The organism is Chengkuizengella axinellae (genome assembly GCF_030730905.1).
GTDB lineage: Bacteria > Bacillota > Bacilli > Paenibacillales > KCTC-33759 > Chengkuizengella > Chengkuizengella axinellae.
On record NZ_JAVAMP010000021.1, the window covers coordinates 1 to 54280 of the forward strand.

At 34.9% G+C, this 54280-nt stretch carries 58 protein-coding genes; 57 read left to right on the plus strand and 1 reads right to left on the minus strand.

From position 1 onward, the window contains the following. Window positions 1-208: 208 nt before the first annotated feature. From Q5Y73_RS22770 to rsmI, 10 genes are all read left to right on the plus strand, one after another. A complete protein-coding gene (locus Q5Y73_RS22770) occupies window positions 209-433 on the plus strand; it encodes a sigma factor G inhibitor Gin (protein WP_371320262.1) in 225 nt (74 codons plus the stop codon). A gap of 204 nt (window positions 434-637) precedes the next feature. Further along, window positions 638-2095 carry an aminotransferase class I/II-fold pyridoxal phosphate-dependent enzyme gene (locus Q5Y73_RS22775; RefSeq protein WP_305994226.1) on the plus strand — a complete coding sequence of 486 codons (1458 nt, stop codon included), beginning with the start codon at window positions 638-640 and terminating at the stop codon, window positions 2093-2095. A 34-nt stretch (window positions 2096-2129) separates the two neighbouring features. Then, window positions 2130-2780 (plus strand): dTMP kinase, encoded by a 651-nt coding sequence (gene tmk, locus Q5Y73_RS22780; protein WP_305994227.1) that lies wholly within the window; start codon window positions 2130-2132, stop codon window positions 2778-2780. A gap of 118 nt (window positions 2781-2898) precedes the next feature. After that, window positions 2899-3228: a cyclic di-AMP receptor DarA gene (gene darA / locus Q5Y73_RS22785; RefSeq protein ID WP_305994228.1), complete on the plus strand. Its 330-nt coding sequence runs from the start codon at window positions 2899-2901 to the stop codon at window positions 3226-3228. Window positions 3229-3245: 17 nt separating this feature from the next. Next, the gene (locus tag Q5Y73_RS22790) at window positions 3246-3692 is read left to right on the plus strand and encodes a YaaR family protein (protein WP_305994229.1); all 447 of its coding nucleotides are present in this window, start codon (window positions 3246-3248) and stop codon (window positions 3690-3692) included. Between the two features lie 25 nt (window positions 3693-3717). Further along, window positions 3718-4695, plus strand: coding sequence for a DNA polymerase III subunit delta' (gene holB / locus Q5Y73_RS22795; RefSeq protein WP_305994230.1), 978 nt, complete (start codon window positions 3718-3720; stop codon window positions 4693-4695). A 1-nt stretch (window position 4696) separates the two neighbouring features. Beyond that, complete coding sequence (locus Q5Y73_RS22800) at window positions 4697-5500, plus strand: PSP1 domain-containing protein (protein WP_305994231.1); 804 nt, start codon at window positions 4697-4699, stop codon at window positions 5498-5500. A 29-nt stretch (window positions 5501-5529) separates the two neighbouring features. Continuing rightward, the gene (gene yabA / locus Q5Y73_RS22805) at window positions 5530-5868 is read left to right on the plus strand and encodes a DNA replication initiation control protein YabA (RefSeq protein ID WP_305994232.1); all 339 of its coding nucleotides are present in this window, start codon (window positions 5530-5532) and stop codon (window positions 5866-5868) included. Between the two features lie 66 nt (window positions 5869-5934). Next, window positions 5935-6681, plus strand: a complete 747-nt coding sequence (locus Q5Y73_RS22810) for a tRNA1(Val) (adenine(37)-N6)-methyltransferase (RefSeq protein WP_305994233.1) — start codon at window positions 5935-5937, stop codon at window positions 6679-6681. A 1-nt stretch (window position 6682) separates the two neighbouring features. Beyond that, the gene (rsmI, locus tag Q5Y73_RS22815; RefSeq protein ID WP_305994234.1) at window positions 6683-7549 is read left to right on the plus strand and encodes a 16S rRNA (cytidine(1402)-2'-O)-methyltransferase; all 867 of its coding nucleotides are present in this window, start codon (window positions 6683-6685) and stop codon (window positions 7547-7549) included. A gap of 102 nt (window positions 7550-7651) precedes the next feature. Here the strand turns inward: rsmI and Q5Y73_RS22820 are convergent, their stop codons facing one another. Then, window positions 7652-7939 (minus strand): AbrB/MazE/SpoVT family DNA-binding domain-containing protein, encoded by a 288-nt coding sequence (locus Q5Y73_RS22820; protein ID WP_305994235.1) that lies wholly within the window; start codon window positions 7937-7939, stop codon window positions 7652-7654. 349 nt (window positions 7940-8288) lie between these two features. Here Q5Y73_RS22820 and Q5Y73_RS22825 point away from each other — a divergent pair, with 349 nt between their 5' ends. From Q5Y73_RS22825 to lysS, 47 genes are all read left to right on the plus strand, one after another. Further along, window positions 8289-9053 (plus strand): TatD family hydrolase, encoded by a 765-nt coding sequence (locus Q5Y73_RS22825; RefSeq protein ID WP_305994236.1) that lies wholly within the window; start codon window positions 8289-8291, stop codon window positions 9051-9053. A 262-nt stretch (window positions 9054-9315) separates the two neighbouring features. Further along, window positions 9316-10377, plus strand: a complete 1062-nt coding sequence (locus Q5Y73_RS22830) for a resuscitation-promoting factor (protein WP_305994237.1) — start codon at window positions 9316-9318, stop codon at window positions 10375-10377. A 193-nt stretch (window positions 10378-10570) separates the two neighbouring features. Beyond that, window positions 10571-11122, plus strand: a complete 552-nt coding sequence (rnmV, locus tag Q5Y73_RS22835; RefSeq protein WP_305994238.1) for a ribonuclease M5 — start codon at window positions 10571-10573, stop codon at window positions 11120-11122. 9 nt (window positions 11123-11131) lie between these two features. Then, complete coding sequence (gene rsmA, locus Q5Y73_RS22840; RefSeq protein WP_371320263.1) at window positions 11132-12016, plus strand: 16S rRNA (adenine(1518)-N(6)/adenine(1519)-N(6))-dimethyltransferase RsmA; 885 nt, start codon at window positions 11132-11134, stop codon at window positions 12014-12016. 65 nt (window positions 12017-12081) lie between these two features. Next, window positions 12082-12969, plus strand: coding sequence for a sporulation peptidase YabG (gene yabG, locus Q5Y73_RS22845; protein WP_305994278.1), 888 nt, complete (start codon window positions 12082-12084; stop codon window positions 12967-12969). 90 nt (window positions 12970-13059) lie between these two features. Further along, the gene (gene veg, locus Q5Y73_RS22850) at window positions 13060-13335 is read left to right on the plus strand and encodes a biofilm formation stimulator Veg (RefSeq protein WP_305994239.1); all 276 of its coding nucleotides are present in this window, start codon (window positions 13060-13062) and stop codon (window positions 13333-13335) included. Window positions 13336-13624: 289 nt separating this feature from the next. Beyond that, entirely contained in the window at window positions 13625-13804 is a 180-nt protein-coding gene (locus Q5Y73_RS22855) for a small, acid-soluble spore protein, alpha/beta type (RefSeq protein WP_305994240.1), read from the plus strand. 223 nt (window positions 13805-14027) lie between these two features. Then, the gene (ispE, locus tag Q5Y73_RS22860) at window positions 14028-14882 is read left to right on the plus strand and encodes a 4-(cytidine 5'-diphospho)-2-C-methyl-D-erythritol kinase (protein ID WP_305994241.1); all 855 of its coding nucleotides are present in this window, start codon (window positions 14028-14030) and stop codon (window positions 14880-14882) included. Window positions 14883-14959: 77 nt separating this feature from the next. Beyond that, window positions 14960-15790 carry a pur operon repressor gene (gene purR / locus Q5Y73_RS22865; protein WP_305994242.1) on the plus strand — a complete coding sequence of 277 codons (831 nt, stop codon included), beginning with the start codon at window positions 14960-14962 and terminating at the stop codon, window positions 15788-15790. A gap of 15 nt (window positions 15791-15805) precedes the next feature. Next, window positions 15806-16183 (plus strand): RidA family protein, encoded by a 378-nt coding sequence (locus Q5Y73_RS22870; RefSeq protein WP_305994243.1) that lies wholly within the window; start codon window positions 15806-15808, stop codon window positions 16181-16183. Window positions 16184-16340: 157 nt separating this feature from the next. Next, window positions 16341-16628: a septation regulator SpoVG gene (gene spoVG, locus Q5Y73_RS22875; protein ID WP_305994244.1), complete on the plus strand. Its 288-nt coding sequence runs from the start codon at window positions 16341-16343 to the stop codon at window positions 16626-16628. Between the two features lie 236 nt (window positions 16629-16864). Further along, window positions 16865-18253 carry a bifunctional UDP-N-acetylglucosamine diphosphorylase/glucosamine-1-phosphate N-acetyltransferase GlmU gene (glmU, locus tag Q5Y73_RS22880; protein ID WP_305994245.1) on the plus strand — a complete coding sequence of 463 codons (1389 nt, stop codon included), beginning with the start codon at window positions 16865-16867 and terminating at the stop codon, window positions 18251-18253. A gap of 15 nt (window positions 18254-18268) precedes the next feature. Continuing rightward, the gene (pth, locus tag Q5Y73_RS22885) at window positions 18269-18826 is read left to right on the plus strand and encodes an aminoacyl-tRNA hydrolase (protein ID WP_305994246.1); all 558 of its coding nucleotides are present in this window, start codon (window positions 18269-18271) and stop codon (window positions 18824-18826) included. Window positions 18827-18897: 71 nt separating this feature from the next. Continuing rightward, window positions 18898-19128, plus strand: a complete 231-nt coding sequence (gene fin, locus Q5Y73_RS22890; protein ID WP_305994247.1) for an anti-sigma-F factor Fin — start codon at window positions 18898-18900, stop codon at window positions 19126-19128. An 83-nt stretch (window positions 19129-19211) separates the two neighbouring features. Beyond that, on the plus strand, window positions 19212-22733 hold the full coding sequence (mfd, locus tag Q5Y73_RS22895) for a transcription-repair coupling factor (protein ID WP_305994248.1): 3522 nt from the start codon (window positions 19212-19214) through the stop codon (window positions 22731-22733). Further along, window positions 22720-23778, plus strand: coding sequence for a peptidylprolyl isomerase (locus Q5Y73_RS22900; protein WP_305994249.1), 1059 nt, complete (start codon window positions 22720-22722; stop codon window positions 23776-23778). The genes mfd and Q5Y73_RS22900 overlap by 14 nt, the downstream gene beginning before the upstream one ends. Window positions 23779-23893: 115 nt before the next feature. Continuing rightward, window positions 23894-24436 carry a stage V sporulation protein T gene (gene spoVT / locus Q5Y73_RS22905; RefSeq protein WP_305994279.1) on the plus strand — a complete coding sequence of 181 codons (543 nt, stop codon included), beginning with the start codon at window positions 23894-23896 and terminating at the stop codon, window positions 24434-24436. A gap of 100 nt (window positions 24437-24536) precedes the next feature. Further along, window positions 24537-26153, plus strand: coding sequence for a putative polysaccharide biosynthesis protein (locus Q5Y73_RS22910; RefSeq protein WP_305994250.1), 1617 nt, complete (start codon window positions 24537-24539; stop codon window positions 26151-26153). Between the two features lie 4 nt (window positions 26154-26157). Continuing rightward, window positions 26158-27651: a bifunctional methyltransferase/pyrophosphohydrolase YabN gene (gene yabN / locus Q5Y73_RS22915; RefSeq protein ID WP_305994251.1), complete on the plus strand. Its 1494-nt coding sequence runs from the start codon at window positions 26158-26160 to the stop codon at window positions 27649-27651. Between the two features lie 128 nt (window positions 27652-27779). Next, window positions 27780-28052: an HU family DNA-binding protein gene (locus tag Q5Y73_RS22920; RefSeq protein ID WP_160647626.1), complete on the plus strand. Its 273-nt coding sequence runs from the start codon at window positions 27780-27782 to the stop codon at window positions 28050-28052. Further along, window positions 28052-28327 (plus strand): RNA-binding S4 domain-containing protein, encoded by a 276-nt coding sequence (locus tag Q5Y73_RS22925; protein ID WP_305994252.1) that lies wholly within the window; start codon window positions 28052-28054, stop codon window positions 28325-28327. The genes Q5Y73_RS22920 and Q5Y73_RS22925 overlap by 1 nt, the downstream gene beginning before the upstream one ends. A gap of 185 nt (window positions 28328-28512) precedes the next feature. Beyond that, complete coding sequence (gene yabP / locus Q5Y73_RS22930; RefSeq protein WP_305994253.1) at window positions 28513-28791, plus strand: sporulation protein YabP; 279 nt, start codon at window positions 28513-28515, stop codon at window positions 28789-28791. After that, window positions 28788-29336, plus strand: coding sequence for a spore cortex biosynthesis protein YabQ (yabQ, locus tag Q5Y73_RS24950; RefSeq protein ID WP_371320264.1), 549 nt, complete (start codon window positions 28788-28790; stop codon window positions 29334-29336). Before yabP ends, yabQ begins: the two co-directional genes overlap by 4 nt. A gap of 32 nt (window positions 29337-29368) precedes the next feature. After that, entirely contained in the window at window positions 29369-29680 is a 312-nt protein-coding gene (locus Q5Y73_RS22935; protein ID WP_305994254.1) for an FtsB family cell division protein, read from the plus strand. Between the two features lie 321 nt (window positions 29681-30001). After that, window positions 30002-30424 (plus strand): S1 domain-containing RNA-binding protein, encoded by a 423-nt coding sequence (locus Q5Y73_RS22940; protein WP_305994255.1) that lies wholly within the window; start codon window positions 30002-30004, stop codon window positions 30422-30424. A 265-nt stretch (window positions 30425-30689) separates the two neighbouring features. Continuing rightward, window positions 30690-33170: a stage II sporulation protein E gene (spoIIE, locus tag Q5Y73_RS22945; protein WP_305994256.1), complete on the plus strand. Its 2481-nt coding sequence runs from the start codon at window positions 30690-30692 to the stop codon at window positions 33168-33170. 102 nt (window positions 33171-33272) lie between these two features. After that, complete coding sequence (locus Q5Y73_RS22950) at window positions 33273-34031, plus strand: vWA domain-containing protein (RefSeq protein WP_305994257.1); 759 nt, start codon at window positions 33273-33275, stop codon at window positions 34029-34031. Beyond that, window positions 34015-34929, plus strand: a complete 915-nt coding sequence (locus Q5Y73_RS22955) for a protein kinase domain-containing protein (protein ID WP_305994258.1) — start codon at window positions 34015-34017, stop codon at window positions 34927-34929. Before Q5Y73_RS22950 ends, Q5Y73_RS22955 begins: the two co-directional genes overlap by 17 nt. Before the next feature lie 51 nt (window positions 34930-34980). Further along, window positions 34981-36396, plus strand: coding sequence for a tRNA lysidine(34) synthetase TilS (gene tilS / locus Q5Y73_RS22960; protein WP_305994259.1), 1416 nt, complete (start codon window positions 34981-34983; stop codon window positions 36394-36396). 19 nt (window positions 36397-36415) lie between these two features. Beyond that, window positions 36416-36958, plus strand: coding sequence for a hypoxanthine phosphoribosyltransferase (gene hpt / locus Q5Y73_RS22965; RefSeq protein WP_305994260.1), 543 nt, complete (start codon window positions 36416-36418; stop codon window positions 36956-36958). A gap of 68 nt (window positions 36959-37026) precedes the next feature. Then, complete coding sequence (gene ftsH, locus Q5Y73_RS22970) at window positions 37027-39006, plus strand: ATP-dependent zinc metalloprotease FtsH (protein ID WP_305994261.1); 1980 nt, start codon at window positions 37027-37029, stop codon at window positions 39004-39006. Between the two features lie 227 nt (window positions 39007-39233). Beyond that, window positions 39234-40172 carry a quinolinate synthase NadA gene (gene nadA, locus Q5Y73_RS22975; RefSeq protein ID WP_305994262.1) on the plus strand — a complete coding sequence of 313 codons (939 nt, stop codon included), beginning with the start codon at window positions 39234-39236 and terminating at the stop codon, window positions 40170-40172. A gap of 201 nt (window positions 40173-40373) precedes the next feature. Beyond that, the gene (gene nadB / locus Q5Y73_RS22980; protein WP_305994263.1) at window positions 40374-41984 is read left to right on the plus strand and encodes an L-aspartate oxidase; all 1611 of its coding nucleotides are present in this window, start codon (window positions 40374-40376) and stop codon (window positions 41982-41984) included. Then, window positions 41977-42840 (plus strand): carboxylating nicotinate-nucleotide diphosphorylase, encoded by an 864-nt coding sequence (nadC, locus tag Q5Y73_RS22985; RefSeq protein WP_305994280.1) that lies wholly within the window; start codon window positions 41977-41979, stop codon window positions 42838-42840. The genes nadB and nadC overlap by 8 nt, the downstream gene beginning before the upstream one ends. Continuing rightward, window positions 42837-43610 carry a type III pantothenate kinase gene (locus Q5Y73_RS22990; protein ID WP_305994264.1) on the plus strand — a complete coding sequence of 258 codons (774 nt, stop codon included), beginning with the start codon at window positions 42837-42839 and terminating at the stop codon, window positions 43608-43610. The genes nadC and Q5Y73_RS22990 overlap by 4 nt, the downstream gene beginning before the upstream one ends. A gap of 5 nt (window positions 43611-43615) precedes the next feature. Continuing rightward, the gene (hslO, locus tag Q5Y73_RS22995) at window positions 43616-44500 is read left to right on the plus strand and encodes an Hsp33 family molecular chaperone HslO (protein WP_371320265.1); all 885 of its coding nucleotides are present in this window, start codon (window positions 43616-43618) and stop codon (window positions 44498-44500) included. A 108-nt stretch (window positions 44501-44608) separates the two neighbouring features. Beyond that, window positions 44609-45544 carry a cysteine synthase A gene (gene cysK / locus Q5Y73_RS23000; protein ID WP_305994266.1) on the plus strand — a complete coding sequence of 312 codons (936 nt, stop codon included), beginning with the start codon at window positions 44609-44611 and terminating at the stop codon, window positions 45542-45544. A 163-nt stretch (window positions 45545-45707) separates the two neighbouring features. Beyond that, complete coding sequence (locus Q5Y73_RS23005) at window positions 45708-47249, plus strand: anthranilate synthase component I family protein (protein ID WP_305994267.1); 1542 nt, start codon at window positions 45708-45710, stop codon at window positions 47247-47249. A gap of 14 nt (window positions 47250-47263) precedes the next feature. Continuing rightward, window positions 47264-47851: an aminodeoxychorismate/anthranilate synthase component II gene (gene pabA / locus Q5Y73_RS23010; protein ID WP_305994268.1), complete on the plus strand. Its 588-nt coding sequence runs from the start codon at window positions 47264-47266 to the stop codon at window positions 47849-47851. Further along, window positions 47848-48726 (plus strand): aminodeoxychorismate lyase, encoded by an 879-nt coding sequence (gene pabC / locus Q5Y73_RS23015; RefSeq protein WP_305994269.1) that lies wholly within the window; start codon window positions 47848-47850, stop codon window positions 48724-48726. Before pabA ends, pabC begins: the two co-directional genes overlap by 4 nt. Further along, entirely contained in the window at window positions 48723-49586 is an 864-nt protein-coding gene (folP, locus tag Q5Y73_RS23020) for a dihydropteroate synthase (RefSeq protein ID WP_371320266.1), read from the plus strand. Before pabC ends, folP begins: the two co-directional genes overlap by 4 nt. A 14-nt stretch (window positions 49587-49600) precedes the next feature. After that, window positions 49601-49963, plus strand: coding sequence for a dihydroneopterin aldolase (gene folB, locus Q5Y73_RS23025; RefSeq protein ID WP_305994270.1), 363 nt, complete (start codon window positions 49601-49603; stop codon window positions 49961-49963). A 2-nt stretch (window positions 49964-49965) separates the two neighbouring features. Then, complete coding sequence (folK, locus tag Q5Y73_RS23030; RefSeq protein ID WP_305994271.1) at window positions 49966-50505, plus strand: 2-amino-4-hydroxy-6-hydroxymethyldihydropteridine diphosphokinase; 540 nt, start codon at window positions 49966-49968, stop codon at window positions 50503-50505. Continuing rightward, window positions 50457-50663 (plus strand): helix-turn-helix domain-containing protein, encoded by a 207-nt coding sequence (locus tag Q5Y73_RS23035; protein WP_305994272.1) that lies wholly within the window; start codon window positions 50457-50459, stop codon window positions 50661-50663. The genes folK and Q5Y73_RS23035 overlap by 49 nt, the downstream gene beginning before the upstream one ends. Before the next feature lie 19 nt (window positions 50664-50682). Further along, window positions 50683-51693, plus strand: coding sequence for a tRNA dihydrouridine synthase DusB (gene dusB, locus Q5Y73_RS23040; protein WP_305994273.1), 1011 nt, complete (start codon window positions 50683-50685; stop codon window positions 51691-51693). A gap of 204 nt (window positions 51694-51897) precedes the next feature. Next, window positions 51898-52374: a transcription elongation factor GreA gene (greA, locus tag Q5Y73_RS23045; protein ID WP_305994274.1), complete on the plus strand. Its 477-nt coding sequence runs from the start codon at window positions 51898-51900 to the stop codon at window positions 52372-52374. A gap of 101 nt (window positions 52375-52475) precedes the next feature. After that, entirely contained in the window at window positions 52476-53963 is a 1488-nt protein-coding gene (gene lysS / locus Q5Y73_RS23050) for a lysine--tRNA ligase (protein ID WP_305994275.1), read from the plus strand. The last annotated feature ends 317 nt before the right edge of the window (window positions 53964-54280 follow it).

Genomic DNA, 54280 nt, shown 5'->3' on the forward strand with positions numbered 1-54280 from the left:
TTTACTCACTACAGTGTCTTTTTTTAGACCGTATTTTGATTTCATATTTTTTTAATCATTTTATCCTGGACTTTGTAGAAAGCATTAACCACAAAGTAGTCAAACACCTTTCCATTTAATGCACATATAATGATTGAAATTAGAGCCGCAGAAGGGAATTTTGAAAATATTGTTTTAAAACAAATTTGGAAGTTTAAGAGGATAGATAATGTGGCATAATGATAGAAAAAGCAAGGGTGGGAAGTCTATGGAGAGTGAGTTAGACTATACCTGTATAGTATGTGAAAAGCAGAATGGAAAGGGAATTATGATATGTTCTCAATTTATTTGTAATGATTGCGAGTCTGAGATAATACGTACAGATGTAAACGATGCAAAGTATTCATTTTATATTCAAAAACTAAAAAGAATAGGGTATAAAAATATAATTTAGTTTCTAGCTCAAATGTAATGAACATCTAACTACACATAAATATGTTCACAAATAACCGTCTTTGATGTGACGGTTTTTTTGATAACGTAAGAATTTTATAGGTTTATAAATATAATGATAGTGTATTTCATTTCCTAATTATCATGTTAATATTAAAGGGAAGAGATAAGACTAATTTTAAACTCGGAGAGGAAATTCAATAAAATGAATCAACACAAAGCTCCCTTGTATGATATGTTAAAGCAATACCATATGGATAACAAAGCTAGTTTTCATGTACCAGGGCACAAATTTGGTAGAGCATTAAATAAAGAGGAGCAGTATTATTTTAAACAAATTATGGAGATAGATTATACAGAAATTACAGGTTTAGATGATCTGCATGATGCACAGGGAGTTATTGAAGAATCACAAGAGCTTGCCGCTCATTGTTTTGGTGCCGAGGAAAGTTTTTTTTTAATTAATGGAAGTACAGTCGGTAATCTTGCCATGATCTTATCTGTATGTGAACGAGATGATTTGATCATCGTTCAAAGAAATGTACATAAATCTATAATTAACGGGCTTATTTTAGCTGAAGCAAAAATTGTATTTTTGCCTCCTAACTTAGATAAAAACACGGATCTGGACTTTGGAATCGATGAGAAGACGTTGCAAACGACATTAGTTCAGTATCCTAATGCTAAGGCGGTATTACTAACCAATCCAAATTATTTTGGGATAGGGATGGATTTGAAAGACATTGCTAAATTAGTTCATCAAAATAACATCCCTTTATTAATTGATGAGGCACATGGAGCTCATTATGGGTTTCATCCTGCTTTACCTGATTCGGCATTGTTTAGCGGTGCAGATGCGGTCGTTCAATCCACGCATAAAATGTTAACTTCTATGACGATGAGTGGTATGCTTCATGTTCAAGGGAATTTGATAGATAGAGAAAAAATTCGTCATTATCTAACAATGCTGCAAAGTTCAAGTCCATCGTATCCCCTAATGGCATCTTTAGACATCAGTCGCAGATGGATAAGCACAGAAGGAAGAAGGAGGATATCTATTGTTCAAAATATGATAACAGGGTTTAAAGAGAAAATGGAGAAATTGCATTGGTTTGAAATCGTGAATAGTACGAAATATACTGATAAGAAATACACTCAAGATCCTTTTAAAATAATCATAAGGGATCTAACAACAACATTATCAGGTTATGAATTACAAGCGGAGATAGAAAAACGACAATGCATGGTGGAAATGGCGAACCCAAGGTTTGTATTAATCGTTTGTAGTGTTTCAACGCAAGAAGAGGACTTGCAAAAATTATTAGATGCATTGAGGGATATATCAGATGAATTCAGTTTGAAAAAGAAGGAACTGAGGGAAAACATAACGAATAGTATTTATGAAACGAATTTCACAAAATTAAATCCACCTATGCAAATGAAACGCAATATAACTCATACTGAGGTTGTAAATATAAATGAGGCATTGAACTCTATGTCTGCTGAAATGGTCATTCCATATCCACCAGGTATCCCCATACTTTACCCAGGAGAGATGATTACATCAGAAGTGTTAATAAAGATAAAGCAATTCATAGACTCAGGAGCTTATTTTCAAGGGTCTAAAGAATTAAAAAATAATCAGATCAAAATTGTGAAATAACAAATCAAAAATTCAGTCAACAAGGAGGTTTGTTGTGAACGGTTTATTTATTACTTTTGAAGGACCAGATGGTTCTGGAAAAACCACTCAAATACAACAACTATCAAAAACATTAATTAATCAAGGATACGATGTCGTTACAACAAGAGAACCAGGAGGGACAAGAATCAGTGATCTGATAAGAAATATCCTTCTATCAACAGAATATCAAGAAATGCAAGATCAAACAGAAGTGTTACTATATGCTGCTTCTAGGGCACAACATGTTCATGAAATTATTATTCCTGCATTAAAGGAAAATAAAATCGTATTGTGTGATCGTTACATTGACGCCAGTATGGCATATCAATCTGTAGGATTGGGAATTAATCAAAAAACAATAAAAGATATCAATCACTTTGCAAGCTCTGGATTACAGCCTGAACGCACTTACATGATGGATGTGAGTGTGAAGGAAAGTCAAAATAGATTATTACAAAGAACGAGTAAGCAAGGAGAAATAATTTTAGATCGAATAGAACAAAAAGCCCATGATTATCATAAAAAGGTAAGAGAAGGTTTTTTAGAAATAGCAAAAAAAAATCCACAAAGAGTATGTCTGATCAATGCAAACCAGCCAGTTGATATTATTTCTGAAGAAATAGTAAAAGATATTACTTCTATATTAGCAGATAGAAATATGTAAAACTTATTTCTATCTTAAGGATTTTTATTCTACTGGTATACTGGGGTAAGCAGGAACCCTAATGAAAACGAATAGTAGTTTAAACAATTTTAAAGTATAATTGTAGGAGGGGATTAAAATGAAATTAATTATTGCGGTAGTACAGGATAAGGATAGTAATCGATTATCAAATGCATTAATTAAATCAAATTTTAGAGCAACGAAATTAGCTAGTACTGGTGGTTTTTTAAGATCAGGGAATACCACTTTTATGATTGGTGTTGAAGATGAGAAAATAGATGAAGTGATCGGTGTGATTAAAGCCAATTGTAAGGTGAGGGATCAATTGGTATCGTCTGTTTCACCTGTTGGGGGGACAACGGACTCATACATTCCGTTTCCAATTGAAGTTCAAGTTGGGGGAGCAGCAGTATTTGTACTTCCTGTAGATAAATTTGAGCACTTTTAAAGGAAGGTATTAAAACATTGAAAATAAACTCTGGTTTGCGCTCCTTACAAAAAAATGTGTTGGTTTCAGATCAAACAAGCAACAATTCAATTACAATGAAAAATTTCTCCGAAACATTACAGCACCAAGAACGATTTGCATCGAGTGAACAATTAAAACAAGCTATGCTCCAAATCGAGATACAAGGTAAACGATTGACAAAATCCATGACAGTTCGGGAATTGTTCGCATATAAAAATCTTGTACGACGATTTATGGAAGAGTCTGTTCGCAACGGAATACAGCTTAAAAATAAAATCGGTAAGGATCGGAGAGGCAGAGGTAGAAGATATAAAATTCTAGAAGAAGTCGATCAGTCGTTACTACAAATGACAGATGATTTATTAAAAAGCGAGCAAGGAAGAATAGAGATATTGCAAAAAGTAGGGGAAATTCGCGGAATGCTAATCAATCTTTTATTTTGATGTAATAATATGAAGGGGTCGAATCATGTCTTTTCATGAAATAATGAATCAAACCAAGGTGAAACAAAAGCTTCAGAATGGACTGAAAATGAATAAAGTATCACACGCATATTTATTTACAGGACCATCAGGTACAGGGAAAAGAAAAATGGCCTTGAACTTTGCAAAGGCTATTTTTTGTATAAAAAAAATAGACGATGCTTGCGATCAATGTATTGAATGCAAGAAATTTGAACATGGGAATCATCCACAGCTTCGTCTAGTAGAACCTGATGGAAACCATATTAAAATTGAGCAAATTAGGGAACTGCAAAAGAATTTTTCATATAAAATGAATGAAAATCAGACTAAAATTTATATTCTTTTTAAAGCAGACAGACTGACTACGCAAGCAGCAAATAGTTTATTGAAGTTTCTGGAAGAACCTAGTTCAAATGTTGTTGCCGTTTTGATAGCGGATAATGGACAAGCTGTATTACCAACAATTCGTTCTCGTTCACAATGGATTTCTTTTCAGCCACAATTGTCAGAAAAAATGGCTGAACAACTAATTCAAGAAGGGTTTGCATCAGAATTAGTTAATAGCGGTGTTCGTTTAACGTCGGGATTGGAAGAAGCTAGGGAGCTTATCCAATTAAATTCGTTTGCAGAAATAAGAGGCATAATGATACAATTAGCTAAGGAAAGTTTAAATAAATTTTCTGAAGCAAGTATTACTGCACAACAAAAAATATTTAAATCCAATCTTACAGACGAGCTAAATGTACTTTTAGATTTATTTATATTATGGTTTAAAGATATCATTCAAATACAGTGTGGCAAAAAGGATAAGCTTGTTTTTGAGGACCAGATCCCTTGGTTAGAGAAAAACGCTTTTACAAGGCAAATGAACGAATGGGTTCAGTGTATGGAGATTGCAATAAATACAAAAAAGAAACTCCGATTTAATGTAAATCCTCAGTTAGCTCTCGATCAATTTATGATCCAAATTAAGGGGGGATGAAATGTACTCAGTAATTGGGGTTCGCTTTAAAAAAGCGGGCAAGATTTATTATTTTGATCCAACGAATCAACCCGTTTCAAAAGACGATCATGTTATTGTAGAAACTGCACGAGGCATAGAATACGGAACAGTCGTCATAGGGGAAAAACAAGTAGATGAATCAGACATTGTGTTACCATTGAAAAAAGTGATTCGTATAGCAAAATCTGCAGATGTTCGAGTGATGGAAAATAATAAAAAAGATGCTAAAGAGGCTTTTTATGTTTGTTTGGATAAAATTAGTCAGCATCAATTAATTATGAAATTAATTGATGTAGAATATACTTTTGATAGAAATAAAATTATATTTTATTTTACAGCTGAAGGAAGAGTAGATTTTCGTGAGCTTGTTAAAGATTTAGCCAGTATTTTCAAAACACGTATTGAATTAAGGCAAATTGGTGTGAGAGATGAAGCGAAGATGTTAGGTGGCATCGGTCCCTGTGGAAGAACGTTATGTTGCTCTACTTGGCTTGGTGATTTCGAACCGGTTTCCATAAAAATGGCTAAAGATCAGAGGCTCTCATTAAATCCAACGAAAATCTCTGGTCTATGTGGTAGATTAATGTGTTGTTTAAAGTTTGAACACGACCAATATGAAAGTGCCAAAAATGATCTGCCTAAAGTCGGAAGTTTTGTAATTACATCATTGGGTGAAGGTAAGGTTGTTTCCATTAATCCTGATAAAAATTCTGTACAAGTTAAAATTTTCGATATAGAAAAAGTGAAGGAATTGTCACTTGAAGATGTTGTTGAACAAGAATAAATGCGGTTTTCTTAAACTGAGGTGGAATTGTGGAGAATAAGGATATCTATACACAGGCCAATGAACTAGAAGAGCATTTAGGCGATATATATAAAAATATTGGCGAAATGAAAAAAAAGCTTGTGCAATTGCTTGAGGAAAATAAACGTTTAAGTTTAGAAAATCAGCAGTTGAGAACGTTGTTGAAAAAGGACCAGTCTGAAGAAGATAAAATAAAAGAGGAAATTCCTCCATCTCCTGTAATAGGAGAAGGTTACGATAATTTAGCTCGTTTGTATTATGAAGGATTTCATATTTGTAATGTATATTATGGACACCTTAGGACAGAAGGTGACTGCCTCTTTTGTTTATCCTTTTTAAACAAATAGAATAAATATAATTAATGTAAAACCGCAGGCTCAATTCCTGCGGTTTTACAAGTTAGGAAAGGAATTATGGAAAAAAATATTTCTTTAATGGAACGTGAAAGAATTGATGATTTATTAACAAAAGAATTAAAAATTATACAGAGTGATGAGGTTTTTAGCTTTTCAATGGATGCGGTATTATTAGGACGTTTCTGTTCTGTTCCAACGAAAGGTAGGATATTAGATTTGTGTTCAGGAAATGGAGTCATTCCTCTTCTATTGTCTACAAGAACACGCGCTCAGATTACAGCGGTTGAAATTCAAGAAAAACTTGCTGATATGGCTATTCGAAATATGGATATGAACCATTTAACAGATCAAATTTCTGTCATTCGTGGTGATTTAAAACAAATGCATTTGCAATTAGGATATGGTAAATTTGATTTAATAACGGTGAACCCTCCTTATCTACCAGCCCAGACAGGAAAGCAAAATATAAATCAGCATATTGCGATAGCTAGGCATGAAATATGTTGTACTTTAGAAGACGTTATTTCTGCATGTAATAAATTGGTGAAAAGTGGTGGCAAGGTAGCACTTGTGCATCGTGCTTCTAGATTAGCAGATATTATTGTTTTAATGAGACAATACAACATCGAACCCAAACGCATTCGATTTGTCCATCCTAGAATAAGTGAAGAAGCAAATATGGTTCTAGTTGAGGGAATTAGAAATGGCAAAGCGGATATGCACATATTAAAACCTCTAATCGTTTATAATGATCGGAATGAGTATTGTAAAGAGCTAATGGAAATTTATTATGGAGATGTGTAAGATGAATGTACAAAAAAGCTTTTCAGAAGAACAGAATAAAGGCTGCTTGTATCTTGTAGGTACCCCAATTGGAAATTTAGAAGATATATCACATAGGGCACTCAGAATATTAAAAGAAGCGGAGTGCATAGCATGTGAGGATACTAGACAAACAAGGAAGCTTTTAACTCACTTTCAAATTTCAACCCGTTTAATTAGTTACCATGAACACAATAAACATACGAGTGGAAAAGAAATAATACGTCTTATAGAACAAGGCAGTGATTTGGCATTAGTAAGTGATGCTGGTTTGCCTGTCATATCCGACCCAGGGAATGATTTAGTGAAACTGGCAATAGAATCTAATATTTCAATCATACCAATTCCGGGAGCTAACGCAGCTTTGTCCGCATTCATTATTTCAGGATTAGAAACAGATCAATTTACATTTTGCGGATTTTTACCTAGAGAAAAAAAGGATAAAAAGGAGAAAATTATAGAATTAGCAGATTTGGCTGGATCCATTATTTTTTATGAGTCTCCTCATCGATTAATAAATACTTTGAATGTAATGTATGAGAATTGGGGAAATCGTCAGGTATCAATAGCAAGGGAGATAACAAAAAAGTACGAAGAGGTAATTAGAGGCACACTAGAAGAATGTATACGTTATATAAGTGAAATAAAGGTGCAAGGCGAATATTGTATTGTTGTACAGGGAAGTACAGCCAAAAAAGAAAGGAAAGATGAATTATGGTGGAGTTTGATGTCGATTAAAGAACACGTGGAACATTACATGAACCTGGAGCTTGACAAAAAAGAAGCGATGAAAAAAGTAGCAGGTGATCGAATGGTCTCTAAACGTGATATATATAATCATCTCCTTTAATAGAATAAAAAAATCCTGCCGTAGTTTACATATTTATATAACGGCAGGAGACAAAGGAGATATGAAAAGGTTAGAATTAACTAAATCTTCTTTTATTATATACTAAATGATTTCTTTTGTCACTGAATTATCTTTTTTAGTTGAATTATAAATTTCAATAAGTTCAGGAATTATTTCTTTACTGATCATTTTCCCTTTAAAGTAAACCAAATCATTGGCATTACCAGTGAAAATACATGCAGGCTCATATTTTTTAAGCATGACTTTTTCTCCGTCAACATAAATTTCTAGAGCGTCTTTTTCTGCAATTCCTAAAGTTCTGCGCAGCTCAATTGGTATTACTACACGACCAAGCTCGTCTACTTTTCTTACAATACCTGTGGATTTCATATGATTTTTCCCCTCTCATTATAACAAACGTCAATTTTCGACAATATTTTCATAACTTATGATACTAATGTTTGCCAAATTAGTCAATACTTCATTAATCATTAATTTAAGACTTTCAATGAAGTAAAATATATAATTAATAATTATGCAATATAATTCGATTTCATGATGAATAATAACTGTATGTAATGTATTTAAATACATTACTATAGAAAACACTAACATCCGACAAACTTTTAGTAGAATATGTAGAAAATTGTCGAATGATATTGATAAGCAGTCATAAAGTTTTCTTTGTACTTAAAATTATGTAGACTATGGATAGGTTTATTTTGAAGGGAGTTTAATTATGTTAATAGATACGCATGTGCACTTGAATGCAGAACAATTTAATGAAGATCGGGAGCAAGTTATTGAACGTGCAAAAAGTAATGGAGTTTCAACTATGATCAATGTTGGGTTTAATCGTGAAACAATACCAGAGACAATGCAGCTTGCTGAAAAATATGATTTTATATATGCAGTAGTAGGATGGCATCCAACAGATGCAATACATATGACGCCCGAGGATTTAGGATGGATAGAATCTTTATGCAGCCATGATAAAGTAGTGGCGATTGGAGAAATAGGATTAGATTATTATTGGGATACATCACCAAAAGATATTCAACAAAAGGTTTTTAGAGAACAGATTCGATTGGCGCGTAAAGTGAAAAAACCAATTGTGATCCATAACCGAGACGCTCATCAAGATGTTGTCGACATTTTAACAGAAGAAAATGCTGCAGAAGTAGGGGGCGTTATGCATTGTTATTCAGGAAGCTGGGAAATAGCAAAAAAATGTTTAGATATGAATTTCTATATTTCCTTTGGCGGTCCGATTACATTTAAAAATGCTAAACAGCCTAAAGAAGTACTGAAGAAAGTTCCATTAGACCGATTGTTAATAGAAACCGACTGTCCGTATCTTACTCCTCACCCGTTTAGAGGAAAAAGAAATGAGACAGCGTACGTAAAATATGTAGCAGAGGCTGCTGCGGAAATAAAGGAAATGTCACTTGAAGAAATTGCACAAGTAACCACCAATAATGCAAAAATATGTTTTCAAATATAATCTGATTTTAGGAATAAGCAGTTAAATAGAGATAAACAACGTAAAATATAAGATTAGTGGATTAAAACATTTCATTTTCATGGAATTTACCGTTTTATTCCTCTAATCTTTTCTTTTTGGCATTTTACATATTGAGGATAAGTTGAGTATGATCTTTAAGAAACAATTACTAGTCTTTTGTATTTTTTTCCAAATTGATAAGACTTCATATTTTCTCAATTTTTTGAATTTTTTGAATACAAAGGTTTAAGGAGGAATTTTGATGAGAGTAAGTAACAAATTAACTCTCACAACTTTTTTTGTCATTATTTTAGTGGCTGTAACAGCATTCATAGTATGGACTTTAGTAGGAGTAAAGGAAATATATTTGGTCATTGATGGTGATGAAAAAGTTGTTAAAACGAGCGAGGAAAACCTAGGAGCATTTCTAGAAGAACAAGGGATCACTTTAAGTGAACATGATGAAATCTCTAAATCCCTAGAAGCAACTTTAATAGATCAAGATAAAATTATGATTCATTACGCTGTACCTGTTCTAATCAAAGTAGAAGGTAAAAATGAATTAGTATATACAACAGCTGATTCGGTAAAAGATGTTTTATTAGAACAAAAGATTGAATTAGGACCAGAGGATGAAGTTTCCCCTCTATTAGACGCTCAAGTAAAGGATAACTTAGAGATTAAAGTAACGAGAATTGAAACTTTTGTGGAAGCTGAACAATCGTCAATCTCTTACGATGTAGTTACGGTTGAAGACTCTACCTTGCAAGAAGGGAAGGAGAAAGTTGTACAAGAAGGTATAGAGGGTGTATTGCTCACAAAAACAGAAAAAGTCAAAAAGGATGGAAAAGTAGTTTCAGAAGATATCATCCAAGAAGTAGTTCAAATTGAGAGTACAGATCATATTATAGCGAAAGGTACATTAAAACCGATTGCTAAATTGACAGCTTCTTCACCCAATGTGGCAGAGGTAACAGTGAATGGAATCACATTTAGTTATAAAAAAGTATTAAATAATGTGAAGTTAACGGCATATGATGCAGGTTTTAATTCCACTGGTAAAACCGAGGATCATCCTCAATATGGGATTACTTACACGGGAACCACTGTAAAGGAAGGTCATACGGTTGCTGTGGATCCAAATGTTATTCCATTAGGATGGTGGATTTATATTGAAGGTTATGGTTTTAGAAGGGCTGAGGATATCGGAAGCGCAGTTAAAGGGAAAAAAGTAGATATTTATTTTGAGGATGAAGACTTTGTGGATGGATTTGGGTTGAAAAAAGGTTATACGGTCTATGTAATTGGTCCTGAAAAGCCATAATGATTTAAAATAAATAAAAGAATCAGTTCCCTGTTACATGAAAGGGACTGATTCTTTTTTATAACTTAGAATAACTAAGAATTTAGATTTAAAAATGAATGCACATTAAAGTATTGATGTTTGGATATTCTTGTTTATAGAAACATATATAATATATACTTGGATATGAGTTTTAGAGAAGGGATCAAAAAAGATGATTAAAGAAATGATTATCGTTGAAGGGAAGGACGATACTACAGCAATCCAGCGAGCTGTAAAAGCAGATACGATTGAAACTGGTGGTTCAGCTATCAATAAAGAAGTGATCCAGAGGATTAAATTAGCTCAAGAAAGAAGAGGGGTCATTATATTTACAGATCCTGATCACGCTGGAGAACGAATTCGTAAAATAATATCTTCTAAAGTGAAAGGTTGTAAACATGCTTTTCTGACGAGAGAAGAGGCTAGTTATAAAGATAACATTGGAGTGGAGAATGCTTCAGATGAGGCAATACAAACTGCACTTGAAAATGTAAAAACAGAGTTTTTAAGTATAGATAAAGATAAAGAACAAATTTCTTGGCAGGATTTAATGGATGCTGGATTAATTGTCCATGCCCAAGCAGCAAAAAGAAGAACGGAATTAGGGAAGGTATTGGGTATAGGATATTGTAATGGTAAACAATTTTATAAAAGATGCAAAATGTTTCAGATAACAAAAAAAGAATTTGAAAACGGATTAAACCAAATAGAATTAAAGGATTGAATCACTCATATGGACAACATGCAAAAGGAACGTATTTCATCACCAAAAAACACAAAAGAAATTATAAAGAAGTATGGTTTTTCATTTAAAAAAAGTCTTGGTCAAAACTTTTTGATTGATCAAAATATTTTGGAACGAATCGTAAATGCAGCTCAATTAGATCAAAGTAAAGGTGCTTTAGAGATTGGTCCTGGGATAGGGTCTTTAACACAATCTTTAACTCAGACAGCGGGTAAAGTAGTAGCAATAGAATTGGACCAGCGTTTAATTCCAATTTTAAATGACTTGCTAAAACATTACGATAACATTGAAGTTATTCATGGAGATGTGTTGAAATTAGATCTAAGAACCATTTTAGAAGAACAGTTCAAAGAGCAAACAGAGATTAGTGTAGTAGCTAATTTGCCTTATTATGTGACGACTCCTATTATTATGGCTTTGCTGGAAAATCAATTACCTATTGAAAACATCGTGGTTATGATCCAGAAAGAAGTAGCTGAAAGAATGGTAGCTTCACCTGGCGGCAAAGAATATGGGAGCTTAAGCATTGCAGTTCAATATTATTGTGAACCTGAAATGGTGTTAACTGTCCCGCATACGGTTTTTATTCCACAACCAAATGTTGATTCAGCTGTGATACGATTAAAGCTCCGTAAGAAGCCTAGAGTTCACATTGAAGATAGTGAGTATTTTTTCAAAGTTGTTCAAGCTAGTTTTGCACAAAGAAGGAAAACCATCATAAATAATTTAACTTCTAATCTTTTTACAAAAGATGAGAAGCAAAAATTGATTTCGATTTTAGAATCTTGTGAAATTAACCCGTCTAGACGAGGCGAAACCTTAAGCATAGAAGAATATGCTAGGCTGAGCAACAGATTGAGGGAAATTACTTAAACGATCCCCTATTTATACACACAATATACACTTACCCCATAGTATAGATGAGGAGGGGTGAGATGATGTATCGAGGAGATTTGGTAACCAGAAGGTCTTACGGGGAAGACGTTGTATTTGAGATTTTAGATATAAACAGACAACTTGCTTTTTTAAGAGGGGTTGAATATCGACTATTCGCAGATTCTCCTATGCATGATTTAAATAAAGTGCATGATTATCGATTAACTAAAGACTATATGAGATCACATTCCAGGGTTCAACAAACTCATCGTTTAATCCAGCAATACAGAAGAGAGCAGCAAGAAACAAATTTGCAGAATATGATTGTTATAAATGAGCAAGATGAAGAGCAGGAATTACAATCTTACTTTGAAGTGCCTGGTAAAGTGCTTCATTTGGATGGTGACTCTCGCTATTTAAATAAAAGTCTTGATTTATATAATCAACTTCGAGTGCCGGTAGAAGGTCATTATATACAAGAAAAAGATATGCCTGATCAATTGTATGATTTATTACCTAAAGCGAAACCTGATGTATTAGTCATTACTGGACATGACAGTTTGATAAAGAATCGGAGAAATAGGGATGAATATAGCTTGGATAGTTATAAAAATTCTCGAAATTTTGCTAAAGCTGTGAAAATTGCTAGAGAGTATGAGAAAAATAAGGATACGTTAATGATTGTAGCAGGTGCTTGTCAGTCACATTTTGAAGCACTTTTACAAGCAGGGGCTAATTTTGCGAGCTCTCCACAAAGAATATTAATTCATGCACTTGATCCTGTTCAAATTGCTTCCAAAATTTCATATACCTCCATAAAAGAAACTGTAAATATGTCTGATGTTATTAGTTACACTATAAGTGGCATTAAAGGTATGGGTGGTATAGAATCTAGAGGGAGTTATAGAATCGGACTTCCTAATATCAAAAAAAGCGAAAATAATCATTGACAATAACTTTGTTTCACTGATATAATTATTAAATTTGACTTTCCTTATTCCTTTAGATATAATGGATTAGGAAAGAGGTGGTAGTTGGACATGTCAAAAAATTCATTGTCAGAAATAAAACGCAGCTTGGAGACCCATGTTGGGGCTAAAATCATGTTAAAAGCAAATGGTGGTCGCAAGAAAACCATTGAAAGAACAGGTGTGTTAGAAGAAACCTACCCTTCTGTTTTTATTGTTAAATTAGATCAGGAACAACATGCCTTCAAAAGAGTGTCTTATTCCTATGCAGACATATTAACCGAATCTGTAGAAGTTACGGTATGCAAAGATGAGGGACAAGTTAAAATTACTTACATTGAACATTAACATGTAATACATGCATAGCATATATGATTTAATGAACAAAACCAATATAGGTTTTGTTTTTTTTTTTTTTTTTTGTTTGTTGAAATACAATTTATCCATTTGTGTATTTATAACTGTTAGAGGATTTTTCCTTTTTCAATGAGTATCTTATGCTTCTATTTAACATATACTATCCTTCATACAATAGCTTTTTCACTTTTTCACTTTTTCACTTTATCGGTTTTTACTGTGAAACAAAGATGACAGTTCATAAAGATATTTTAAATAAATGGATTAAGGAGTGTAAATTATGGCACGTAGAAGAAGAAATAGTGTGATGTCTGAACAATTTAAATATGAACTTGCCAAGGATCTTGGTTTTTATGAGACGGTTCAACGTGAAGGATGGGGTGGCATAAAAACAAAGGATGCTGGCAATATGGTGAAAAGGGCGATACAAATTGCAGAGCAGGTTTCTAATAAACAGTAGTAGTTAAAAAAACTAAAGCATTTTCGTGCTTTAGTTTTTTTATACACATCTCTGTGAAAACGGAATAGAGATTGTTGTTCTTTTTTTGGGGTTGAAAATGATGTTTAAGGACCCCTATGGATGCTTTTTGTAAAATCATTTGTTATATTATATAGAGTAAATAAATACATAAACCCCAGTGAAGAAAGGTTCACTTTTTATTGTGATCGAAGAAGGTGTTTTGATGAAAATATATGAAAAAGCCCCTGCAAAAATTAATTTATCGTTGGATATACTTAGAAAAAGAGACGATGGTTACCATGAAGTTGAAATGATTATGACAATGGTTGACTTGTCTGATCGATTAGAGATGTCTGAGTTATCAAGGGATACCATTATCATTACCAGTCAAGCGGGTTATATTCCTTTAGATGAAAAAAACTTGGCTTTTCAAGCTGCTCGTCTTATAAAAGAAAAATATGATGTAAAAAAAGGGGTTTATATCCATTTGGATAAAAAGATTCCTGTTTCGGCCGGTTTAGCTGGTGGAAGTAGTGATGCAGCTGCAGCGTTAAGAGGATTGAATCGATTATGGAAATTAAATATTCCAGTTAGTGACTTAAAAAAGATGGCTGAAGAATTAGGATCAGATGTGCCATTTTGTATTGAAGGCGGAACGGCATTAGCAACTGGGCGAGGAGAAATATTAGAGAAATTATCGTCTCCACCTCAATGTTGGGTTATATTAGCTAAACCACCAATCAATGTATCCACAGCTGATGTTTACAGTAGAGTTGATGTAAGGAATATAAAAAAACATCCTTCAACAGAAGTACTGAAAGATGCAATCGAAAATAAAGACTTTCAAGAAATATGTCAATCCCTTGGCAATGTACTTGAAGATGTGACTATGCCTATGTATCCTCAAGTAAAACAATTAAAGGATGTCATGCATCGTTTAGGTGCTGAAGGTGTTTTAATGTCCGGTAGTGGTCCTACTGTATTTGGCCTTGTTTCTAAACAGTCTAAGGTAAATAAAATATACAATGGATTGCGTGGATTTTGTAATCATGTATATGTGGTTAGAATATTAACATAGGTTTATTATTTTGGTAAAAACACGTATAATATTGATATATTTAAAATTAATATTCGGTATATACAGGAAGGGATGTTATGAAGAAGTTAAAAAGAAGTGCGAGATTGGTTGAAATGACTCAATATTTATTAATTCATCCCCATTTACTCATCCCGTTAACCACCTTTGCAGAGAGGTATAATGCTGCTAAATCCTCTGTTAGTGAAGATTTGGCTATTATTAAAGAAGTGTTTGAATCGGAGGGATTGGGTAAACTTCATACACTTGCTGGAGCAGCTGGAGGAGTGAAGTATGTCCCTAAAATTCCGAAAGATTTATCTCTGGAAATGATTAAAAAAATATGCACACTTTTAGAGCAACCTAATCGTATTTTACCAGGTGGGTATTTGTATATGTCGGATATTTTAGGACAACCTGTCTACATAAACGAAATAGGAAAAATGTTTGCATCTATTTTTTCAGATAAAGAAATTGATGTCATCATGACTGTAGAAACAAAAGGAATTCCTTTAGCTTATGCAGTCGCATCTTATTTAAACCTACCAGTTGTCATTGTAAGAAGAGATAATAAAGTAACAGAGGGTTCTGCAGTAAGTATTAATTATGTTTCTGGATCGAATAAAAAAATAAGAATGATGACACTCTCAAGAAGAGCTTTAAAAGAACAATCGAAAGTATTAATCATTGATGATTTTATGAAGGCCGGCGGAACTGTACAAGGGATGAAGGATTTATTGGAGGAATTCAACGCTAAGGTGGTTGGTGTTGGTGTTTTTGTTGAGTCAAGTGAGGAAGGTGTAGAGGAACATTTAATTACAGATTATGTTTCACTTGCTAAATTAACTAGTGTGGATTTAAAAACAAAAAAAATTACTGTTTGCCCTGGTAACTATTTTGAAAATGAATAAGGAGGTCATTATATTATGACTATAAAATTTGTACACACTGATGATGCACCAAAAGCCATCGGTCCATATTCTCAAGCTGTAAAGGTAGATCGATTTATTTATACTTCTGGACAAATCCCTCTAGATTTAGATGGGAACATAGTAGAAGGTGGAATTAAAGAACAAACACATCAAGTATTTAAAAATTTAAAAGCAGTTTTGCTTGAAGCAGGAGCTTCATTAGAAAATGTAGTAAAAGCAACAGTGTTTTTGAAGGATATGAACCATTTTGTAGATGTAAATGAAATCTATGCTTCTTATTTTGGTGATCATAAGCCTGCTCGATCAGCTGTAGAAGTAGCTAGACTACCAAAGGACGTATTAGTAGAGATAGAATTAGTGGTATATATTTAACTGATAAAATGGTAATTAATCCATTTATTTACTTTTATATGTAGTGTTTTAGCATGAATGTCACAAAAATATAAAATTTTTTATAAAAAAAGAAGGAATTATCATAAATTTGTGGAAGTATTAACCAAGTCTTTTTAATAAAAGGTGGTGAACACAAGTGCAAATTACTGATGTAAGACTCCGCCGCGTTAATTCCGAAGGAAGAATGAAGGCGATTGCATCGATCACAATTGATAACGAATTTGTTGTTCATGATATTCGTGTTATCGAGGGGAACAATGGGATGTTTGTAGCGATGCCAAGCAAGAGGACCCCAGATGGAGAGTTTAGAGACATAGCTCATCCAATATCCTCCCCAACTCGTGAGAAGATTCAATTAGCAGTATTAGAAGAATATGATAATGCTTCTTCAGAGGAAGATGGAGTAATTGAAGAGGGAGCATAAAAAATGAAAAGAGAGCTATATGCTCTCTTTTCATTTTAGTACCTAATTGTCTCACTTTTTGAACAAGCACTTTATGTGTTATGATTACAATGAATTGAATAAATGAAAAAGCTTGATTATATAGTGCAATGAGATTATATATTTTATATTATCTTCATATAATGTGGATTACTATTTTGTATAATATATGAATGAGTAGAAACACATAAAAGTATAATAAAGGAAGGTTTTTGAACTTGAAACTTTTATCAATTGTTTTAGCAGCTGGCAAAGGCACAAGGATGAAGTCAAAAAAGCATAAAGTTTTACATCCTCTATGTGGTAAACCTATGGTAGGTCATGTCATTGATGTCTTGAAAGGGGTAGACAGCTCCAGAATCGTTACGATCATAGGACACGGAGGGGAAGAGGTCAGATCTTATTTGGGAGATCAAGTGGAATATGTTCTTCAAGAGGAACAATTAGGCACAGGCCATGCAGTCATGCAAGCGAAGCCGTTGCTGAAGGATCAAGAAGGAATTACGATTGTTACATACGCAGACGCTCCTTTAATCACACCAGAATCTTTGAAAAAGTTCATCGAGGCTCATAAAGAGTCGCAAGCGGCAGCGACAATATTAACAGCTGAATTAGATAATCCTTACGGTTACGGCAGAATTGTAAGAGGCAGTCAAAATGAAGTGACAAGTATTGTTGAACAAAAGGATTGCTCGCCTGTAGAAAGAGAAATTAAAGAAATTAACACAGGTACGTACTGTGTGGATAATAAAAAGCTGTTTAATGCATTGGATCTAGTTACCAATAATAATGTTCAAGGTGAGTATTATTTAACAGATATTATAAGAATATTAAAACAACAAAACGAAAAAATTGAAGGTCACATATTGGAAGATGCAAATGAATCTTTTGGGATTAATGATCGAGTTCAGTTGGCTGACGCAGAGAAGATTATGCGTGGTCGTATTCTAAAAGAGCATATGAGAAATGGAGTGACCATTATTGATCCATCCAACACATATGTTGATTCAGGTGTTACGATTGGAATGGACACAACATTAATGCCAGGAACTAAAATATCAGAAAATGCTCAAATTGGATCTTCATGTACCATAGGTCCTCAATCCGAAATAAATAATACAAAAATTGGAGATTATGTTACAATTAAACAGTCTGTAGTAGTAGACTCCACAGTTGGGAACCATACTACTGTAGGGCCATTTGCTTATTTAAGACCGGGGTCCAATATAGGTGAACATGTTAAAATAGGTGATTTTGTTGAAATTAAGAATGCAACTATTGATGATCATAGTAAAGTATCTCATTTAAGTTATGTTGGAGATGCTAAAGTTGGACAGAATGTCAATATTGGATGCGGTGCAGTGACAGTGAATTATGATGGATTTAAAAAGCATTTAACTGAAATAGAGGATGAAGCTTTCGTAGGCAGCAATGTGAACTTGATCGCACCAATCAAAGTTGGAAAAGGCAGCTATGTTGTTGCAGGTTCTACGTTAACGGAAGATATTGAGGCAGATAGTGTTGCTATTGCGAGAGTAAAGCAAACAACAAAAGAAGGATATGCTAGCAAATTGAAAAGTCGCATCAAAAATAAATATAACAATTAAATGAGGTATAAAAGAGTGAAATGGATCGTAGGATTAGGTAATCCAGGTAAATCATATGAGAAAACAAAACATAATGTTGGTTTTATGGTTGTGGATCGCTTTGCTGAATTAAACGACATCAAAATCTCTAAAAATAAATGTAAATCTCTAATCGGGGAGGGAAGTATTAAAGGTCAAAAGGTTGTATTGATCAAGCCGATGACATATATGAACCTTTCTGGTGAGGCCGTGAGAGCTTTCATGGATTATTACGATGCAAATCTAGAAGATATGATTGTTGTATATGATGATATAGACATGGATTTTGGTAAATTGAGATTGCGGTATAAAGGAAGTGCTGGAGGAAACAACGGCATTAAATCTATTATTTCACATACAGGGACTCAGTCATTTAATCGCATAAGATTTGGTATCTCACGTCCTCCTAAAGGATATGAAGTACCTGATTATGTCCTTTCAAAATTTCATAAAAATGAATTAGAGACTTTGGATGAAATGATTTCAAAGAGTTGTGATGCTTTATCTTATGCTCTTGATGAATCATTTGAAAAGACGATGGCAAAGTTCAATTAACTATTATTGGCTAAAAACCAAAAGAGTTGAGCATACTGATAATAAGTCACATGTCGGGGGGCATTACGATTATGTCAGTAAAATATATTTGTCGTCATTGTCAATCCAAAATAGGAGAAATTTCCAACGAAGAAGTAAATGAAATGCGCTTAGGTTTTCACTTATTAACACCCGAGGAAAGAAATGATATGGTATCATATAATCAACATGGTGATATTACAGTGAAAGTAGTGTGTGATTATTGCAAGGAAGCTATTGAAAATCATCCAGAGTTGTCATTGATATCTAATCCATTGCAATAACAGTATAAGAACAAGAATTACACTGGCTATTTAGTCTTAGCAGGTTTTCGCTGAGGCTTCTTTTAGTGTGAGGGGGGTAGAATTTGAAAAGAATTATTCAATCATTTTCTGAAGATACCAACGTACAGTCTATCATTAATGGAGTTCAATCTAATATGAAGGAACAGCTTGTCTCAGGTTTAGTTGGTTCTTCACGACAAATGGTACTAGCTGCATTATTTTCAGAAATGAACAAACCCATGATTATCGTAACGCATAATCTTTTTTCAGCACAGAAAATATATGAAGATCTTAAGGAGTGCTTTTCAGATTCAGAACTCCTTCTTTATCCTGCGAACGAATTGACTTTAACAGAATCTGCAGTTGCAAGTCCAGAAATGGTTGCGCAGAGATTAGATGTGCTATCAAAATGTGCTCTTGGGTTCAGAGGTATTATCATTTCACCTTATGCTGGTATTCGAAAATTCCTTCCAACTCCAGAAGCGATTAGGGAGGCCCATATTCATTTATCAGTTGGGGAGGAATTAAATCTCGATTTATTTAAGAAACAAATGAGTTTACTAGGGTATGAAAGAGTAGAGCGAGTTGAGGCTAAAGGAAATATGAGCATTCGTGGCGGAATTATAGATTTTTATCCTATGACTTCCACTACACCTTTTCGAATTGAACTATTTGATGAGGAGATCGATTCTATTCGATCTTTTGACATCTCCGATCAAAGATCAATTGATAAAGTATCGTCTATCATCATAACTCCTTGCGAAGAACTAATTGCAGATGAACGTAGGTTTCAGAATGCTGCAAACCATGTTAAAAGTGTGTTAGATGAATATTTAAATAAAATAAATGATGCTCAACTCAAAGAAAAACTAACTTCATCCATATCTAATGAAATAGATTCATTAAAGAATGAAACTTATTTTAAAGATATTTATAAATACAGTACATTCATTTATCCAGAGCGGAATACTTTATTGGATTATATGTCAGATGACTCACTTATCGTAGTGGATGAACCTTTACGATTGCTTGAAACGATAAAACAGATTGAAAAGGATGAAGCGGAATCTATAACGACTCTATTAGAGCTTGGAAGAACGATTCCTGCTTTTATTCTTGCAGAAGAATATAATATTATAATGAAATCTAAACCGTTTCCTGTTGTTTATTTTTCCTTGTTTTTGAGACAAATTCCTCACGCACATCCGCAAAACATTGTAAACTTTACTTGTCGACCTATGCAAAACTTCCATGGTCAAATGAATGTTTTAAAATCTGAAATTGAGCGATGGAAAAAAGCAGGGACAGACGTCGTGATTCTAGCAAATGGAGAAGAAAGAATTGATAAGGTTAGACGTGTGTTAGGAGATTACAATATTGAAGAACCTAATATCATTAACAACCATTTAACAAGCGGGTTTGAGTTTCCGTCTATCCATCTTGCTGTTATTACTGAAGAGGAAATGTTTAATAAAAAACATCGAAAAGTCAGGAAAGCAAATAAACGGGTTGAAAATGCAGAAAAAATTAAAAGTTATTTAGATTTAAAACTAGGCGACTATGTTGTTCATGTAAACCATGGCATTGGTAAATATGTAGGTATTGGAACTTTAGAGATTAATGGAATTCATAAAGATTATATTCATATTATGTATGCAAATGATGACAAGCTTTCTATTCCAATTGATCAGCTCGATTTAGTGCAAAAATATGTGAGCTCTGAAGATAAAGAACCAAAGTTATATAAACTTGGAGGCACGGAGTGGGCAAAAGCAAAAAATAAAGCTCGTTCTTCTGTCAAAGATATTGCAGATGATCTCATTAAGTTATACGCAGCTAGGCAAGAATCTGCTGGTTATAGTTTTAGTAAAGACACAACTTACCAAGCTGAATTTGAAAGCATGTTTCCTTATGAGGAAACAACGGATCAATTAAAATCTATTCATGAAATTAAAGCTGATATGGAAAAAAGACAGCCAATGGACCGATTATTATGTGGTGATGTAGGATATGGGAAAACGGAGGTTGCTATCCGAGCTGCTTTTAAAGCCGCAATGGAAGGGAAGCAAGTTGCGATTTTAGTCCCAACAACGATTTTGGCCCATCAGCATTTTGAAACATTTCAGGAGCGTTTTTCTGGATATCCGATCAAAATCGATGTGCTGAGTCGTTTCCGAAGCAGGAAAGAACAGAAGGAGACAATGAAGGGTATAAAAAATGCAACTGTGGATGTTGTGATCGGAACACATCGATTGTTATCTGCTGATGTTGTATTTAAAGATATAGGACTCCTTATCGTAGACGAGGAACAGCGATTTGGAGTATCTCATAAAGAAAAGCTAAAACGATTGAAAACAAATGTCGATGTTTTAACTTTAACTGCAACACCGATACCAAGAACCTTACATATGTCTATGCTTGGTGTTAGAGATCTATCCGTGATTGAAACACCGCCAGAAAATAGATTTCCTGTACAGACTTATGTCGTAGAGCATAGCCATACGCTTGTCAGAGAAGCGATTGAAAGAGAGTTAGCCAGAAATGGACAAGTTTATTATTTATTTAATCGTGTGCAAGGCATTTACCAAATGGCAGAACAAATTTCAGCTCTTGTCCCAGATGCAAGGGTAGCGGTTAGTCATGGAAAAATGTCAGAGCAAGAATTAGAGAAAACAATTCTTGATTTTCTAGATGGTGAATATGATGTGCTCGTGAGCACATCCATTATTGAAACTGGTGTAGATATACCGAATGTAAATACATTGCTCGTTCATGATGCGGATAAGATGGGATTGTCGCAACTCTACCAATTAAGGGGCAGAGTGGGACGTTCCAATAGAGTAGCCTATGCATACTTGACTTATCAACGAGATAAGGTTTTAAATGAAGTAGCTGAAAAGAGGCTTCAGGCGATTAAGGAATTTACAGAGCTCGGTTCTGGGTTTAAAATTGCGATGCGTGACCTCTCAATTCGGGGTGCAGGTAATTTATTGGGAGCAGAGCAGCATGGCTTTATCGCTTCTGTAGGATTTGACTTGTATTCTCAAATGTTAGCAGACGAGATTTCTAAGAAGAAAGCGGTATTGCACGGTGAAGTGATTGAATCGACAAAAGAGATTATTACTCAGATTGATATAGGAATTGATGCATATATACCACCAGAGTATATCTATGACAGTATGCAAAAAATTGAGATTTATAAAAAGGTTGCGTCCATTCGGGAATTAGATGAAGTGACAGATCTATTTGATGAGCTTATTGATCGTTTTGGTGATATTCCTGATGCTGTTGCTAATTTATTGGCAGTAGCTAAATTAAAAGTTTATGGTCGAATTTACTCCATTGACACTATTTCGAGGAAAAATGACGATATCATCATGATAATGGATGATGAACAGAATGGTAAAATTGATGGGCAAAAGCTTCTTAAATTAAGTTCTCAATATCAAGGAAAAATTAAGCTTGTTCCAGGTCAAAAGATTCAAATCATTGTCAAAGGTAAAGGACTTGATTCTGACCAGATTCTAGAATTGATGGAACAATTTCTGGTACAATACAAAGAAGTGTTTAAAGACAAGGAGGAACTACAAAATGCAGCAAGGTAAATTAAAGTGGATAAAAGGGTTCATGATGGCATTATCGCTAGTGTTAGTATTAACCGCTTGTGGACAAGAAGCCGATGAAGAGGGTGCGGCAGATACAGGTGAAAGTGGGACTGAAAATGAAGTAGTAGAGATAGGTCCAACAGAAGATGCTGGTAATGTAGCAGAATATGAGGGTGGAGAAGTTACAGTAGAGGAATTTAACTCCTTTACAGGTGTGATGAAATTGTTATATACACCTCCGTATTTTGACCAACTTCAAGCAACACCAGGCTTTAATGATAATTTAGTTAAACAGTTGGTTGCTTTTGAATTACTAGAAGCAAAAGCCGATGAAGAAACGAAAAAGGAACAACAAGAAATTGCTGAAGGTGATCTTCAGACTTTCATAGCAGAATACGAGGCTGCGAATGGAGAGGGGTCGTGGAGTCAAGGGTTAGAGGAAGTTGGAATTGTAGAAGAGGATTTTAGAACATTTATTGTGCTTTCCAATGTATCTCAGGAAGTTTTAAGCAATCAAATATCTGATGAAGAAGTTCAGGCGGAATATAATCGAGTTTTATCCGAAACTCCAGCGCAGTTAGTCTCTCAAGCTACAGTTAGTCATATTTTAATTCAAACCTTTGATCCTGCTACTGAGGAAGAAATCAGATCTGAAGAGGAAGCTATGGCGATAGTGGATGAAGTGTATGCTAAATTGGATGCAGGTGAAGATTTTGGTGAATTAGCCAAAGAGTATTCAGAAGATGAAGGCTCTAAAAATAATGGTGGAACTTATGAAAATGCAAATATCAACAATTGGGTTGAAGAATTTAAACTTGCAGCGGCTGAACAGCCTGTGGGTGAGATTGGTAAACCTGTAAAAACAGTATATGGTTATCATATTATTAAAGTGGATGATCGTACAGAGTTGTCTTTTGATGAAGTAAAGGATGCCATTCTTGCAAGTTTGGTTCAAGGGAAACTTCAAACCTATAGTACTGAAGAGGCGGTTGGCCTTATCACAGGGATTAGTGTACCTGAGATTGCAGTTCCTTCAGAAGAATAATTGTTAACATTTTGTGTATAAGAATTTGGGAGTAGATGAATACTATGGACGTAAACCCAACAGATAAGATATCCAGTTTAAATAAAATCTTCTGAGAAAGCGAGGCACCATGAACATGAAAGCAACTGGAATTGTACGTCGCATAGATGATCTAGGCAGAGTTGTTATACCAAAGGAAATTCGTCGAACTTTAAGAATTCGAGAAGGAGATCCATTAGAGATTTTTGTTGATCGAGATGGTGAAGTGATATTGAAGAAATACTCACCGATAGGCGAATTGGGTGATTTTGCAAAAGAATACGCTGAATCTCTTTATGAAAGTACAAATCATATTGCAATCATTTCTGATCGCGATACGATCATATCAGTCTCAGGTGGGGCCAAAAAAGATTATTTAGAAAAACGTATCGGTTCCTTGCTTGAAGAAAGCATGGAACAACGAAAAACGATTTTTCATGATACTTCAGGGGAGTACGAAGTTTGTAAGGACATGCGAGAAAATTTTTCTTCAATCGTCATATCCCCTATTGTTACAGGCGGGGATCCAATCGGTACGGTGATTTTAGCAAGTAAGGACGATGACTCTAAAATGAGTGAGACGGAAGTGAAAATGGTTGAAACGGCCGCTGGATTTTTAGGTAAACAAATTGAACATTAATATGTCATCTCTTGTATGACAGCTTCCGCTTAGCTATAAGTTGGAAGCTTTTCTTTTTTTCCTTTATAATAAAGGATATTTAAAAAGTTAGGAGAAAAAGATGTCACAATCCACTTTGCTAAGAGGCGTAACTATACTAGGAGCAGCTGCCATTATATCAAAGTTATTAGGAACGCTCCAGAAAATTCCAATGCAAAATATTGGTGGAGATGAGGCATTTGGCATTTACAGTGCTGTATTTCCTATCTACACATTAATTATATTTTTGGCTACGGCTGGTTTCCCAGTTGCCATTTCTAAATTTGTTTCTGAAAGTTTGGAAAAAAATAACGAAGCAGAAGCATTTCAGATATTAAAAGTTTCCTGTATCATTTTATTTTTGTCTGGATTGCTTTTTTTTTCGCTTCTTTTTTTTGGTGCGCATATCATCGCAAATGCAATTGATAATGAGCATACGATCATGGCAATTCAAAGCATTTCCTTTGCCTTGTTGTTTGCGCCTATAATGTCAGCGTTAAGAGGTTATTTTCAAGGTAAACATAATATGATTCCTACTGCTATATCTCAAGTTATTGAGCAATTTGTTCGAGTATTTATTATGATTATTTTATTGCTATACTTAACCTATAATGGGTATTCTAATGAATGGATCGCTGCAGGGGGGACTTTTGGTTCAACAGCCGGTGCATTAGCTGGATTCATTGTTATGTTTTTCATATGGATGAAGGAAAAAAATCATATTCAAATAGCCAGCACAGAACTTACAATTGGTTCTATGCTGAAATTGAGCAAAAAACTGATTCATTATGCCCTACCTGTATGTTTAGGTTCTATAGTTGTACCTATTCTAGGTATTGTAGATTCTTTCACATTGCCAAGGTTAATAGGGATATATCAGGGACTGAACGAGTCTCATGCAATTGAACAATTTGGGATTTATGCTCGTGGCCTTACTCTTATACAATTAGTTGCTATGATATTTACCTCGGTCTCCGTTGCACTTGTTCCTTTGATGGCAGAACTAAAATTAAAAGGGCACAAGGATAAAATTAAGGTGCAAACTGAATTATCCATACGTTTTACTTGGTTAATTGGAATCGCAGCAAGTTTTGGGTTGTTTTTTTGCATTAAGCCCATTTTAATTATGCTTTTTGAGAATGAACTTGGTGTGTTAAGTGCTTCTATTTTATCGTTTGCGATTGTTTTTAGTGTGTTGAATATTGTGTCTACAAGTATATTACAAGGCTTGGGCTTCCCTTTCATTCCAGCTGTAAATCTTTTGATTGCTACTGGATTAAAAGTAATATTGAATGTATGGTTTGTGTCCCTTTGGGGTATTGAAGGAGCTGCTCTGTCCACTGTATTCGCTTTTGTTGCGGCAAGTATTTTAAATTTGATAACATTATATAGAAAAACGGCATTTTCAATTAAGTTTTCAAATTATTTTATAAAACCGATTTTTTCCATTGTCATTATGGGAATATCCATATACATCATCTATTTTGGACTTCAATTTATTTTTGATCATATAGCACAAGGATTAGAGTATAGATTGAGTGCTACCATTATCTCATTATTTGCTGTGAGTTTTGGTGCAATGACATATTTAATCAGTATATTTGTCTCACGTACGATCAGTGAGGATGATTTGTCTCATATGCCAAGTTTGAGCAATAAGATAAGTCCTTTACTTACTAAAATTAAAATGAGGAAGTGAAACGATGTCGCTATCCATCACTATTGTAGGTTTAGGCTCTGGGGACGAGAATCAACTGAGCCTAGGCGTTTGGCGGGTAATTCAACAATCTGAACAGCTTTATTTAAGAACAAAACAACACCCAGTCGTGCAATTTTTAGAGCACAATCAAGTTGCATTCCAGTCTTTCGATCATTTATATGAATCATATGATTCATTCCCTGAAGTATATAAAGCCATAGTCTCTGAATTGACACAGACCGTATTGTCTAATAAAAAAGATGTTGTTTATGCTGTGCCTGGACACCCCATGCTTGCTGAGTCAACAGTTCAAATGTTAAAAGAAGAATGTGATCAAACAAATATACAATTACATATCTTGGGTGGAGAAAGCTTTTTGGATCAAACATTTTTAAGGTTTGGGTTTGATCCGATTGACGGATTTCAACTGTTAGATGCTTCTGAAATGAAAACGTCCATGCTGCAGCCGCAGCTTCATACTATTATTGCACAGGTTTATGATTCTTTTGTTGCTTCAGATGTAAAATTAACACTTATGGAAGTATATCCTGATGATTATGAAATTGTGGTAGGTCACGCACTTGGCGTTGCTGGACAGGAGAAAATTGAAAAAATCCCATTATATGAATTAGACCATGATCAACAGTATGGCAATCTATCACTTATATGGGTGCCAAAAAACTCGGATGAATCGTTATTAAATAAAAGTTTTGAACGACTGCGAGAGGTAGTAAGGATTTTAAGAAGTCCTGAAGGTTGTCCATGGGATCAGGAACAAACACATCAAAGCATACGCAAAAATTTAATTGAAGAAACTTATGAGGTGCTAGAAACCATTGATGAACAGGATTCGGAAGCGATGTGTGAAGAGCTTGGAGACCTCTTAATGCAAGTAATGTTGCATGCACAGATGGAGGAGGAACTGGGCAGCTTTACAATTGATGATGTTGTTTCTGGATTGAATGAAAAGTTAATCCGCAGGCATCCTCATGTGTTTGGAGACAAAGCAGCAGACAATTCAGAAGAAGCTTTGCGGAATTGGGAGCAGATGAAAAAGGAAGAAAAGTTGAAAAAAGGAATTGATGTTGATAATATATCTATATTATCAAGTGTCCCGAGTGGTATGCCAAGCTTGATGAAAGCATTGGAATATCAAAAAAGAGCTGCTAAAGTAGGATTTGATTGGGATAATATAGATCAAGTTTTTGAAAAAGTAATGGAAGAATTAAATGAATTGAAAGAAGAGCTTCAAACTTCCAACCATCCTGAACGAAAAAAAGAAGAGCTGGGTGATTTAATATTTTCATTTATTAATCTAGCTCGGTTTTTAAAGATGGATCCTGATGAAGCGATAAGTATAGCAAATCAAAAGTTTTTTGCAAGATTTTCATTTATTGAGCAAGAGTTACGTTTAAGAGGAAAAAAAATTGACCAAACTAATATATTAGAAATGGAAAAATTATGGCAGGAAGCAAAGCAAAAATTTTCTAAAAAATAGTCCATTAGTATTATATTTAAAAAAAATTAACTTTGCAGCAGGATTTTCCTTCACAATAAAGAATTAGTTAAACCGGGTTAAGTTAACTACAAAAATTGATAGGCGTATATTATTAGGAGGTACTTAAAATGAACAAAGCTGATTTAGTTAGCAATATTTCAGAAAAAAGTGGATTATCAAAAAAGGATGTTGAAACAGTTCTTAACGGATTTCTTGGTGAAGTAACTAGTGCGTTAACTGCTGGAGATAAAGTTCAGCTTATTGGATTTGGTACATTTGAAACTCGTAAACGTGCGGGTCGTGTTGGACGTAATCCTCAAACAGGTAAAGAAATTACAATTCCTGAAACTGTAGTACCAGCATTTAAGGCGGGTAACAAACTTAAAGAAGCAGTAAAATAATGCGGTTAGACAAATTTCTTAAAGTTTCACGACTCATAAAACGTCGAACGGTGGCTAAAGAAGTAACTGACCAAGGAAGAGTTTGGATCAATGGGAAAGTTGCTAAAGCAAGCAGTTCGATAAGAGTAAATGATGAACTAACCATTCATTTTGGACAAAAAACGGTGACAGTTCGTATTCATAAAATTTCGGAAACATCTCGAAAAGACGAAGCGAATGAAATGTATACTGTATTAAAAGAAGAAATGAATAAATCAAAAGATGATATTTTTTAAGAAAAGGAGACTGATTTTTTAATTAGTCTCTTTTTGATAACTTAAAAATGTATAAGTTTTCAAATTTCAACCGCCAACCTTCAACAAAACATCACTACTCCCCTCAAGATATCATTCCCTAGTAATTTTATGTTCTAAAACTCAAATCTTCCCCATATGGTAATGGTAGAAGGGGGGTACATGCTATGAAGGAGCAAACAGGTCAGAAAAGACAAGAGATAAAAATGCTAAATAGAAAACTTCTTGAAATTTCAGGTGTAAAGAATGTTGAGAGTTTTGATAGTCAAGAGTTCTTATTGGACACAGAGTATGGATTTTTAACTGTAACAGGTGAGGATTTACATATCAAAAACTTAAACCTAGAACAGGGTTTAGTTGCAATAGAAGGAAGGGTAAACACTACCGCATATTTAGACGCTACCAGCTCAAAATCTAGAGGGATTCTTAGCAAATTATTCAAGTGAACCTTTCCGATCAATTTATTACTTTGATAACGATGATCGTAAGCGGGATGATGTTGGGGGTTATATTTGATATATACCGTGTTGTAGCGTCACAATTTCATTTTCGTCGTTGGCTTATTTCTTTGTTGGATGTTGTATATTGGATCTTATCAACCTTGTTTGTTTTCCGCATGTTGTATTTAAGCAATTCGGGTGAGGTTCGTTTCTATATTTTTATTGGATTAACGGTTGGAGTTATCTTTCACTATGTTTATTTTAGTTCAATAACGATAAAAATAATACTAATCTGTATCAAGGTAGTAAAAAATCTAATTCGCATTATCATTAAACTATATTATATCTTCATCATTGCTCCTCTTAAATTTATTTATAGATGTTTACTTATTTTATTAGGTATAATTATGGCTATCTCTATTTTCCTCTGCAAAATTATGTTACAATTATTGTATCCGTTCTGGAGGATTTTAAAGTGGTTGCTTAAACCGTTTACAGTGTTTATACTAAAATGGATACATCCTATTATAAAAAGATTTAGGAAACGATAAGATGGGTTAAAAGCAAACTTGGGGGATTAAAGATGAATGAACGTCAAGCTCAAGAAACAAAACGTAATAAAGGGTTTAAAAGACGATTCAAATTATTGATGGTCATTTTATTTTCCTTTATAGGCTGGGCGACAATGACGATATGGAACCAAGTTCAGGTACTGGACGAAAAAAGTGAGCAGCTTGGACTTCTTGAAGCGGAATTAGAAGAAACAAAAAAATTGAATGAAGAATATAACGATGAAATCACACGTTTACAGGATTCTGAATATATTGAACAAAGGATTCGATCTGATTTACAAATGACTCAAGAAGATGAAACACTTTTAATACTGACAAAGTAATGAGACATCATATGATGGAGAGTAATCACAGTTATTGACTAGGTATACTCTGGATACTATAATACTACTGAAAGTACCTATATATGCAGAAGTATTACTGAGATGTTTCACCATCGGTGATTTTCTTATAACTTAAGAATTTATAAATTTTCAAGTTCTAAGTTTCAACAAAAACTACCTCTAAAGAAACTCGGTGACATTTCCGAGAAACTCCTTTAGGAGTTTTTGTTCTAACATAAGAATTTATAGTTTTTCAAATTCAATGTTTCAACAAAGGCTAAGAGCTTTTGTTCTATTTTTAAGGGAGGAACAATTTATTTTATGTCAATTGAAGTAGGCACCAAGTTACAAGGTAAAGTTACTGGTATAACAAATTTTGGAGCTTTTGTGGAATTATCTGAGGGAGTCACTGGACTAGTACACATTTCAGAAATTGCAGATAATTTCGTGAAAAGTGTAAGTGATCATCTAAAAGTAGATGATATTGTTACTGTGAAAGTGATTGAAGTGAAGGATGGTAAAATAGGATTATCAATTCGTAAGGCTGTAGATAAGCCCTCACAACCACAGAGAGGTGCACAAAAGGGACCACAGCAAAGAGGTGCTCGAAATAAACCCAAAAAATTAAACCTTTCCTTTGAAGATCAAATGGTAAAGTTTTTAAAAGACAGTGAAGAACGTATGTCTTCCTTGAATCAAAAAAAGAATGACAGACGTGGAAGAAAAGGTGCTAAACGTTCTTAAATAAATATATAACGGTAAATTTATAAAAAAGTGCTTTCAACAGCACTTTTTTATTTCTTTTTTTGGTTATTGTGTATTTATCGACACGATAAGATATGAAATAAATATGAATGATGAATGAATTTGCAATTATACGGGGACCTGATTTGAAATCAGGTTTTTTTTGTCGATTTTTTTTTTGAAACTACCACCTCATTTTGACAAACTTTCTAGTAGATACCTAATATACTAGAGACACTTATCTCAATATAGGTGGTGCGAACCTTTGTTAAAATCCTTTTTCCCTCCAACCCATTTAAAATCTAAAAAGAGCGATACGATGAAATTGTCATGGTTAAACATAGCTAGAGATTTCGTAGTAGATTTTTTAAAAAACCAACAGGTAACGATATTATTGCTGGTTATGGCATTTTTATTAGGACGTGCAGTAATTTTAGAGCAGTTTTCTCCTTTTGCTATAGCTTATTTTGGTGTCTTATATTATTTGCGTAAGGACTTGGTTTATTGGATAGGATTATTCTTGATTGTAGGTGGAATATCATCATCTTATATGGTTTCGAATGCGATTATTATTCAAATTTTAGTTTTTTATTTTCTACAAAAAGGGTTTGAGAAGGTAGATAAAAGAGATTTATCTTACATACCTATGATTGTATTTTTAACTTGTTTCTTTGTTCACTTTTTTCATCTCTTCTTGTTTAAAGGTTTTACATGGTATGGTGGAATGTTTGTTGTAGTTGAATCCGTTTTAACTTTTATTTTATCGCTGATTTTTATTCAAGCCATATCCGTTTTTACAGTGACGAAAAAAAAATATCAGTTAAAAAATGAGGAGGTAATTTGTTTAACCATATTAATTGCCTCTGTCATTACAGGTGCGACAGGGTGGTTTATTGCTGATATTTCAGTTGAGCAAATGATGTCCAGATATCTTGTGTTATTATTCGCATTTGTCGGAGGAGCATCATTAGGTGCCTCGATTGGAGTTGTATCGGGCATCATCCTTAGCTTAGCAAATATAAATGCTGTTCATCAGATTAGTTTATTGGCTTTTTCTGGTTTACTAGCAGGTTTGGTGAAAGAGGGTAAGAAATTGGCTGTAGCTGCTGGGATGTTGCTTGGGACTTCTATCTTGGCGATGTATAACAGTGAACAAACTGAAATTCTTGTATCTATTTGGGAAACCCTAGCTGCAATTATATTGTTTTTCATAACTCCAAAAAGTTTAATCCAAGCTATCTCCAAATATATACCTGGGACAAAAGAACATGTCAAAACTCAGGTTGATTATGCGAAAAAGGTGAGAGAATTAACGGCCCAAAGAGTAGGGCAATTTTCTGAAACTTTTCGTCAGCTATCAAGCAGTTTTGTGCAATTGGGTGAAGCTGAAAAAAAGGATGGTCGTGAGGAGAAAATAGGCCTGCTTTTAGATTCTGTAGCAGGACAAACATGTCCTACTTGTTGGAGACAAAAGCAATGTTGGGGTGAGAAGTTGAATCAAACTTATCATTATATGAATGACATGATGATTCAAATCGAAAACAATCCGAAAATCAGTAAAAAAGATATGCCAATAGAATGGAAAAACAGCTGTGTGAAAACGGAACAAATGTTAGAAATTATGAAAAATCAATATGGTTTGTTTAAACAAGATATGAGATGGGAGCAGCAAATGAAAGACAGCCGGCAAATTGTAGCTGATCAGCTTATAGGTGTATCCAAAGTGATGGAAGATCTTGCAGATGAAATTAAAAGAGAGGGACAAGAATTAAACCTGCAAGAGGAACAAATACGTTATGCTTTAGAAGAACTGGGGTTGTCTATCTACAGTGTGGATATCATAAGTTTGGATCAAGGCAATGTAGAAATTGAGATGGTTCATCAATATACAAGAGGTTTCGATGAAAGCCGGAAAATTATCGCCCCTCTATTGTCCAATATTCTAAGTGAAAACATAGCAGTGTTAAAAGAGGAATCTGTTAAAGAAGGTTATTATGTAGTCACTTTTGCCTCCGCTAAACAATATGAAGTCATTACAGGTGCAACAGAAGTGGCAAAGGGTGGAGAGCTGCTTTCAGGTGATAACTATAGTGTTTCGGAATTGGGAAACGGAAAGTTTGCTGTCTCAATAAGTGACGGGATGGGGAATGGAATACGAGCTCATAAGGAAAGCAGAACAGCGATTAATATTCTTGAGCAATTACTTCAATCGGGAATGGATGAGAAGCTTGCCATAAAGTCAGTAAATTCTGTGTTGTTCTTACGTTCAACAGATGAGATGTTTGCAACGATTGATGTGGCGTTAATAGATTTATATACAGCCAAAACAACCTTTTTAAAAATTGGTTCTACACCCAGCTTTATTAAAAGAGGGGATGAGGTCATCATCATTTCAGAAAATAATTTGCCGGTTGGTATTTTACATGAAATTGATGTAGATCTTATAGAGATGCAAATGCAGCCAGGAGATATTTTAATTATGATGAGTGATGGGATTTATGATGCTCCGGGATTGGTGAATAATAAAGAGCTTTGGATGAAGCGGAATATACAAAGCATGCAGACTGATGATCCTCAGGAAATTGCAGATTGTTTATTTGAAACGGTTGTCCGTCGAAATCATGGTGAAATTACGGATGATATGACCGTTGCTGTTGCAAGGCTTGATCAGCATATACCTGAGTGGTCTACTTTTAGATGGACGGGTCAAACTCAAATTGAAAGACCCTCAAAAACCGTAGGATAATAGGTTGTTAGGAAAATAAGTTTTAAACCTTTAAAAGATGGGAATAATATAAAGTAATTTAAATTATTTCTATTAATCTATTAATTTTGGAGGTTTGATCATATGGTTCAGCAAATTATTGTCATTACTGATGGTTGTTCGAATGTAGGTGTGGATCCAGTAACAGCAGCAGCGCTTGCTCGAGAAGAGAATATTATTGTTAATGTAATAGGAGTAGTAGATGAAGGGGATATCGGGTTACGCGGAACTAGAGAAATTGAAGAAATGGCAGCAGCGGGTGGTGGCATTAGTAAGATTGTTCAATCAAAACAATTAGCTAGGACTGTGCAAATGATGACTCGGAAAACGGTAGTAAATACGATCCAACAAGTAGTTAATGAAGAGCTTGAACAAATTATAGGTTCATCAGCATCTTTAGAGGACTTGCACCCTGATCAAAGAGCAAAGGTTGTTCATGTTATAGAGAATTTAGAAGAGAATATCTCATTGCGGGTAGTTTTACTAGTGGATGCCAGTGCAAGTATGAAACCTAAAATTACTGCGGTTGAAGAAGCAGTTCATGACTTAATGTTAAGTTTGCAAGCTAGAGAAGGTAGAAGCGAGGTTTCATTGTTTCATTTTCCAGGATCAAAAAATAAAAACGATTTTGCTGAGAAGGACTTGGATTGGTCTACGGAATTTGCAATTATGAAGCGTTTATTTTATAAAATAAATATGAGAGGTGCAACACCAACCGGTCCTGCACTATTAAAAGTGATTGAATATATGAGTCAAAAACAATCCATAAATGATATTAAAGTGTTGGACAAAGCTGCAGAGGCTGACAAAGAGGGTGCGATGTTAAGTGATTACATCGTCTAATGATATTCCAAAACTTGTTCTGCATCCTGGTTTTAAAGTGATTGGGAAATGGAGTGGAAACTCGTATACAATTCAACGTTTACTAGGTGAGGGTACAAGTGGTAAAGTTTATTTAGTAAAGTGCAATCAGAAATGTTTCGCTTTAAAGGTAGGACTAGATGATCTTAGTCTTCAGTCCGAGATTAATGTTTTGAAAAAGGTCAATGAAGAACTTGGTTCATCGGAAAGAATTTTTGTAGAATCTGATGATTTTGAGCTTCAGGGAGATGTTTTCCCTTATTATATTATGAAATATATTCAAGGGGTGGACGCTAAAACCTATATCCAAAGGAATGGATATCAGTGGTTCTATTTGATTGGAATGAATATTTTAAATCAATTGCAACAATTACATAAGAAAAATTGGATTTTTGGTGATATAAAAGTTGAAAATATGATCGTTTCTGATTATGGTAGTGTGACTCTGATAGATTATGGAGGGGTAACGGCCAAAGGACGTTCTGTAAAGCAATTTACAGAAATTTATGATCGTGGATATTGGGGAAAAGGGAATAGGAAGGCAGATGAAGCGTATGATCTTTTTTCCTTTGCTATCTTATGTTTGATATTGATGGATTCTATCTCCCTTTCAGAAATAAAGTCAGAACAAAAAAAAGGTGCTTATTTACTAAAAAGAGCAAAAATGAATCCAAGCTGCAAACACATGATTCCCTTTTTTGAAAAAGCCATTTATGGAAAATTTCAATCAACTGGACATGCTTGTGACGAATGGAAAAAACTAATGTACGGTGCTGGTTTTGAACAGTCAAAATCAATAATTTTACCATGGTTGGAGCCCGCATTAGCTTCTTCCATTTTTGTATTTCTTCTGACGTTGTATTTAAGCTTTATGCACTAAAGCAAAATACATAGAAAGCGCATCTAAAAAATCAGCCAAGAGGAGTGGCATATGGATTTAATTCAAAACGTTGAAAAAACCATTAAACATGAGCAATTATTTGAAATGGGAGAAACAATTGTAGTAGCATTATCAGGTGGTCCTGATTCAGTAGCGCTTCTTCATATGCTGCATACCTTATCGTCAAGATGGAAATTCAAGTTGATTGCAGCCCATGTCAATCATCAGTTTCGTGGGTCTGAAGCAGATCAGGAAGAGCAAATGGTACAGAAATGGTGTAATGTTCTACAAATCCCTTGTGAAATTGGAAGAATTAATGTGCCTGCATATATTGAACAATCAGGGAAAAATGCTCAGGCTGCTGCGAGGGAAAAAAGGTACGATTTTTTATTTGAGATGGCTAATGCATACAATGCGAATAAAATTACATTAGCTCATCATGCAGATGATCAAGCAGAAACAATATTGATGCGGATCATACGTGGTACCGGTCCGGATGGATTAGCAGGCATTTCAATGAAAAGAACAGAGAAAAAAGTGCAACTTATACGACCTTTATTACGTATATACAAATCAGAAATTATTTTATATTGTCAACAAAATCATTTGAATTACACAAAAGACAGCAGTAATGAACAAAGGAAGTATTTTAGAAATGAGGTCAGACTAGATGCCATTCCATTTTTAAAAAAATACAATGGAAGATTAGAGCAGTCTTTAAATCGACTTGGAGAAATGATGTCCGTGGAACAAGGTTTTATGGAGATAGAAACAGAACGTTGTTTTAAAAGGCTTGTAAATAAAAATGAGCATGGTTTTTATTTTTCAAGAAAGTCATTTATTTCCCTTCACATTGCTTTACAAAGAAGACTGATTAAACTAATATTAAGTTATCTTTGTTCAAAGTCCTACTCATTTGAATTTAAGATGATTGAGATGTGCAGAAACGCAATAGAACAAAATAATACAACCACGATGAAGCTGGATGTTAGTGAACAGATTGATTTCATAAGAGAGTATGACCAGATTTTACTTACAAATCAAAAACGAAAAGAAGTAGAACGCTTTTGTTATACGGTTGAAGAAGATACAAATCAGATCGAAGTTTTTGAATCTATGGCTTCCTTGGGATTTTCAACCATTTCTCAAAGCAACACAAATCAAAATACAGCTAGATTACATACTGAAGTTATTTTTGATAAGAATCAACTTGCATATCCATTATCAGTCCGAAATCGGAGACCAGGGGATAGGATAAAATTAAGAGGATTAAATGGAACTAAAAAAGTAAAAGATATTTTCATTGATGAAAAAGTTCCTCCATTAGAAAGAGAAAAAATTCTACTTTTGGTTGATGCCAATCAGCAAGTGTTATGGATTCCAGGCATTCGCGTTTCCAGCCATGCCCAAGTGAATGAAAAGACTTCAAGTATATTACATATTACTTTCAAAAAATCCATACTTTAAATTATAGGAGGTTACATTTTTGCATAACGATATAAAACAGGTTTTATACAGCGAAGAGCAAATACAAGAAAAAATTAATGAACTAGGCGAAGTGATCACCCGAGACTTCAAAGGTAAAAATCCGTTAGTGATTTGTGTTTTAAAAGGTGCTTTTATCTTTATGTCTGATTTGGTGAAAAAGATTGATATTCCATTAGAAATTGATTTTATGGCAGTTTCTAGTTATGGGCAGTCAACGAAATCTTCTGGTGTTGTAAAAATCATAAAGGATTTAGATGTACCTGTTGAAGGCAGAGATGTTTTAATTGTAGAGGATATTATTGATAGCGGACTAACATTAAGTTATTTAGTTGAAATACTAAAGGGTCGAAACGCTTTATCCACTACTATTGTTACATTGTTTGACAAACCAGCTGGAAGGACAGTGGACTTGGAAGTTGATTATAAAGGTTACATACTTCCAAATGAGTTTGTTGTTGGATACGGCTTGGACTATGCGGAAAAATATCGTAATCTTCCTTATTTAGGAATTCTAAAAAATGAAGTTTATTCACAGTCTTAGTGGTTAAGTTGTGAATGAAAGTCAGGATATGTTAAAATAGACAAGTGTGCTTGTAGAGGAGGTAGGGGATGAAAAATCGATTCATTCGCAACACTGGATTTTATTTATTAATCTTTTTAATTATTATTGGTATTGTTCGATTCATTAGTGGTCAAAACGAACAGGTAGAAGTTTTGAATTACACTCAATTTGAAGAGCAATTATTAAATAATAATATTCAAGAGGTATCAACACAATTTGAAGGATACGCTTCAAAAATAGAAGGAAAATTTCTCGAACCTATTAGTGAAAATGGATCTGAGAATTTTACTGTTTTTGGTCCGATCACAGACTCGTTTTATCAGCTTTTGACTGAGAACTCAGCAACCGTTGATTTCAAACCAATGGAACAGCCAAGCATATGGGTCACGTTATTAACATCGCTTATCCCATTTATCATTATTTTTATCATATTCTTCTTCTTGCTTAATCAAGCTCAGGGCAGTGGCGGCAAAGTCATGAACTTTGGAAAAAGTAAAGCCCGTTTATATAATGATGAAAAGAAAAAGGTAACATTTAATGATGTAGCTGGTGCAGATGAGGAAAAACAAGAGCTAGTAGAAGTCGTTGAATTTTTGAAAGACCCTAGGAAGTTTTCTAATTTAGGAGCGAGAATACCTAAAGGATTATTATTAGTTGGTCCACCAGGGACAGGTAAAACATTGTTAGCTAGAGCTGTTGCTGGAGAAGCTGGAGTTCCTTTCTTTTCCATCAGTGGTTCCGATTTTGTAGAGATGTTTGTAGGTGTAGGTGCTTCTCGTGTGCGTGATTTATTTGAAAATGCGAAGAAAAATGCACCTTGTATTATTTTCATTGATGAAATTGATGCTGTAGGTCGTCAGCGTGGAGCAGGTCTTGGGGGAGGACACGATGAGCGTGAACAAACCTTAAACCAACTTTTAGTTGAGATGGATGGTTTCGGTGCAAATGAAGGGATTATTATCGTTGCAGCTACGAACAGACCGGATATTTTAGATCCAGCACTTTTACGTCCTGGCCGGTTTGATAGACAAATAACAGTAGATCGCCCTGATGTAAAAGGTCGTGAAGCAGTATTAAAGGTACATGCTCGTAATAAACCGATTGCAAAGGATGTTAACCTTGAAACGCTAGCGCGTTATACTACAGGTTTCACTGGAGCAGATCTAGAGAATTTATTAAATGAAGCGGCACTCATTGCAGCTCGTAGAAATCGAAAAGATATTAGTATGAGTGAATTGGATGAAGCTTTTGATCGCGTAATTGTTGGTACAGAAAAGAAAAGCCGTGTGATCAGTGACAAAGAAAAACGCACGATTGCTTATCATGAAGCAGGACACACTATTATAGGCTATTTTGTTAGAAATGCTGACATTATGCATAAGGTTACAATCGTTCCGAGAGGACGCGCTGGTGGTTATGCGATGATGATCCCTAAGGATGGGGAAGACCGCATGTTGAACACAAAGAGCGAACTTTTAGATCGAGTAACAGGTTTGCTTGGTGGACGGGTAGCAGAGGAATTATTCATTGGTGAAATCGGTACTGGTGCTTATGATGACTTTAAGAAAGCAACTGGAATCGTTAGAGCAATGGTTATGGAATATGGAATGAGTAAGTTAGGTCCGATGCAATTTGGTCAGACTCAAGGACAGGTATTTTTAGGAAGAGATATTGGCCATGAGCAGAACTATAGTGACGCTATTGCTTATGAAATTGATCAAGAAATGCAGAATATGATTCAAAGTCGTTATGATCAAGCGAAAGAAATTTTAAGCAAGCATGAAAAAGAAGTTCATCTTATTGCTAAATCTTTGTTAAATCTAGAAACTTTAGATAAAGATCAAATTACAGAAATTATTGAAGAAGGAAAGATCCTAGAGATCAAACCAGGAGATAGTAAAACAGATCCTGTTAAAACAAACCCTCAAGAGAATGAGGAAGATGTAAAAGTAAACATTCAAAAACAAGATGGTCAGGACGATTCCAATAAACTGAAATTTGATAAAAAAGATGATGAAAAGTCATAAGATGCACGTTCTAATATAGAAGTTAAGATCAAAATCCGAGAGTGTTTTAAACACTCCCGGATTTTTTTATTTCTTATTTATTGTTGACACAACGATTCAGGTTGTGTAAATTAGTTGTAAAATTTGATTTAGTAAAGTAACATGGTTTTAAACATAATAAATTTAAGTAAAATGCTCGCATTTATTTGTTCATTTTTTCACAAAGTCATATAGAGGGGTGTATGTGAATGGAAGCGTTGGCTTTAGAAAGAAAGGCAGAACGCAATCAACAGTTAAAAGAAAGGCTGCTTGAACTTAAAAAGGAAAGAAATGCAATCATATTAGCACATTATTATCAAAGAGATGAAATACAAGAAGTAGCAGATTTTCGTGGAGACTCATTTTTGCTAGCTCAAAAAGCGGCTGAAACAGATGCAGATGTCATTGTTTTTTGTGGTGTTCATTTTATGGGAGAAAGTGCAAAAATTTTAGCTCCTGATAAAACGGTCATCATACCTGATGAAAGAGCGGGTTGTCCGATGGCTGACATGGTGAATGTTGAGGGGTTGCGAGAATTAAAACAGAAGCATCCTAATGCAACTGTAGTAACCTATATTAATTCATCAGCAGAAATTAAAGCTGAAACAGATATTTGCTGTACATCTGCAAATGCTGTAAAAGTGATTCAATCTTTAGATACGGATGAAATTATATGGGTACCGGATAAAAATTTAGGTCATTATGTATCACAGTTTACAGATAAAAACATGATACTTTGGGAAGGTTATTGCAACACTCACGATATGTTAACTGTAAAAGATGTAGAGGAAATGAAAGCCAAATACCCTGATGCAGAATTTGTTGTCCATCCAGAATGTAGACCAGAAGTTGTAGAAATGGCTGATTTCGTGGGAAGTACAACGGGTATTTTAAAATATTGTAAAGAATCAGATTGTCAGGAGTTTATTGTTGGTACAGAGGATGGAACCGGTTATCAGCTTCGATTAGATAGTCCAGATAAGAAATTTCATTTTGCTACGAAGTTTCTTGTTTGCCCCAATATGAAAGTGAATAATTTGAAAAAATTAGTTCGCTGTTTAGAGGATATGAAACCACAAATTTATGTTCCGCCTCATATTTCAGAAAAAGCAAAATTATCATTAGAGCGCATGCTTCAAGTTAAATAATAGTCCATTTTTATGATGGCTTTCCCGCAAAAGTAAAAGTTTAATTTACAACGCTTTACTTCACTTTTGTGGGTTTCTTTTTATAACTACTTTTCGGGGACACCCCAGAATCAGAAATAGGTATTGCACAAGATCTTTCAGGGATTCTGGCAGGATTTTTTGTTATGCGTTAATCTATATGAAAAGAACAGGTGATAAAAATTGATACCTCAATATTTAGTTGATTTTTCTTTAAAAGAATTGCCACAAATACATACAGATGTGATCGTGATTGGCTCGGGTATTGCTGGTTTATTCACAGCAATAAAGGCAAGCAAAGAGAATGATGTTATCATGATTACGAAAAAAACATTATTAGACAGTAACACTCGTTATGCACAAGGTGGAATTGCAGCTGTGATGACAGAGAAGGACTCCCCGGCTTATCACAGACAAGACACTTTAATTGCAGGTGCAGGTTTATGTGCTGTAGATTCAGTTAATGTTCTTGTACACGAAGGACCAGATGGTGTAAAGGACTTAATGAGATTAGGAACTCAGTTTGATGAAGAAGATGGAGAAATTGCTCTAACTAAAGAAGGAGCTCACAGTAGAAGACGTATATTGCATGCACACGGAGATGCTACAGGTGCAGAAATTGTTCGAGCTTTATCCGAACAGGTCAGAGATAGGGATAATATCGAGATGTGGGATGACCATTTTGTAATTGACTTAATTACGAATGATGGTGAATGCTGCGGTGCCCTTGTTCAAAAACCAGATGGTGAGCGTGTTTTTATTCAAGGCAAAGCAGTTGTTTTGTGCACTGGCGGTTCAGGACAACTATATAGATATACTACAAACCCAACTATTGCAACTGGGGATGGGGTGGCAATGGCTTACAGAGCTGGTGCGCTCATAAAAGACATGGAGTTTATTCAATTTCATCCAACTGCCTTGTATTATCCTGGAGCTCCACGTTTTTTAATTTCTGAAGCAGTTAGGGGAGAAGGAGCTGTTTTAAGGAATATTAAAGGAGATCGTTTTATGGATCAATATCATGCACAACTTGAGCTGGCACCGCGTGATGTAGTTGCTAGAGCGATCGTGAGTGAAATGGCAAAAACAAATTCTACATTTGTATATTTAGATATTTCCCATGAATCTCCTGATTTAATTAAACATCGATTCCCTACAATTTACCAATTTTGTTTAGACTATGGGTTGGATTTAACGGTAGATTGGATTCCAGTAGCCCCAGCAGCGCACTATATGATGGGTGGAGTGAAGACAGATCTAAATGGTGAAACCTCGGTTAAAAGATTGTTTGCTTGTGGTGAAGTCTCATCGACAGGTGTACATGGAGCCAACCGTTTAGCAAGTAATTCTTTATCTGAGGCCATTGTTTTTGGAAGAAGAATAGTAAATCAAATTAATTGTCTGTGTCCTTTAACAAACACGCAAAATATTGAAGTAACGATTGAACGGAAACAAAATACACAGGCTATGGTGGAAAGACGATTGAAGTTGCAAAAGATCATGTTGAGATATGTAGGTTTAAAAAGATCTTTAAAAGGAATTGAAAAAGGGATTATAGAATTAAAACGTCAATTGCCTATCTTTGAAACACAACTTACCAAGTTGGAGGAATTTGAGTTTGTAAATTTACTGACTTGTGCCATGCTGACGGCTGAAGGGGCAAAAATAAGAGAAGAAAGCCGTGGGGCACACTATAGGGAAGATTTTCCTGAAAGAGATGAGATCGTTTGGCGAAAGCATATACTGCATCATCGTGACCTAGGTATAGTGGAGGAGTGTATTGAAAATGATTGAAGGAAGTATGGATAGAATAAAGGAGAATATAGAAGCATGGCTTAAAGAGGATATTGGTACTGGTGATGTGACAAGCATTTCCACCATTCCAGCAGAACATCAATCCATTGGGTATATTCATGCTAAAGAAATGGGAATGTTGGCTGGTTTGCCAATCGCGAAACTTGTCTTTGAAATTGTAGATCCCAATATTATTTTTAGTGAACAAGCTGTTGAAGGATCCATATTGAATAAAGGCGACACTATAGCAACAGTAGAAGGGAACACAAGAAACATCTTGATAGGCGAAAGATTGGCGCTTAACCTAATGCAGCGACTGTCTGGGATAGCAACTAAAACCAATCAGTATGTAAAAGAATTAAACAACATTCCTGTTAAAGTTGTAGATACAAGAAAAACAACTCCAGGGCATCGAGTTTTAGAAAAATATGCAGTTAAAGTGGGTGGGGGCTTCAACCACCGTATGGGTTTATACGATGCTGTCATGATTAAAGACAATCATATTAAGGCAACAGGTAGTATTAAAAAGGCGATTGAAGCAGCTAGAAATCAGGTTCCGCATACGATGAAAATTGAAGTTGAGATTGAGAAAATGACTGAAATAGAGGAAGCATTGGCAGCGGACATTATTCTGTTAGATAATATGTCTATAGATACACTGACTGCATGTGTAAATCAAATTAAAGCTAAATCTCCACACATTATTTTAGAAGCTTCTGGAGGTATTACGCTTGAAACAATTCGAGGAGTGGCTTTAACAGGAGTAGACGTCATCTCCGTAGGCGGATTAACAACTTCTGTGAAAAATTTAGATATCAGCTTAGATTTAAATGAAAAGAAGGTGATTGTCCAGTGATATTTGTGATTGATGTTGGAAACACCAATATTGTATTGGGGTTATTTGAGGATAAAAAATTGCTTCATCATTGGAGATTGAGCACCAATCGTTCGGCAACTGCTGATGAATACGGTATTATGGTACATAATTTATTTTCTCATGCTCATATTCATAAGGAACAAATCGAAGGTATTATCATCTCATCTGTTGTTCCTCCTTTAATGCACGTACTGGAAACTTTATGTACAAAATATTTGAATAAAGCCCCGCTTATTGTTGGTCCTGGCATTAAAACAGGGTTAAACATCCGATATGAAAACCCTAGAGAGGTTGGTGCAGATCGGATAGTAAATGCCGTTGCAGGAATTGAGTTGTACGGTGCGCCCCTTATCATTGTTGATTTTGGAACAGCAACTACCTTTGATTATATTGATGAAAAATCGCAATATATAGGAGGACTCATTGCTCCAGGGATAGGAATATCTACTGAGGCCTTGTATCAAAAGGCAGCTAAACTACCTAGAATTGAGTTAGTTAAACCTAAACATGTTGTTGGGCGAAATATGGTGACCTCTATGCAAGCTGGTATCGTTTTTGGTTATGCTGGACAAGTTGATGGAATAGTGGAGAGAATTCAAGAGGAATTTAGCACTAAACCAAATATTATTGCTACTGGTGGCTTGGCTGAATTAATATCCAATGAATCGAAAACGATCCGATCTATCAATTCTTTATTGACTCTAGAGGGCTTGCGCATTATTTATGAACGTAATCAAACATCATCTTAGGAGGAATGAACATAATGAATGATTATCTAATTCGTGGCACAGCTATGGACGGTAAAGTACGTGCATTTGCTGTGAATACTACTGAACTTGTAGAAGAGATACGACAAAGACAAGAGTCTTGGCCCACTGCTACGGCGGCATTAGGAAGAGCTGCTACTGTAGGAGTCATTATGGGTGCAATGTTAAAAAACGAAGAAAAATTAACGATTCAAATTAAGGGGAATGGCCCTATGGGTCAAATCGTTGTGGATGCAAATGCTCATGGAGAAGTGCGTGCTTATGCAGACCATCCCCAAGTTCAAATGCCAAGCAATGCTCAAAACAAACTTGATGTAGCCGGTGCTGTTGGAAGAGAAGGCAGCATTTTTGTAACTAAGGATTTAGGGATGAAGGAGCCATATAGAGGCAGTATTCCTATAATATCTGGAGAATTAGGTGAGGATTTCACTTATTATTTTGCTAAGTCAGAACAAACTCCTTCAGCTGTTTCTGTAGGTGTACTAGTGGAAAAAGAAATGTCTGTTAAAGTAGCTGGTGGGTTTGTTATTCAATTGCTCCCAGGGTTAAGTGACGATGAAATTACTGAGATTGAGCAAAAGCTAGGTCAAATAAAACCTATGACAGAATTGTTGGAAGAGAATAAATCATTAGAGCAAATTTTGCAAGAAATCCTTCCCTCAGTTCAAATTTTGGATCAAATGGATGTAAAATTTAAATGTCATTGCAGCAGGGAAAAAGTGGAAGGGACATTAGTCAGTCTAGGTGAAGAAGAGCTAAATAAAATAATAGAAGAAGATCAGCAAGCAGAGGTCGTTTGTCACTTTTGCAATGAGAAATACCAATTTAATGGAGAAGAATTGAAAAAATTAGTTTCAAAAAACTTTAGTTGATATTGACATTTACAAAGTGAATTGGTACTATTATCTTATAAAACCCACTAATTTAGTCGGAAATAACATTTTAAATATAAATATTTATAAAAACCGGGAGGGACTACAATGTCTAAAATTGTAAATAATATTACAGAAGTAATCGGGAACACGCCTTTAGTTCGTTTAAACCGAGTTGTTCCTGAAGATAGTGCAGAAGTATATGTAAAGTTAGAATTCCAAAACCCAGGAGCGAGTGTAAAGGATCGTATTGCAATCAATATGATTGAATCTGCTGAAAAAGAAGGGAAATTAAAAGCAGGGGATACAATTATTGAACCAACAAGTGGAAACACGGGTATTGGTTTAGCAATGGTAGCAGCAGCAAAGGGATATAAAGCAATCCTTGTGATGCCTGAAACAATGAGTATGGAAAGACGTAATTTATTGCGTGCTTATGGAGCTGAATTAGTTCTTACTCCTGGACCAGAAGGAATGAAAGGCGCGATCAAACGTGCTGAAGAAATTCAAGCTGAGAATCCAAACTACTTTATGCCACAGCAGTTTAACAACCAAGCTAATGTTGAAGTTCATATTGAAACAACAGGTCCAGAAATTGTAGAAGCTATTAATTCTCTAGATGGTCAATTGGATGCATTTATTTCTGGTATTGGAACTGGCGGAACGATTACAGGTGCTGGTCAAGTATTGAAGGAAAACTTCTCAGATGTAAAAGTATTTGCTGTTGAACCGGCAGCTTCACCAATTCTTTCTGGCGGTAAACCAGGACCTCACAAAATCCAAGGAATTGGAGCAGGCTTTGTTCCAGAAATTTTAAACACAGATATTTTTGATGAAGTGATTACTGTAGAAAATGAGCAAGCGTTTGAAACTTCTCGTGAAGTAGCTAAAGCTGAAGGTATCCTAGGTGGTATTTCTTCTGGAGCAGCGATTTTTGCAGCGCTTCAAGTTGCTAAAAAACTTGGAAAAGGAAAAAGAGTTGTAGCGGTTGTTCCAAGTAATGGGGAGCGTTACCTAAGCACACCTCTATACCAATTTGAATAAGTGAATTGAAATTGTTATATCATTTCTTTTATCTCTGATATTATAAAATTACTTTAACAAAAATGAGTCCTTCACAAGAAGGACTTTTTATTTTTATTTAATTCAGATATACTTAAGTATCATTATGAGTTAAATAAAATGAACAAACTCGGGGGGATTAGACGTGATTTTAACCTCTTTAGAGCAATGGAAACAGTGGAAAAGCGAATATACGATGCTTCCCTATGTACAAGCGTTTCCTTTAGCAAACATCGAAGTGTTATCTTGGGAAAAAGCTTGGGAGAGTTCTTCAGATTATGCTTTTGTATTAGAAAGCGGTAAAACAGGGAATTATACCTTCTTAGGTTTACGTCCTTTTTCAACTATATACGGTAAAGATCAAAAAGGTGTCATTTCAGATCAAAACAATAAAACAATCCATGTCCAAGGAAAGCCTTTAGATTTAGTGAAAAATTGGATGAAGGATTATGTTTCTCCTAAAGTAAAGGATGCACCTAAATTTATAGGCGGTTGTGTTGGTTATTGGAGTTATGATGTAATTCGGTCTATTGAAAAAATACCAAATCTATCAGAAGAAGACCTAGAACTTCCAGATTATTATTTTATGATGATGGACGAATTATGGATTATAGATCAAAAGAATGAATGTTTGTATTGCGCAGTTCACACTCCAATATCAACATCTTTTGTTAATGAGGACATCCTCCGAACTATTTATCAAAATGCTTCAGAAAAAGTTCAACAGATGAAAAAAGTCTGGGACGATATCATTACAAGTCAAGAAAATGAACCTGCCAAACAAAGAAAAGAGATCTATGCAGCATCAGTTGGAGAAGAGCAGCTCCATATTGATGTTGAGTCTATTGCCGGAGTTGAGAAGGCTTTTGCAAAAAAAGACTACATGGATGCAGTAAAGAGAATTCAAGAGTATATTGCTCAAGGTGATATCTTTCAAGTGAATTTATCTCTACGGCAAAGCAGGAGGATTAACAGTTCACCTGAAGAACTTTATGAGTGGCTGCGTATTTTAAATCCTTCACCATATATGAGTTATATGAAATGTCCTGAGTTTCATCTTGTTTCTGCTTCTCCAGAATTATTAGTTAAAGTTGAGGACGGCATTGTCAGTACAAGACCCATTGCTGGGACAAGACGCAGAGGAATAACAGATTCGGAAGACAAAAAACTTGCTGAAGAATTAATTATGAATGAAAAAGAACGTGCAGAGCATGTTATGTTAGTGGATTTAGAAAGAAATGATCTTGGTCGAATTTCTACATTTGGCACGGTTAAAGTGAAAGATTTTATGGAGATAGAATACTATTCACATGTCATGCATCTTGTTTCAGAGGTTCAAGGAAAGTTAGCAGAAGGCAAGGATACCTATGATGTTATAGCGGCAACTTTTCCAGGAGGAACGATCACTGGTGCTCCTAAGATTCGGACGATGGAGATCATTGAAGAATTAGAACCTGTAAGAAGAGGTCCTTATACAGGTTCTATAGGCTGGATTGACTATAACGGGAATATGGAATTTAATATTATTATACGTACACTTGTTGTTAAAGATCAGATCGGATACATTCAGGCTGGGGCTGGAATTGTCATCGATTCTGACCCGTACAGAGAATATAAGGAAAGTTTAAATAAAGCCAAAGCATTATGGAAAGCGATACAATACAGTGAATTAATTCATCAGGTGTAAAGGAGGTTTGTAAAGTGATACTTGTTATTGATAACTATGATTCTTTCACTTACAATTTGGTGCAGTATTTGGGTGAGATTGGACAAGAGGTGGTAGTTCATCGGAATGATGAAATTGAACTTTCAAAAATAGAGGAAATGCAGCCAGATCATATTTTGATTTCCCCAGGTCCTTGTACTCCTAATGAAGCGGGTATCAGTTTAAGTTTAATTGATCGTTTTAAAGGTGAAATTCCTATAATGGGAGTATGTTTAGGTCATCAAGCGATTGGACAAGTTTTTGGAGGAGATGTCGTTAGAGCTGAAAAGCTTATGCACGGGAAAGCCTCATCTATTTTTCATGACGGTAAAACGATCTTTGAGAACATTCCATCACCATATACCGCCACTAGATACCATTCATTGATCGTTCGTAGAGATACACTTCCAGATTGCCTGGAAATAAGTGCGGAGACAGAAGCAGGAGAAATCATGGGATTAAGACACAAAGAATACAATATCGAAGGTGTTCAGTTTCATCCAGAGTCTATCATTACAGATCATGGTCTACAATTGTTAAGAAATTTTATTTCCCATACCAATGCAAAGAGAGAACAGAAATGAAAGTTAGTATAAATGGAAAAATTGTAGATGAGAAAGAGGCCGTGATATCTATATTTGATCACGGTTTTCTTTACGGTATGGGGTTGTTTGAGACGTTTCGTACTTATAATGGAAACCCGTTTTTACTTGAAGAACATCTGAGAAGATTGAAAGAAAGCTGTAGTATGATTGGTTTGAAATGGGAATATGATAAAAAACGTGTTTTACAACAAATAAAAGTGCTGCTTATGAGCAACAATTTGAAAGAAGGATATATACGTTATACAGTTACCGCCGGAGTAGGTCATGTAGGTTTGCCTGTGAATTCTTATGATACATACAATGAGATTATATATGTAAAATCCCTTTCTGCACCTAACGACAATTTATATGAAAATGGTAAAGCAATTCAGCTATTAAACATACCCCGGAATACACCTGAGTCTGGCATTCGTTTGAAATCGCTTCATTATATGAATAATATCCTAGGAAAAAAAGAAATCAATGAAACTGCGCAAGATAAAACGGCAGAAGGTTTATTTTTAACCTCAGAAGGTTTTTTAGCAGAAGGAATAGTAAGTAATCTCTTTTTCGTTAAGGATCAAGTTTCATATACCCCGTCCATCGATACAGGGATTTTACCTGGAGTAACAAGAGCAAACATAATATCAAAGCTAAGAAAGTTAGGTATAGAGGTTATAGAGGGTCATTTTAAATGGGAAGATCTGATTTCAGCTGATGAGATATTCATCACCAATTCTATTCAAGAAATTGTTCCCATTACTACGTTGTATGATTTGAATGGGAATGAGATCAAAGTAGGTTCAGGACAAGCAGGGTCCAAAACTAAAGAATGGATTAAAGACTACAGAATGGCTACAGGAGGATACGAATGAGGCAAAATCAATTTATATCAAGATCTAAACCTATTGCTGCCCGTCGTTTAAAATGTGGCAAAAGCTTCATAACGATTGGTGAAAAAACGTTAATCATGGGTATCTTAAACGTAACTCCTGATTCGTTTTCAGACGGAGGAAAATATGTTGATAAGGAAACAGCAGTAACAAGAGCTTTAAAGATGATAGAAGAAGGAGCGGATATCATTGATGTGGGTGGAGAATCTACAAGGCCAGGTGCTGAGACGGTCCCTTTAGAAGAAGAACTTCAGCGAGTGATTCCAATCATAGAAGCGCTTAAAGAAGCCGTTAAGGTTCCTATTTCAATAGATACTTATAAAGCAGAGGTTGCTAAGCAAGCTTTAAAAGCTGGGGCGCATATTGTAAATGATGTGTGGGGATTAAAAAAAGATCGGAATATGGCATCCGTCATTGCCGAATATCAGTGCCCTGTTGTAATCATGCACAATCGAATACAAAAGGGATATCATCATTTCATTCAAGATGTCATATCAGATTTACAGGAAAGTATAAACATTGCTCATCAAGCTGGAATAAATAATGAGCAGATCATTTTGGATCCAGGAATTGGTTTTGCGAAAACCCCTGATGAGAACTTGATATTAATGAATTATCTCAGTGATGTCGTTGCAATGGGATATCCTGTCCTGCTCGGAACATCTAGAAAATCCATGATACGCAATGTCCTTGAGTTGCCGGCTAATGATGTCATAGAGGGAACGGCAGCTACAGTTGTTTATGGCATGATGCAAGGTTGCCAAATCGTACGTGTTCATGATATTAAAGCAATGAAAAGAATCACTGCTATGACAGATGCTATGTTATCAAAGACGGAGTAAAGGAGCTGTAAATATTGGATAAAATCATAATGGAAAAAATGGAATTTTACGGGTACCATGGTGTTTTCCCTGAAGAAAGAAAATTAGGACAAAAATTTACTGTAGATACTGTTCTGTACCTTCCTTTAGCATCTGCTGGGAAAAGTGACGATTTAAATGAAACCATTAATTATGCTGAAGTATATGAGGTTATAAAAAAAATCATGGAGCAGCAATCTTATGAACTTATTGAAACCTTAGCAGAAAAGATTGCATCCACTCTGTTGAAAACTTATACTAAGATCAATGAAATCACGGTTAAGGTGACAAAGCCTAATCCGCCTTTTGATATTCATTTTTCAGGTGTTGCTGTAGAAATTCATCGAAAGAGTGTGTAAATATGATTGAAAATATTAAAAAAAGCATTGCATACATAGGATTAGGTTCAAATATAGGCGAGCGAGAAAGCTATTTGAAAAATGCAGTAGAACTATTAAACCATAGTAATACAAAAGTAAAGAGTTGTTCAAATATATATGAAACAGATCCTGTTGGGTATACAGATCAGGACGCTTTTTTAAATATGGTAGTAGAAATTGAAACAACTTATTCACCTGAAGCACTGCTGCATCAGTTAGCTGAAATTGAAAAGTCTTTATTGAGGCAAAGAGAAATACACTGGGGGCCGAGAACAATAGACTTGGATTTATTATTGTTTGAAGATATTCAATTAAATACGGATAAACTTATTATTCCTCATCCGCGTATGAATGAAAGGTTGTTTGTTTTAATTCCATTATTGGATGTCATTCAAGATGAAAAAAGGGAAAGCATCCAAAGCAGAGTAGCAAGATTATTAGAGGTTGAAGGTCAAGAAGAAGGAGTAAGGATTTGGAAAAGAACCGAGTGGCTCAGCGAATTAGAGCTTTTAGAAAATTAAAGGGATATACACAAAATGAACTAGCACTAAAAATGGGCATTTCGATAAGTAAACTAGGTTCAATTGAACGAGGCTCAGTTAAACCTGATGAAAAAACAATCCAATTGATTTCAGAAACACTTAATATTGATCCTGCAGAATTAAAAAATCAAGATTGAATTGAAAGGAATAAAAGTCATGTTGCAAATAGGGAATATTCAAACTAAAAACAATGTGGTGCTAGCTCCAATGGCTGGGGTATGTAATCCCGCATTTCGATTAATAGCAAAAGAGTTCGGATGTGGGTTGGTTTGTGCCGAGATGGTTAGCGATAAGGCTATATTACATGGAAACGAAAGAACTATGCAGATGTTGTTTGTAGATGAAAGAGAAAAGCCACTTAGCTTGCAGATATTCGGTGGAGATAAACATTCACTGGTTGAAGCTGCAAAAGTAGTGGATCAAAACACGAATGCAGATATTATAGACATTAATATGGGGTGTCCAGTTCCCAAAATTACAAAGTGTGATGCTGGTGCAAAGTGGCTTTTAGACCCATCGAAAATAGAGGAAATGGTTTCTGCTGTAGTCGATGCTGTTTCCAAACCCGTGACTGTGAAGATGAGAATGGGTTGGGATGATGAGCATATTTATGCTGTGAAAAATGCGCAAGCAGTAGAACATGCAGGTGGAAAAGCTGTAGCAGTTCACGGCCGTACAAGACAGCAGTTGTATACTGGTAAAGCAAATTGGGATATTATTAAAGAGGTTAAACAATCTGTAAATATCCCTGTCATTGGAAACGGAGATGTATTTACTCCCGAAGATGCAAAACAATTACTTGACTATACTGGATGTGATGGGGTTATGATCGGAAGAGCAGCTTTGGGTAATCCATGGATGCTTTATCGAACAATCGAGTATTTAACGAATGGTGAACTGCTGCCTGAACCTGAATTAAAAGAAAAAATGCGGATTGCCATGCTGCATTTGGATCGTTTAGTTGATCTAAAGGGTGAGAATGTGGCGGTAAGGGAAATGCGTAAACATATGGCTTGGTATTTAAAAGGTTTGCGTGGCTCTGCTAAGGTCAAAGATCAAATTATGACGGAGACAACAAGAGACGGTATGGAGAGTATTTTACACAATTTTGTTGATTTTCAAGAGCAAAGAAGTGAAAATGCAGACAATTCTGTTGCAATTCATTAGAATTCTTAATAAAGAACAATCCGTTTATTGACATTTGCACATCGTTGCAATATAATCAACCATTAGAATTGATAAGTAACACCTTAGTTAAAGAGTCATCATGAATCTGTCATCATGGTCTGAAACTTTAATATATTAAAATAGAGCAATTCATATTTGTGGAGCTGCAGATATGGAAATACTTAAATGACAGGAGATTTCAGTATGTCTGAAAAAGAAGTAATTCTAACCCCGGATGGTTTGAAAAAGCTTGAGGACGAATTAGAAAATTTAAAATCCGTAAAACGTAGAGAAGTTGCAGAAAGAATTAAAGTAGCTATCGGATACGGTGATATTAGTGAGAACTCAGAATATGAGGACGCGAAGAACGAGCAGGCTTTTATTGAGGGTCGCGTTATTACATTGGAAAAAATGCTTCGTAATGCACGTATTATCAACAACGATGAAGTAGGTACTGATAAAGTAAATATCGGTTCTCGTGTAGTTTTAAAGGATATTGAGTTTGGTGATGAGGTTGAATATTCAATCGTTGGTACAGCAGAATCTGATCCATCTCAAAATAAAATTTCCAATGAAAGCCCTGTAGGAAAAGCTATACTTGGTAAAGAAAAAGGATCTGTTGTTGATGTAAATGTACCTGCTGGCGTGATTCAATATGAAATCATTGATATCATGAAATAGTTTATTATTCGTTATATCTCATTTACAAAATAGCTTCCGACAATTGCTTCCTCTGGAAGCTTTTTTGTTTAATTAGTGAAACTAAAGGAGTGGAGTTTTAAGTGAGCCAGGAATTAGAACTAAATGAGTTACTACAGATACGACGCAATAAATTAGATGAGCTTAGAGGATTAGGAATAGATCCATTTGGTGCAAAGTTTGAACGTACGCATACATCAAATGAAATTATTTCTGAATATTCTGAGTATTCAAAAGAGGATTTACAAGAAAAAAATATAGAAGTCATCATTGCAGGTCGTATCATGCAAAAACGTGGTATGGGTAAAGCGGGTTTTGCTCATATTCAAGATATTTCAGGAAAAATCCAGATTTATGTTCGTAAAGACACAGTGGATGAAAAACAGTTTGAAGCTTATAAAATGTTGGATATAGGGGATATCGTTGGTGTAAAGGGTTATGTTTTTAAAACCAAAACAGGAGAGACATCTGTTAAAGCAACGGAAGTTACTGTTCTTTCCAAATCCCTGTACCCATTACCCGAAAAATTTCACGGATTGAAAGATGTGGAATTAAGATATCGTCAAAGATATGTTGATTTAATTATGAATCAGGATGTCCAAGACACATTTATTTTACGCTCAAAAATCATTCAATCTATACGCGAATATTTAAACCAAAAAGAATTTTTAGAAGTGGAAACTCCTACACTCCATACCATCGCAGGAGGAGCCTCAGCGCGTCCTTTTATTACGCACCATAATGCACTGGACATGCAGTTGTATATGAGAATTGCGATTGAGCTGCATTTGAAGAGATTGATTGTAGGTGGTATGGAAAAAGTCTATGAAATAGGACGAGTATATCGAAATGAAGGGATTTCTACTCGTCATAACCCTGAGTTTACTATGCTTGAACTTTATGAGGCTTATGCAAACTTTGAAGATATAATGGAACTTACTGAAAATGTGATAGGATATGTTGCTGAACAAGTTTTAGGAACAAAAGTAGTGGATTATCAAGGAACCAAGGTTGATCTAGGTTCTCCTTGGAAACGAGTCTCGATGGTAGATGCGATTAAAGATGTGGTAGGTATAGATTTCAGTGTGCAGATGACAGATGAAGAAGCACATCAGCTTGCTAAAGAGCACAATGTAAAAGTAGAGCCTACTATGACATTTGGACATATCGTAAATGAATTTTTTGAAACGTTTGTAGAGGAAACTTTAATTCAGCCTACGTTTATTTACGGGCATCCTTTGGCGATTTCACCTCTAGCGAAAAAGAATGAAGAGGATCCTAGATTTACAGATCGTTTCGAATTGTTTATTGTTGCAAGAGAACATGCTAATGCATTCACAGAATTAAATGACCCTATTGATCAAAGAGAAAGATTTGAAGCTCAGTTAAAAGAGCGTGAACAAGGAAATGATGAGGCTCATATGATGGATGATGATTTTGTACGAGCTTTAGAATATGGAATGCCACCTACTGGTGGTTTGGGAATTGGAATTGATAGACTAGTTATGTTGCTGACCAATTCACCTTCAATACGTGACGTATTGTTATTTCCAACGATGAAAGATAAGTAAATAATATACCCAAAAAAGTGAGGCAAATGCTTCGATGAGTAGTCCTATTACTTTTTCGGGGCCCGGATTTAATACCCTAAAAAGTGAAGCGGAACAGGAAAGCAATCATCGAATACTTTTCGGGGACACCGATTTTAAAACGAATAAACAACCAAAAATATCTAGTTTTTAGTATAAAATGTTTCCGCTAAATAGTGGAAACATTTTTTTAAAAAAAGTACTTGCATTATCCAAAGTGATCATGTTATATTATTAAAGTCGCCGATGAGACAGACGACAAAAACAAAACAAAATGCTTGTCATATAGAGCATTGGAA

Bases quoted from the DNA above. Each gene is read 5' to 3' on its own strand.
- Q5Y73_RS22775 (WP_305994226.1), top strand. From the start codon at position 638: ATGAATCAACACAAAGCTCCCTTGTATGATATGTTAAAGCAATACCAT.
- Q5Y73_RS22820 (WP_305994235.1), bottom strand. From the start codon at position 7,939: ATGAAATCCACAGGTATTGTAAGAAAAGTAGACGAGCTTGGTCGTGTA.
- ispE (WP_305994241.1), top strand. From the start codon at position 14,028: ATGAAAATATATGAAAAAGCCCCTGCAAAAATTAATTTATCGTTGGAT.
- yabN (WP_305994251.1), top strand. From the start codon at position 26,158: ATGTCGCTATCCATCACTATTGTAGGTTTAGGCTCTGGGGACGAGAAT.
- fin (WP_305994247.1), top strand. From the start codon at position 18,898: ATGTCAGTAAAATATATTTGTCGTCATTGTCAATCCAAAATAGGAGAA.
- Q5Y73_RS22810 (WP_305994233.1), top strand. From the start codon at position 5,935: ATGGAAAAAAATATTTCTTTAATGGAACGTGAAAGAATTGATGATTTA.
- cysK (WP_305994266.1), top strand. From the start codon at position 44,609: ATGTCTAAAATTGTAAATAATATTACAGAAGTAATCGGGAACACGCCT.
- Q5Y73_RS22770 (WP_371320262.1), top strand. From the start codon at position 209: ATGTGGCATAATGATAGAAAAAGCAAGGGTGGGAAGTCTATGGAGAGT.
- dusB (WP_305994273.1), top strand. From the start codon at position 50,683: ATGTTGCAAATAGGGAATATTCAAACTAAAAACAATGTGGTGCTAGCT.
- yabG (WP_305994278.1), top strand. From the start codon at position 12,082: ATGTATCGAGGAGATTTGGTAACCAGAAGGTCTTACGGGGAAGACGTT.
- holB (WP_305994230.1), top strand. From the start codon at position 3,718: ATGTCTTTTCATGAAATAATGAATCAAACCAAGGTGAAACAAAAGCTT.
- veg (WP_305994239.1), top strand. From the start codon at position 13,060: ATGTCAAAAAATTCATTGTCAGAAATAAAACGCAGCTTGGAGACCCAT.
- ftsH (WP_305994261.1), top strand. From the start codon at position 37,027: ATGAAAAATCGATTCATTCGCAACACTGGATTTTATTTATTAATCTTT.
- Q5Y73_RS22830 (WP_305994237.1), top strand. From the start codon at position 9,316: ATGAGAGTAAGTAACAAATTAACTCTCACAACTTTTTTTGTCATTATT.
- nadC (WP_305994280.1), top strand. From the start codon at position 41,977: ATGATTGAAGGAAGTATGGATAGAATAAAGGAGAATATAGAAGCATGG.
- greA (WP_305994274.1), top strand. From the start codon at position 51,898: ATGTCTGAAAAAGAAGTAATTCTAACCCCGGATGGTTTGAAAAAGCTT.
- Q5Y73_RS22825 (WP_305994236.1), top strand. From the start codon at position 8,289: ATGTTAATAGATACGCATGTGCACTTGAATGCAGAACAATTTAATGAA.
- Q5Y73_RS22870 (WP_305994243.1), top strand. From the start codon at position 15,806: ATGACTATAAAATTTGTACACACTGATGATGCACCAAAAGCCATCGGT.
- folP (WP_371320266.1), top strand. From the start codon at position 48,723: ATGAGGCAAAATCAATTTATATCAAGATCTAAACCTATTGCTGCCCGT.
- pabC (WP_305994269.1), top strand. From the start codon at position 47,848: ATGAAAGTTAGTATAAATGGAAAAATTGTAGATGAGAAAGAGGCCGTG.
- Q5Y73_RS22855 (WP_305994240.1), top strand. From the start codon at position 13,625: ATGGCACGTAGAAGAAGAAATAGTGTGATGTCTGAACAATTTAAATAT.
- Q5Y73_RS22935 (WP_305994254.1), top strand. From the start codon at position 29,369: ATGAATGAACGTCAAGCTCAAGAAACAAAACGTAATAAAGGGTTTAAA.
- rnmV (WP_305994238.1), top strand. From the start codon at position 10,571: ATGATTAAAGAAATGATTATCGTTGAAGGGAAGGACGATACTACAGCA.
- Q5Y73_RS22900 (WP_305994249.1), top strand. From the start codon at position 22,720: ATGCAGCAAGGTAAATTAAAGTGGATAAAAGGGTTCATGATGGCATTA.
- Q5Y73_RS22940 (WP_305994255.1), top strand. From the start codon at position 30,002: ATGTCAATTGAAGTAGGCACCAAGTTACAAGGTAAAGTTACTGGTATA.
- Q5Y73_RS22910 (WP_305994250.1), top strand. From the start codon at position 24,537: ATGTCACAATCCACTTTGCTAAGAGGCGTAACTATACTAGGAGCAGCT.
- darA (WP_305994228.1), top strand. From the start codon at position 2,899: ATGAAATTAATTATTGCGGTAGTACAGGATAAGGATAGTAATCGATTA.
- Q5Y73_RS22920 (WP_160647626.1), top strand. From the start codon at position 27,780: ATGAACAAAGCTGATTTAGTTAGCAATATTTCAGAAAAAAGTGGATTA.
- Q5Y73_RS22800 (WP_305994231.1), top strand. From the start codon at position 4,697: ATGTACTCAGTAATTGGGGTTCGCTTTAAAAAAGCGGGCAAGATTTAT.
- Q5Y73_RS22950 (WP_305994257.1), top strand. From the start codon at position 33,273: ATGGTTCAGCAAATTATTGTCATTACTGATGGTTGTTCGAATGTAGGT.
- yabP (WP_305994253.1), top strand. From the start codon at position 28,513: ATGAAGGAGCAAACAGGTCAGAAAAGACAAGAGATAAAAATGCTAAAT.
- rsmI (WP_305994234.1), top strand. From the start codon at position 6,683: ATGAATGTACAAAAAAGCTTTTCAGAAGAACAGAATAAAGGCTGCTTG.
- spoVT (WP_305994279.1), top strand. From the start codon at position 23,894: ATGAAAGCAACTGGAATTGTACGTCGCATAGATGATCTAGGCAGAGTT.
- Q5Y73_RS22925 (WP_305994252.1), top strand. From the start codon at position 28,052: ATGCGGTTAGACAAATTTCTTAAAGTTTCACGACTCATAAAACGTCGA.
- nadA (WP_305994262.1), top strand. From the start codon at position 39,234: ATGGAAGCGTTGGCTTTAGAAAGAAAGGCAGAACGCAATCAACAGTTA.
- purR (WP_305994242.1), top strand. From the start codon at position 14,960: ATGAAGAAGTTAAAAAGAAGTGCGAGATTGGTTGAAATGACTCAATAT.
- tilS (WP_305994259.1), top strand. From the start codon at position 34,981: ATGGATTTAATTCAAAACGTTGAAAAAACCATTAAACATGAGCAATTA.
- hslO (WP_371320265.1), top strand. From the start codon at position 43,616: ATGAACATAATGAATGATTATCTAATTCGTGGCACAGCTATGGACGGT.
- rsmA (WP_371320263.1), top strand. From the start codon at position 11,132: ATGGACAACATGCAAAAGGAACGTATTTCATCACCAAAAAACACAAAA.
- folK (WP_305994271.1), top strand. From the start codon at position 49,966: ATGATTGAAAATATTAAAAAAAGCATTGCATACATAGGATTAGGTTCA.